Below are 53,130 nucleotides of genomic sequence, written 5' to 3' on the forward strand. Positions count from 1 at the left end.
CGGCATTCACGGCCCTTGCCCGCCCATGGGAACGGCACCGCGCGTATGACTGGCGGACCGGTTCTTTCATGGACGTTTCGCCAGATTTCTGACCGCAGTCACCGGTCGCGCCCTGAGCGGGCGGGTTGCGAAATTATTCTTGATTGATAAACTCCACAAATCCTTGTCATTCCGCTCCCCTTTGCGTAAAGAGCCCGAAAGCACGCAAGGGATGTGACGGGTGGCGGCAATCCCTTCGCTCTGAAATGACGAAACGGACCAGTACGTGAGGAACAAGATGCCGAACCGAGCCCGATCGACGATCAATCTGCTGGCAGCCGCAATGCTGGGTCTGTCATCGGCTGCTATGCCCGTGGTTGCGTTCGCTCAGTCAGCGAGTGAAGGGGCATCGTCAGCCCCGGCTACGAACGGCACTCAGGGCACTGTCGCACAATCTCCCACGCCGACGCCGGTCGTAGAGGGCCAGACGGCAACCGGCAGCGCACCGGTAAACCAGGCGACGCCGATCACTCAGGTGCAGCCCGCACCACAAGCCGCGTCGCCGGAGACTGCCCCCCTTGCTGTCGAGGGCACTGCCGTTGCGACCGAAGGTGCGGCGAACCCGGTGCTGCCGCACGATCTGTCGCCGATCGGTATGTTCATGGCGGCGGACCTTGTCGTCAAAAGCGTTATGGTCGGCCTGGCAGTGGCGTCCATTGCCACCTGGGCGATCTTCCTGGTCAAGGCACTCGAGCTTTTCAGCGCCAAGGCGCGCCTCAAGCGGGCGGTGCGTCTCCTGTCAGCCGCTAACGGTCTGGCTGATGTCAATACTGCATTCGACGGGAAGTCGGGCCCAGCACCTGAGATGGTGGCTGCGGCGATCGACGAGATGGTGCGTTCGGAAGCGGTTGTCGACCATGCGCCTGCGAGCGGTATCAAGGAACGCGTCTCTTCGCTGCTGACCCGCATCGAGGTTCGCGCCGGCAAGCGCATGACGAGCGGCACCGGTATTCTGGCCTCGATCGGCTCGGTCGGACCGTTCGTCGGCCTCTTCGGCACGGTTTGGGGGATCATGAATTCCTTCATCGGCATCAGCAAGGCGCAGACGACCAATCTCGCGATCGTCGCACCCGGCATTGCCGAAGCGCTGCTCGCCACTGCTATCGGCCTTGTTGCGGCAATTCCAGCGGTGGTGATCTACAACTATTTCGCACGTGCAGTGGGTGGCTACAAGGTGATCCTTGCCGATGCTGCGGCCGCCGTTGAACGGCTCGTCAGCCGCGACCTCGACCACCGCATGGTCCGCAAGGCGCAGCCCCGCCGGCAGGAAGGCTTCGTCCATGCCGAAACGACCATCGCACGGATCGGGTGACCCATGGCCGGAAAAGTAAGCCAGGACGGCGGCGATCTGGACGAGAACAGCGAAATCAACGTCACGCCCTTCATCGACGTCATGCTCGTGCTGCTGATCATCTTCATGGTGGCGGCGCCGCTTGCCACGGTGGATATGAAGGTGGATCTGCCTCAATCGGCGGCAAAGCCAGCGCCGCGCGACGACAAGCCGGTCTTCGTGACCTTGAAGGCCGATCTGGCGCTGGCCATCGGCAACGAGGAAACGGCGCGTGAGACCTTCGCCGACGAGCTGAAGCGCCTGACGGAGGGCAACACCGAGACGCGTGTCCTGCTCCGGGCCGACAAGGCCGTGGACTACGGCGAGCTGATGACGGTCATGAACCTCATCCAGAACGCCGGCTACACCAAGATCGCCCTCGTGGGCCTGGAAGGCGCACCCGGGCGCTGAGTTTGCCCGCGGTCCACGTGCCAGCAATGCGTCGCGCCCATGTCCGCGCGTCGCCGCCATGATCGATCAGGGCTCTTCTTCCCCGTTTTTCCGGCGCAATTTGCCGCTGTCGCTTGAATCCCGCGGGGCGGCGATTTAAGAGCTTACGTCAAAGGCTTTCCGTTGAGAGCCACAAGACGATCGCGCGGGCTTCTCCGAAAAGCGGCGCCGCGCCTATCCGGATACGAGGGCACCAGCATGAATTTCGAAGCAGCGCGCACCAAGATGGTGGACAACCAGATCCGGACCACGGATGTGACGTCTCACTCGGTCTTGTCCGCCTTCCTCACCGTGCCGCGCGAGGAGTTCGTGCCCGCGAAGATGAAGGAGCTCGCGTATATCGACACCGACATCGCGCTTGACGCCGCCAACGGCGGAGGGCCGCGCTTCCTGATGGAGCCGTCGCCGCTTGCCAAGCTTCTGCAGCTCGCCGAGATCGCCAAGTCCGACGTCGTGCTCGAGATCGGTTGCGGTACCGGCTATGCCTCGGCACTGCTTTCCCTGATTGCTGGTTCCGTCGTCGCGCTCGAAAGCGATCAGGGTCTTGCCGCCACCGCGACCGAAACGCTGGCACGTCTCGGCTATGACAATATCGCCGTCGTCACCGGCGAACTCGAGAAGGGCTACGCTGCCGAAGCGCCTTACGATGTCATCTTCGTTCACGGTGCGGTGGAAGTGTTGCCTGCGGCTCTGTTCGAGCAGTTGCGTGATGGCGGCCGACTCGTGGTGGTCGAAGGATTTGGCAACGCTTCGCGCGCTAAACTCTATGTGCACGAGCACGGAAAAACCTCCGAGCGTGCCGACTTCAACACTGCGGTGAAGCCGCTTCCCGGCTTCCGCCGCGAGCAGGAATTTGTTTTTTGAGGTCCCGCTTATTGAGGGATATCAACATTTGAATGTACTGCTAAAATAACAATGTTGCCAATTCGCAACGCGGTACTTGTTTCTTTTTGAAATGCCTGCGCAGAGTAGGGCTGCGCAGTTGTCGGAATTTGGAATCCGGGTTTCAAAGAGTGCAGTGGTAGTGATTTGCTCACCAGTGGGCGGTGTGAGCGCTCATCGCGTGTCTAGGCAGCGCCGTTTTGTAACGAGGACAGCGCTGCGGGAAATGAGGGCAGGCTTTGCCGCCCCCGATCGGAGAGAGAAGTAATGGTGTCGATTGTCCGCAAAGCGGCCCTGTGGGCCGCCGTCTCGACGAGTGTGCTGCTTGCCCCGCACGCAGTACTGGCCGAGACGATCTTCGGCGCAATGGCCAAAGCCTACGCAAACAATCCGGATCTGAACGCTGCGCGGGCGGGGCTGCGCGCCACCGACGAGAGCGTACCGATCGCCAAGTCCGGCTTTCGCCCCCAGGTGGCTGGTTTCGCCAGCGGGACGCTTTCGACCATCGACAGGGAGAGTTCCGGAACTCAGGACGTTCACCAGGGGCAGGTCGGCATCTCCATAACGCAGATGGTCTTTGATGGCTTTCAGACGCTGAACAATGTTCGCGCGGCCGAATCGAATGTGTTTGCCACCCGCGAATCGCTGCTCGCCAACGAGATGCAGATCCTGCTTTCGGCGGCGACCATCTATTCCAATATCGCCCGCGATCAGCAGCTCGTGTCGATCCGCAAGCAGAACATCGCGTTCCTTCAGGAACAGGTGAACGCCGCGAAGGCGCGGCTTGATGTGGGTGAGGGCACCCGTACGGACGTGAGCCTGGCAGAGGCTTCGCTCGCCAACGCGCAGTCGCAGCTTATCGTCGCTGTTGCGCAGCTGAAGCAGAGCGAAGCGACCTATGTGCGGATCGTCGGCGACTTGCCGAAGAACATCAAGCAGGCGTCTCCCGCATCGAAGAGCCTGCCGCGCTCGCTCGACCAGGCGGTCGCAAGCGGCCTGCGCGACCACCCGACCATTCTGGCAGCGCAGTACTCGGTTGATTCGGCCGGTTACCAGGTGAAGTCGGCTGAGGGCACGATGCTGCCCGGCGTGACGCTTCAGGGACAGGTCGGCCGCACCACTGGCAATGTCGGTGATGGCATCGACAGCAACACATCGAGCATCACTGCTCGCCTCGAAGTCCCGATCTATCAGGGCGGCCTCGAATACGGCCAGATCCGGCAGGCGAAGGAACGCCTGGGGCAGCAGCGCATTCTGGTTGATTCGGCGCGAGCATCGATTCAGGAAACGATTGTTTCGGCCTACGCACAGCTCGAAGCAGCGATCGCGCGTATTTCCGCCAACAAGGCACAGATCTCTGCCGCCAAGCTGGCACTGGATGGCGTCATCGAAGAGCGCAAAGTCGGCCAGCGCACGACCCTCGACGTTCTCGATTCGCAGCAGGACGTGCTGCAGGCGCAGGAACTCCTGGCGCTTGCGCAGCGCGACGCGGTCGTCGCGAGCTATACCTTGCTTGCAGCCTCCGCGAGGCTGACCGTGAAGAGCCAGGGTCTGCAGGTGGCCGAATATCGCGCCGAAGAACATTACGAGGCGGTCAAGGATAAATGGTTCGGTCTTCGAACCGTCGACGGTCGCTAAAGAATACGCCCCGGTCTCCCCGGGGCGTTTCTATTTTTCCCCCTGAAAACAAATCTGTGCAAGGATCTGAGTGGCTGATTCGTGGCGTATGTTTCGTCCGCGAACTCACATAAGGTTTGTCGGAAATCGGCGCATGTCCTGTTTTGAAACACATGCCGGCCGCGTCAAACGGGGATAGAAATGGCACAGCTCAATGTCGCGCGTGAACCTTCGATGGATGAGATCCTGGCATCCATTCGCAAGATCATCGAGAGCAATGAGCCTGGGCAGGCCGGGCTTTCGCCGCAGGAGCATTTCGAGGACGAGGCGGGTGACGAGATCGAGCTGACGATCGACAGCGAGATCGAGACCGTTGCCTTCGGCCGGCGCGAGGAATCTGCCGAAACATCGAGGCCCGCGCCCGCGGCTCCTGCCGTAGAGCTTTCCATCGTCTCGTCCGAGACTGGCACGGCGGTTGCGCAGCCGCCGCTTTCGCTGGCTGATGTCGCAGCACGCGTTCGTGCAGCTTCGGAGCGCCACGCAACGGGATTTGCCCCGCGCGAAACGCAGCCAGTCGCGCCAGCGCCGGCGATCCAGGACAGCCCCGTCGTAACGTCGCGCATGGCCGCGGTATCAGCGCCCAAGGCTCCGGCCGTTCAGCCGATCGTGGCCCCAGAAACACACGAGGATGCGGAAGCCGTCGCTGCCCCAGCGCCATCGGAGCGTCGCGACGGCGTCGAATCGCCAGCGCCGGCGCCGGTGATCGACACGGTGGCCCCCGAGAAGGCGATCGCAGCCATCGTCTCTCCGGAAGTCGGCCGGAAGGTCGCGCAATCCTTTGACAATCTCGCTCTCGCGGTCGATCAGGGCGCAAGGCGCTCGTTCGACGAAATTGCCCAGGAAATGCTGCAGCCGATGCTACAGGAATGGCTGGACGACAATCTGCCGACACTCGTCGAACGGCTGGTTCGCGAGGAAATCGAGCGTGTTGCCCGCGGGCCGCGTCGCTGAAATTCAGATCTTTTGATGCGTGGGGCCGCGGCGACCGTCGCGGCTTTTTGCGTTCGTGTTGACTTGCACCGGCCGTTCCGGTTTACAAGACACAGACATCACTCTCCAAAATTGGCTCCAAAATGCTTGATAAGACCTACGATTCCGCATCCGTCGACCCACGTATCGCCAAGAAGTGGGACGAAGAAAACGCGTTTCGTGCAGGCGCGGGTGCCAAGCCCGGCGCCGATAGCTTCTGCATCGTGATCCCGCCGCCGAACGTAACCGGTTCGCTGCACATGGGCCACGCGCTCAACAACACGCTTCAGGACGTCATGGTTCGCTTCGAGCGCATGCGCGGCAAGGACGTGCTGTGGCAGCCGGGCATGGACCATGCCGGTATTGCGACCCAGATGGTCGTCGAGCGCAAGCTGATGGAAACCCAGCAGCACCGTCGGCAGATGGGGCGCGAGGCCTTCATTGAGAAGGTCTGGGAGTGGAAGGCCGAATCCGGCGGCTTGATCTTCAATCAGTTGAAGCGGCTCGGCGCATCCTGCGACTGGTCGCGTGAACGCTTCACCATGGACGACGGCCTCTCGGAAGCCGTTCTGGAGGTCTTCGTCTCGCTCTACAAGGAAGGGCTGATCTACAAGGACAAGCGCCTGGTCAACTGGGACCCGAAGCTTCTGACGGCGATTTCCGATCTGGAGGTCGAGCAGCACGAGATCAACGGCAATCTCTGGTATCTGCGCTATCCGCTCGAACCGGGTGTCACTTATGAACATCCGGTTGCCTTCAATGAGGAAGGCAAGGCGACCGAATGGGAGAAGCGCGACTATCTGGTCGTCGCGACCACCCGCCCGGAAACGATGCTCGGGGACAGCGGCATTGCCGTCAACCCTGACGACGAGCGCTATAAACCGCTGATCGGCAAGCATGTCATCCTGCCGATCGTCGGCCGGCGCATCCCCGTCGTCGGCGACAGCTATGCGGATCCGACGGCCGGCACCGGCGCGGTGAAGATCACGCCTGCGCACGACTTCAACGACTTCGACGTCGGCAAGCGCGCGGGCCTCAGCGCGATCAACATCATGACGATCGAAGGTCGCATCACCATCAAGGACAATGAGGAGTTCCTCGAAGGGCTTTCCGATCCGGCAGCCCTGCATGGTGCGTGGGACGAACTCGAAGGCAAGGATCGCTTCGAGGCTCGCAAGATCATCGTCCGCATCTTCGAAGAGGCTGGCCTGCTCGACAAGATCGAGCCGCACAAACACATGGTCCCCCATGGCGATCGTGGCGGCGTGCCGATCGAGCCGCGCCTGACGGAACAATGGTACGTCGACGCCAAGACGCTCGCGAAGCCTGCGATTGCCGCCGTCAAGGAAGGCCGCACGAACTTCGTTCCGAAGAACTGGGAAAAGACCTACTTCGAGTGGATGGAGAACATCCAGCCCTGGTGCGTCTCGCGCCAGCTCTGGTGGGGGCATCAGATCCCGGCCTGGTACGGACCGGATGGCCAGGTCTTCGTCGAGAAGACCGAGGAAGAGGCGCTGCACGCCGCGATCCAGCACTATCTCGCGCATGAAGGCCCGATGAAGGCCTATGTCGAGGACCTGCTTGAAAACTTCAAGCCGGGCGAAATCCTGACCCGCGACGAAGACGTGCTCGACACCTGGTTCTCTTCGGCGCTCTGGCCGTTCTCCACGCTCGGCTGGCCGAACGAGACGCCGGAACTGGAGAAGTACTATCAGACCGACGTTCTGGTGACAGGCTTCGACATCATCTTCTTCTGGGTCGCCCGCATGATGATGATGGGCCTGCACTTCATGAAGGATGCCGACGGCACCCCAGTCGAGCCGTTCCATACGGTCTACGTCCATGCGCTCGTTCGCGACAAGAACGGCCAGAAGATGTCGAAGTCGAAGGGCAACGTCATCGACCCGCTCGAACTTATCGACGAATATGGGGCTGACGCACTGCGCTTCACGCTGGCGATCATGGCTGCCCAGGGCCGCGACGTGAAGCTCGATCCCGCCCGCATCGCCGGTTATCGCAACTTCGGCACGAAGCTCTGGAACGCGACGCGTTTTGCCCAGATGAACGGCGTGGTCGACAGCGACGGTTTCATCCCCGAAGCCGCGTCGCTCACCATCAACCGCTGGATCCTGACGGAGCTTTCGCGCACCATCCGCGACGTCACCGAGGCGATCGAGGCCTATCGTTTCAACGAAGCCGCCGGCAGTCTCTATCGTTTCGTCTGGAACCAGTTCTGCGATTGGTATCTCGAGCTGCTGAAGCCGGTCTTCAACGGCGAGGACGAGGCGGCCAAGCGCGAGTCACAGGCCTGCGTCGCCTATGTTCTCGACGAGATCTACAAGCTGCTGCACCCGTTCATGCCGTTCATGACCGAGGAGCTCTGGGGGCAGACGGCAGGCGAGGGCCGCGAACGCGAGACGCTGCTCTGCCACGCCGAATGGCCGGCGGCTTCCTATGCCGATGATGCGGCCGCCGATGAGATCAACTGGCTGATCGACCTAGTCTCAGGCATCCGCTCCGTCCGTTCGGAGATGAATGTTCCGCCGGCAGCAACCGCGCCGCTGATCGTCGTCGGCGCGAACAATCTGACGCGCGAGCGCCTGCAGCAGCATGCTCCGGCAATTGCGCGCCTGGCGCGTGTCGAACACATCGACTATGCGACTGTCGCCCCGCGCGGCAGTGCCCAGATCGTTGTGGGTGAGGCGACCGCGTGCCTGCCGCTTGGCAACCTGATCGATCTCTCCGCCGAGAAGTCGCGCCTGGAGAAGGCGATCGCCAAGGTGGATGCGGAGCGCGAGCGTATTCTTGGCAAATTGGCCAATGAAAAGTTCGTCGCGAACGCAAAACCGGAACTGGTGGAAGCGGAGCGTGAGCGCCTGGTGGAGCTCGATCTTCAGAAAGATTCGCTTGGCGTCGCGCTCACGCGCGTGGCGGAAGCCGGTTAGGAAGCACGCTAAGGGTGCAACCGCCCACAGGGTTGACCGGCCAAGGAAGTCAAAATCCGCGACAGGTCCGTCGCGGATTTTCTATTTTAGTATGATTTTATATACTTACCGGGGCGCGCTTCGCGATCGAATCGCTGAGCTGAATACTGTCGGCCGTTCACGAAATCGCTTGGCATGGGCAGGCGGAGTTTCAACGGCCATTTTTGTTGATCTCCAGCAAAAACCAATATTGTTGTCTCCACGACACAGCTTTCGCGAGTGTTGGAAGTTTTTCCTATTTTATTGGGTTATTTACCTATTTTCCGGAATATCATTTCGGAAATGCGCGAATGTGTCTAAATCGTGAGAATCTTACGTAAATTATGTGACGCATAGTGCCGCACCGCCTCTGCATCTGGCATTTGCGATTTCACATGTTCGTGAGAATACTTCCGCCATACGCGGCATGAGGTGGAATGTCGCAGATTGCAGTGCAGGGGAGGAGCTTGATGGCTCACATGAATTTTAAGCGTGGCGTCCTGACGGTGGCGGCTGGTTTGCTGGTTGCGTCGGCGGCCCACGCCGGCGGTCTTGAGCGCGGTGGTTACAACATCGATCTGCTGTTCGACCCGTCGGACTACGCCGGCGAAGCTTCGGCGACCTACGTCAATCCGCAGCGCGAACTGAAGAATGTCAGAGACACGGATACGACGTCTGCGGTTTTCCCGTTTAATGGAACGGGGCCGGGTGCTGGCGGTGGTAACTTGAATTCCCGACCGAATACCGCCGACGATACCGAGAGCTATTGGGTTCCGCGCGTTGGGGTCAAGGCGCGCTTTGCTGACGATATCGACTGTATGGCCGACTATTCGCAGCCCTGGGGTGCGCATACCAACCCGGGCCTCAACTGGGCCGGTGCAAACAACAACGTCGAGACGAAGGTCGAAAGCGACAACTACGCCGCAACCTGCTCCTATAAATGGGACGTCGGCCAAGGTCAGTTCCGCATCATCGGCGGCGTCTTCTACCAAGAGGTCAGCGGCTTCAAGGAGCGGTTGGTTCAGGATTTCACGGGCGTGCCACCGGTATTGGCCGCCGGGCGTACCGGCATCGGTCGGCTGGATCTCGAGGGGGATGGTTGGGGCTGGCGCGCTGGCGTCGGCTACGAAATTCCTGAATACGCAGTGCGGGCGAGCCTCGTCTACAACAGTGCCGTGGACCTCGACAACCTTGCGGGAACGATCGACCTGCGTGACGTTCGCGGGCCGGCTCCGGTTAACTTCTATGGGGTCTCCGGCTTTGCATCGATGCCGGATTCACTCGAATTGAAGATTCAGTCCGGTATTGCGCCCGACTGGGTCGCCTTCGGCTCGGTCAAATGGACGGATTGGAGCCAACTCCAGGTTCTCAAGTTTTGCCCTTCGTCGGGCGGAACCCTGGCTCAGCCCTGCACCTCGCTTGACCTGCTTTATCGAGACGGCTGGACGATTTCAGGCGGCTTTGGTCACAAGTTCAACGATCAGTGGAACGGCGCTGTTAGCCTGACCTGGGACCGCGGTACCAGCCACGGCTATGGCACTCAGTCCGATACTTGGTCGCTTGGCTCGGGTGTATCCTATTCGCCAAACAAGAATATCGAGCTTCGACTGGCTGGTGCAGTGGGCATCCTGACGAGCGGCAGTTCGGGCCCCGTTAACTTCGACGGGCAGGTTATCGGCGGCGATGTGTCCTACGACTACGGTAACGATTTCTTCGGCGCCATATCGACGTCCCTTAAGGTCAAGTTCTGATCCTTTGCCAATCTGAGTGTTTGGGCCCGGTTTCGACCGGGCCTTTCTTTTTGATGTGGAACTGTTCGCTGTTGCCTTTGCACCGTTCGCTAATGTGACGATTCAGCAACACATTTAATGCTAGAGTTTGCTAGCATCGGACTCGTCCCGGCTATGTCCATTTCCCGCCACAAACAGGGAGCAGCGATAGTAGGGACAAACCTGCAACCGTGAAAACGAAACCTGCGGCGTTTGGTGTGAAGTGAAACTTGGACCGTCGATGTTCATGTCAGATGTGGCCTTCGGCACTTTTGTGCAAGTGGTCGACTGAAATGGTCTTTTCGGTGCATCTGTCGAAGTTTCGTTCTGGAATGGTGCGTCGATGTTCTCGGCGGAATTGGTGAAGTTTTGGGCGGCGACGGGTCGTCCGGGCGTTTGTGTTTGCAGCGGTGATGAGTTCGGCGTGGCCGGCTGGAACGGAAGAATTAGACTGTGATGCTTGCGGGTGAACTGAAGTCACTGAAGGTTGCGATACTCGGCGTGTCGCTGGCGGTCTGCGGGACCAGCACCATGCCGGCCCTTGCCTTTGATCCGGGGGCAGGCGTCACGAAGGAATCCGGTCCCTTCGCGCTCTTCAAGTTCGGTTTCTCCGCTTACAAGAACGGCCGCAAGGACGAGGCCGTCGAGGCCTACAAATACGCTGCGGAGAAGGGGCATACCGGCTCCCGCTGGGCTCTGGCCAACATGTATGCCTATGGCGACGGTGTCGCCGAAAACGACCTCGAGGCCTTCAAGATCTACAGCGAGATCGCCCAGCAGGGTGTGGAGCCGGGTTCTGAGGATACCGGCTATTTCGTCAACGCGTTGATCTCTCTTGCCGGCTACTACCGACGCGGCATTCCCGACAGCCCGATCCAGTCGGATATGGCCCAGGCGCGGCAGCTCTATTTCCAGGCGGCGTCGACCTTTGGTGTCGCTGAGGCGCAGTTCCAGCTTGCGCGCATGCTGCTGTCGGGCGAGGGCGGTAGCGTCAACGTTCAGCAAGCCAAGAAGTGGCTCAACCGTGCCCGCAAGAGCGGCCATGCCGGTGCCATGGGTGTCTTCGGCAACGTAATCTTCCAGGAAGGCCAGACCATTCGCGGTCTCGCCTATATGACCGCCGCGCTCGACCAGTGTTCGCCGAAGGATCGGCCCTGGCTCCAGTCGATGCAGGAGCAGGCATTCTCGCTTGCCACCGAAGATGATCGCCGTACGGCAATCTCGCTTTCGCAGAATCTACATATGCAGGGCGACGACGACTGAGTTCGCCGCGCGGCTACCCCTCAGCCAGCACCGAATAGCCGAACGGCAGATCCGCACCTCAGGCGGCCGCGAAAGCAAACTCGCCGATAACAGGAACGTGGTCCGAGGGCTTTTCCCAGGCGCGAACATGTTTGTCGATCGACGTCGAAACCAGTCGATCGGCTGCCTCCGGCGACAGCATCAGATGGTCGATGCGAATGCCGAAATTCTTCGGCCAGCAGCCGGCCTGATAATCCCAGAACGTATAGAGCGGCACCGCGTCTGAGGTGGCCCGCACCGCGTCGGTGAAACCGAGATTGCGCAGGCGCCGATAGGCCGCGCGCGTCTCCGGCAGGAAAAGTGCGTCGTTCTGCCAGACTTTGATGTCCCAGCAGTCGTGCTCCTCCGGGATGACGTTGTAGTCGCCTGCCAGGATGAAGGGCTCTTCGAGCAGAAGGCGCTGCTCGGCATAGGCGGTCAGCCGGCGCATCCAGGCGAGCTTATAGGGGTACTTCTCACTATCGACCGGATTGCCGTTCGGCAGGTAGAGCGAGCAGACACGGATCACGCCGCCGGCAACCGAGAACACGCCTTCGATGAAACGCGACTGCTCATCGGAGTCGTCGCCCGGCAGGCCGCGGTTGACTTCGTCCGGACGCAGCTTGGAGAGCAGGGCGACGCCGTTGAAGCCCTTCTGGCCGTGGGTCTCGACATGATAGCCGAGGGCTTCGATCTCCAGACGAGGAAAGCCGTCGTCGACAGACTTGATCTCCTGCAGGCAGACGATGTCCGGATTGGCTTCCTTCAGCCATGCCAACAGGCTGTCGATTCGCGCCTTGACGCCATTGATGTTCCAGGTGGCAATCTTCATGGCTCGAAACGCCCTTCCATACAGGTGAGTCCTTGCGGCGGGACTCTTCTAGCCGCTCCGGATTCTTTTGACAAATCCGATACCTGCGGACTTTCAGCGCTGGGCAGAGTTGCAACGACGACGGGCGACGCCGCGCGCAGTTTATATACGGTATAGGTGCGGCTGCTTGAATTGATTCCGATCCATGGCCGGCTATAGTCCGGCGCATGATCGATCTCGTGCAGAACTACTGGCCGCATATCCTGGCGCTGCTGTCCTTCGCGCTTGGCATCCCGGCTGCCATTCACGCCGCCATGACCAAGGACGACGTTCGCGCCGCCGCAGGTTGGGTCGGTGTCGTTCTGCTCTCGCCGATCGTCGGGGCATTGCTCTATGCCGTTGCCGGCATCAACCGTATCCGCCGCTCCTCGATCGGCTCGCAACGCGCACTGCTGCGCGGGCAAGGCCCCGATCAGTTCGGCAGGTTCGATATCTCTGAAACAGATATTGCCGGAAGTTTCGGGAATCGTTTTGCCGCGATGAAAATCCTCGGCGACCGTGTTTCCCGGCACCGCATGTGTTCCGGCAACGGCATCGAGGTGCTGGCCGGCGGGGATGCTGCCTATGAGGCCATGCTGGTGGCCATTGCCGGTGCGCAGCGCAGCATCCTGATAGAGAGCTATATCTTCGATCGCGACGTGGTCGGCCTTCGCTTTGCCGACGCCTTGATCGCCGCGATCGCGCGTGGCGTCCAGGTGCGCGTACTGATCGACGCAGTCGGCGCGCGCTACTCCGTCCCCAGCATTGTCGGTCATCTGAAGACGGCCGGCGTTCCGACGGCCGTCTTCAACGGCAATATCATCATGGGGCTGAGGTTGCCCTATGCCAATCTGCGCACGCACCGAAAGATTCTCGTGGTCGACGGCCGCGTCGCCTTTGCCGGCGGCATGAACATCCGGGCGGGCTTTAGCAGCGAGATTGCCGGCGAGGAGCCGGCCCTCGACACGCACTTTCGGGTAACGGGCCCGGTGGTCGCCGACATCTTTCAGGTCGCCGCCGAGGACTGGCAGTTTTCCAGCGGGGAGATGCTGACGGGCGGTGCCTGGGCGCTCGAAGAAATGCCTTTGCCGGCAGAAACGTCTTCTGTGCTGATGCGCGCCATACCCTCAGGGCCGGACGCCACGAACGAAACCAATCACAAGATGCTGATGGGGGCGTTCTCGGTGGCGCGCAAGAACATCCGCCTGATGTCGCCCTATTTCCTTCCGGACCGCGAACTGATCAGCGCCTTGGTGACCGCGGCGCGCCGGGGCGTCGAGGTCGACATCATCGTGCCGGCGGTCAACAATCTGCTTCTGGTCGATCGCGCAATGACCGCCCAGTTCGATCAGGTATTGAACGGTCATTGTCGGGTCTGGCGCGCCGAGGGCGCCTTCAACCATTCGAAGCTTCTGATCGTGGACGAGCGCTGGGCCTATGTTGGGTCGACCAATCTCGATCCGCGTTCCCTGCGTCTCAACTTCGAGTTCGATCTCGAAGTGCTGGACGATGGTTTCGCCCATACGATCGGCGGCATGATATCGGATGTGCTGGCTTCGGCCGAACCGGTCACGCTCGAGGCCTTGCGCGCCAAGCCACTTATCGACCGGCTGGCGAACCGTGTGCTTTGGCTGGGGTCGCCGTATCTCTGACGGCGACCGCAGGCAGGCCAGGTGGCCGTTGGCTCAGATGGAAAAACTCGTTCCGCATCCGCAGCTTGCGACCGCATTCGGATTCTTGATCTGAAACGACTGGCCGAGCAGGTTGTCGACGAAGTCGATCTCTGAGCCGCCCATATAGACGAGCGACAGGCTGTCGATCAGCACCTTGGCGTCGTTCTTCTCCAGCACCAGATCGTCGTCGTTGGCGCTGTCGACCAGGTCGAACTTATAGGAGAATCCCGAGCAGCCGCCGCCTTCGACGGACACCCGCATCGCGTTGTTGTGACTGTCCGAACGAAGGATCGTGGCGATCCGCTTTGCAGCAGCGTCCGAAAGGGTCACGGTTTCTTGCGTCATATCTGCCTCCTGCCGGGGTCAAGAACCGGAGAGATTTGATTGTCGTTTGCAGCACCGCCTCGGCCAACGCCGGAGGTCGTTTCAACCCCCGCGGCCAAGCCGTTGCTTTCGCTTGCGGAATCGGTCGATGCTTGCGCGACGCGTTTCCGTGGCTTTCACTATAGGTATGAAGGCTTCAATGTCCCGTCAATGGGATGACGATTTGGGTGGAAAATGACATTCGACAAAAATGCGCTGGGCTTCGGTTATGGTGAACACGCGCCGTTCGCGTCGAACCCCTGGGCGACGCGCGGCAGGCTCTATCCGGAAGCGTCGAGCGCGACACGTTCGGATTTCCAGCGCGATCGCGATCGCATCGTCCACACGACGGCCTTTCGCCGGCTGAAGCACAAGACACAGGTCTTCATCGCTGCCGACGGCGACCACTATCGGACGCGGCTGACGCACACGATCGAAGTGGCGCAGATCGCCCGCGCCCTGGCGCGTGCCCTCAAGCTCGACGAGGACCTCGCCGAAGGCGTCGCCCTCGTTCACGATTTCGGTCACACGCCGTTCGGCCATACGGGCGAGGACGCCCTGCACGAGATGCTGAAGCCCCATGGCGGCTTCGACCACAATGCCCAGTCGCTGCGCATCGTCACCAAACTCGAGCGGCGCTACGCCGAGTTCGACGGGCTGAACCTGACCTGGGAGAGTCTTGAGGGGCTGGTCAAGCACAATGGGCCGTTACTCACGCCCGACGGCCAGGGTACGCGCGGACCGGTGCCTCAGCCGATCCTGGACTACTGTGCGCTTCACGATCTGGAACTGGCGAGTTATGCGAGCTTGGAGGCGCAGGTCGCGGCCATCGCCGACGATATCGCCTACAACACCCATGATATCGATGATGGCCTGCGGGCCGGCTACCTGACGTTCGAGATGCTGGAAGACGTGCCGTTCCTTGCCCGTCTGATGCGCGAGGTTCACGATCGTTATCCCGGTCTTGAAAGCAGCCGCTTCACGCACGAAATCATGCGCCGTCAGATCACGGCAATGGTCGAGGACGTGATCGGCGTCGCCCAGCAGCGTATCGCGGACATTCGCCCCGAGAGCGCAGCCGAGGTACGTCAGGCGGGTACGGTCATGGCGACGTTCTCCGAGGAGATGAGCGAGACGGACAAGCAGATCAAGCGTCTGCTGATGACCCGGATCTATCGCCACCCGGAAGTGATGCGGGTGCGGGAAGGTGCGGCGTCGATCGTCTGCGATCTCTATCATGCCTTCATGGACGACCCACAATTGATGCGGGAGCACTATTGGATCGATCAGATCTCGGGCATGGCCGAACCGGCGAGGGCCCGTCATGTCGGCGACTATCTGGCCGGCATGACCGATACCTTCGCGATCAGCGTGCACAAGCGCTTGTTTGACCACACGCCGGATTTGCGGTAGGGACGCCCCGCCCGGAGGCTTACGGTTCAAGCGAACCGAGCCTCCTTTTTGAGTTTTGCGCCGGCCACATGTGGTCGGGAAAAGCGGACGGATCAGATGAATCTCTTCACGGACTTCGAATCAAGAATTAAGGACATTCTCGAAACGCTTGACAGCGTTCGAGAAAAGCGATCCGAGCTTGACTTCGGCCGTGTCAATGTCGAGCCGCCGCGCGATCCAAGCCACGGTGATGTCGCGACCAATGCCGCCATGGTGCTGGCCAAGCCCCTCGGCCTGAACCCGCGGGCGCTCGCTGAGCTCATCGTTGAGAAGCTCAAGCAGGATCCGGAAGTCACCGAAGTGACCGTTGCCGGCCCGGGCTTCATCAACGTCCGGCTTTCGGTTTCCTATTGGCAGAAGCTGCTGTCGAACATGGTGCGCACCGGCCCCGACTATGGCCGCAGCACTGTCGGTTCGGGCCGCAAGGTTAACGTCGAGTATGTCTCGGCCAACCCGACGGGACCGATGCATGTCGGCCATTGCCGCGGCGCCGTGGTCGGCGACGCGCTTGCCAACCTTTTGGCCTTTGCCGGTTATGCGGTGACCAAGGAATACTACATCAACGACGCCGGGTCGCAGATCGACGTTCTCGCACGTTCTGCCTTCATGCGGTATCGCCAGGCGCTTGGTGAAGACATCGGTGAAATCCCGCCGGGTCTTTATCCGGGTGATTATCTCGTTCCGGTTGGCGAAGCGCTCGCCGATGAATTCGGCACGAGCCTGCGCCTGATGCCCGAAGACAAGTGGATGCCGCTCGTCAAGGACCGGACGATCGATGCCATGATGGTGATGATCCGAGAGGATCTCGCGGCGTTGAACGTCACTCACGACGTCTTCTTCTCCGAACGCACGCTTCACGCCAATGGGGCGGCTGCGATTCGTACGGCAATCAACGACCTGACCTTCAAGGGGCACGTCTACAAGGGTACGTTGCCGCCGCCGAAGGGGCAGCTCCCGGAGGATTGGGAAGATCGCGAGCAGACGCTGTTCCGCTCGACGGAGGTCGGTGACGATATCGATCGGCCGCTGATCAAGTCGGACGGAAGCTACACCTACTTCGCCGCTGACGTCGCCTACTTCAAGGACAAGTTCGACCGCGGCTTTGACGAGATGATCTATGTGCTGGGCGCCGACCATGGCGGTTACGTCAAGCGGCTCGAGGCGCTGGCGCGCGCCGTGTCTGGCGGTTCGTCGAAACTTACGGTTCTGCTCTGCCAATTGGTCAAGCTCTTCCGCGACGGTGAGCCGGTGAAGATGTCGAAGCGCTCCGGCGATTTCGTCACGCTGCGCGAAGTCGTCGATGAAGTCGGCCGTGATCCGGTTCGTTTCATGATGATCTACCGGAAGAATTCCGAGCCGCTCGACTTCGACTTTGCCAAGGTTACAGAACAGTCCAAGGATAATCCGGTCTTTTACGTGCAGTATGCGCATGCGCGTTGCCGGTCTGTGTTCCGCCAGGCGGCGGACGCGTTCCCGGATCTGGACATCGAATCGCTTGATCTCGCCGGTGCGGTTCAGGGAAAGATCGAGGATCCGACGGAGCTTCAGCTCGTTGCCAAGCTCGCAGAATATCCGCGGGTGATCGAGGCCGCGGCACTGGCTCAGGAGCCGCATCGTATCGCGTTTTACCTGTACGATCTTGCCGCTGCCTTCCACGGACACTGGAACAAAGGTAAAGAGAATCCGGAATTACGTTTTGTTAACGATAAAAATAGACAATTAAGTACTGCCAGACTCGGGCTGGTGCATGCTGTCGCTTCGGTATTGAAGTCCGGCCTGTCTATTACAGGCACCTCCGCACCGGAGGAAATGCGATAAGTATTGTCACCATTTTCCCACAATGCACTGGCACATAAATACAGGCAATTGTGAGTGGAGAGCATGGCAGACAAACAATTCGCACGAAGCGGGCCGGCTGAATTCGATGTATTGGCAGACGATGATCCGTTGGCCGAACTCGCCCGGATCGTCGGTTACGATGCCCGTCCGGCCGTACAGCAATTGCAAGAGTTGCAGCGACATCAGGAGGCGGTCCGTCAGGAGCCCGCCTTCGATCTCGAAGACGAACTCCTTCGCGCTTTCGACAGCTACGATGCGCCCCGTGCTGGGCAGCAGCCTGCTGTGGAGCCGGTTTCGGCGCCGCAGCCGGTCGAAGAGGCCCGGATCGAGCCGGTAGCCGAATTCGCGGAAGAGTACGAGGCGCCGATATTCCGTCAGCCCGAGCCGGTCGCAGCACCGGCCGCTGTCGCCGAAGAGGAACCGGAGCAGGTTGTCGAGGTGCAGTCGTTCTCGGCCGCCCCTCAGGCTGCCGAAGTCGATAACGCCGAATTCGTCGCCGACGAGCCGGCGTTCGATCTGGAGCGCGAGCTCGAACTGTCGCTCGGCGAAGCCGATCTGTTGCCGTTCGAAGAAGAGCCGGTATCTGAGGCGAAGGAACAGGTAGTCGACGACTGGCAAGCGCCGGCCGCAGATTTGTCGACGGCTTGGGCCGAGCCCGCTGCTGTCGCCGAAGCGTTCCCGGTTTACGACGAGCCGAGCCTTGAGGTTGCCAACCTTGACGTTGCTAGCCTTGACGTCGCTCCGGAGGAGCGCGTGGACGATGCCGTATACGTGAGCGAGACAATCCCGGAAGAGCCCGCTGGCCATGACACTGCCCGCGACGATCTTCTTGCGGATATCGAGCGCTTCCCGGTTCCGCCGATCACCGCCGTGGTTGCCGCTGCCGTGCAGTCTCATCCGGCCCTTCACGCCACGCAACAGCCGGTCGTTGCTCCCGCCGCCGCGCCGGTAAACACGGTTGCGGCGCCGGCGAAGAAGAGTCCCTATCCCTTTACGCCGACCTTCAGCCGGGCGACGCCCGTTGCTTCGCCCTCGGGCGCCAGCCAGCAGCACGCCTTCGCCGGTCCGCTCGTGACGCAGGCAGCGCCTGTTGCGGCACCCGCAGCTGCCGCAGTCGCCACGCCTGCCGTTTCGCCGGTGGTTGAGGCTGTCCAGCCGGTCCAGCCCGTTGCAGAACAGGAGAACGAGCCGGGCTTCGACATCGAGAACTTCGAAATGGAGCTCTCCGATGCCGCACTGAAGCTCGATCTTGCGGACCTCGGGCCGACCGAACCGATTGCCGTCGCACCTGTGGTCGTGTCGCAGGCTGCTGCGCAGCCGGTCATCGAAGCGGTTGCTCCGCAGCGTGAACCGGAACGTTCCGTCGAAACCTTCGTGGCTCCGGCCCCGGTGGAGCAGCAGGACGTGCAGCCTGAAAGCACGCTGCCCTTCGATCCCTCGATGATCGCCGAAGCCGAGAATGGCGTTGCGCCGATCGCCGACATGGACGTGCCGCAGCTGCCCGTCATCGAAACGGAAAAGCCGGTCGCCTATCCAGCAGACTACGATCTCGATATCGACGCGGAAATGGCGCAGCTGTTCGGCACGCCGGCTCCGGCCGCCAAGGATCCCCGTCCGGCCGCGGTTGAAAAGGCCGAGGTGGCTCGTCCGACCTCGGCAGCAAATGCAAATCCGTCGTTCGGAGGCGGCGCGCTCGACGATTTCGACGAATTCGAGAAGGCGATGGAAGAGGACTTCCGCCGCTCCATGACCGAACGGAAGTCCCCGACGCGTGATGCCGAGCGGGTTTCCCCGGTGCAGAGCCAGGACGATGCGGGCGACTATCGCGACTACGGCTCGGGCCGGCGGTCGCAGCGTACGATGCTGCTCGCGGCAAGCGTTGCTGGCGTCATCATTCTCGGTGGCGCGGCTGTCTACGCCTGGATGGGCGGCAGTGGTGCGGTAACCTCTGCCGAGGGTCCCAAGATCATTCTCGCCGACAAGGGGCCGGTTAAGGTCGTGCCGGAAGAAAAGGGCGGCAAGACCGTTCCGAACCAGGACAAGGCCGTTTACGACCGCGTCGCTGGAGCCCAAGCCGGTGCGCCGCAGCAGGAAGCATTGGTTTCTTCGACCGAAGAGCCGATGGACGTCGTTCAGAAGACGCTGACGCCGGAAACGCTGCCGCTTGAAGGCAGCGACGACTCGGATGGCCTGCAGGCCAACCTGCCGGCCGATGACGAGGACGGCGCTCGCTTGCTGCCGGATGGCGGCACCCAGACTGCCGCTCAGGAAGAAGACAAGGCACCGGCCGTTGCACCGCGCAAAGTGCGCACAATGATCGTCAAGCCGGATGGCACGCTGGTTGCTCGTGAAGAGCCGGTTGCCGCACCGGCGACCGATGTCGCCGGTGCGACGCAGCCGCTGCCGGAAGCGCCCTCGAAGGAAGTCGCTTCGGCTGATGTCACTGCTGCCGGTCAGGCATCGGCCAATGTCGATCAGGTGGCGCTTGCCGCAACGGGCAATGCCGATATCGAACAGGTTCCGGTTCGCAGCGTGACGACGACGGCAACAGGCGACAAGGCGCCAACGCCGCAGGCGCGTCCGGTCGAGCAGCCGGCTAATGTTGCCGGCACTGCTACCGAGCGCAGCAACGTGCGTCCGGCCGAAGAGCCGGCGGCTGCCACTGCAGAAGCCCAGCCGGCGCAGCAGGTTGCAACCGCATCGGTTCCGACCGGCGGATACTTCATCCAGGTCGCATCCCTGCCGTCCGAAGCCGAAGCACAGAAGTCCTACAACAGCCTTTCCAGCAAGTTCGGCAGCGTCATTGGCGGCCGTGGCGTCGATATCCGCAAGGCGGAGATCGCCGGCAAGGGCACCTACTATCGTGTCCGCATCCCGGCCGGCTCCAAGGAAGAGGCAAATGCCCTGTGCTCCAAGTACAAGGGCGCTGGCGGAAGCTGCCTGGTGACCAAGTAAGCCGGGCACAACGGATAGAGTTGAGGAGGGCGCGGCTCATAGGCCGCGCCCTTCGCATTTCAGGGTTTTCGTTTGCCCCATGGCCTTGTGCATGAACGACGGGGCTTCGTCTTTGTGGCTTCGCGCCGGGCGACGCCCGCTCTATGCTCTCTCAATGAGCGAATCAAAAGCATTTATCTCGGGCTGCAAGGGCCTTTCTCTTAACGAAGACGAACGCCAGTTCTTTGCCGGCGAGCGGCCATGGGGCTTCATCCTGTTCGGGCGCAATATCGGCGAGGAGCAGCAGATCGCCGATCTGGTGGCGTCGCTTCGCGACAGCATCGGCAATCCGAACGCACCTGTGCTCATCGACCAGGAAGGCGGGCGCGTGCAGCGCATTCGCCCACCGCTCGTCCAGCAATACCCGAATGGCGCGGCGATCGGCGAAATCTACCGACGCGACCGGGAGCTCGGTCTGCGCGCTGCCTGGCTGATGGGACGCCTCCACGCCTTCGACCTGATGCGCTTCGGCATTACCGTCGATTGTCTGCCGGTGCTCGATGTGCCGGTGCCCGGCAGCCACGACGTCATCGGCAATCGCGCTTATGGTCACGACCCTGAGACCGTAACGGCGATCGGCCGTGCGATGGGCGAGGGGTTGAAGGCCGGCGGCATGCTGCCTGTCATGAAGCACATGCCCGGTCACGGCCGCACCTTCGTCGACTCGCACCACAATCTGCCTGTGGTCAGTGCTACTTTCGAAGAACTTGCTGGCAGCGACTTCCTGCCCTTCGTTGCCATGAAGGACGAGGTGATGGCGATGTCGGCGCACATGGTCTTCACGACGATCGACCCGGACAATCCGGCGACAACCTCGGCGAAGGTCGTCCGCGAGATCATTCGCGGTCACATCGGTTTCGACGGTCTCTTGATGTCGGACGACGTCTCGATGAACGCGCTTGCCGGCGATATGACCGCTCGCGCGCGCAACATCATCGCCGCGGGGCTTGATCTCGTCTTGCATTGTCATGGCATAATGGAAGAAATGAAGGCCGTCGCCGACGTGGTGCCGGTTCTCGCCGGCGAGAGCCTGCGTCGGGCGAAGGCTGTCGAAGCGGCGTTCCGGGCGCCTGACGATGCGAGCGAAAGCGATCTACGGACGGAGTTTAACGGCCAGTTCGCGACGGTGTAAGGTAGGCGCGGCCGGCAGGAAAGGATTGGACTGTCAGTGAGCAATGCGGGCGAAAGACAAGGCAAGCCTGCGTCGAAGGCGCCGATGGAGCCCCTGTGGCAGGAAGAGACTTCAGAGCGCGGGCTGCATGAAGAAGCGCTGGTGGTTGATCTTGCCGGTTTCGAAGGCCCGCTCGATCTCCTGCTTCATCTTGCCCGCAGCCAGCGTGTCGATCTTTCGCGCATCTCCGTACTTGCACTCGCCGAGCAATATATCGCCTTCATCGAGCGGGCGCGCAGCATCCGCATCGAGCTTGCCGCCGACTATCTCGTCATGGCGGCATGGCTTGCCTATCTGAAATCGCGCCTGCTGATCCCACAACAGGCGAAGGACGACGGTCCAACGGGCGAGGAAATGGCCTCGGCCCTGGCTTTCCGGCTGAAACGCCTGGAGGCGATGCGTGAGGCGGCAACAAGGCTCATCAATAGAAACCGGCTCGGCCAGGATGTCTTCGTTCGCGGTGCCCCGGAACATATCGTCACCGAGAAGAAGTCCGGCTTCGATGCCTCGCTCTATGATCTCCTGAGCGCCTATGCGAGCCTGCGTCAGCGTCAGGCGATCACGCAGGTGACGATCGAGAAGCGCCATGTGTGGTCGCTTGCCGACGCGCGCCTGATACTGGCGCGCATGATCGGCGGTCTCGACGATTGGACAGCGCTCGATCATTTTCTCATCCGCTACATGACGACGCCGAAGGAGCGGGCAACGGCGATCGCCAGTTCCTTCGCAGCTTCGCTCGAGATGGTTCGCGAGGGCCGGCTGGAGATCCGCCAGGAAGAGGCCTTTGCGCCCATCTATCTTCGGCGCGGACCGAACCCGATCGATGCGGAGACGCTTGCCGAAATGGAGGCAGCCCGTGGCTGAAGCCCAAAAGTACGTGCCCGAAGCTTCCGACGAGGACGATGAGATCGGAGCGACGCCGACCTTCGATCCTCGGATGGAGCAGGAAGCCGAGCGGATCGCGGAAGCCCTGGTGTTTGCTTCGGCGCAGCCGGTGTCGGAGACCTATATCGAAAGTCGCCTGCCGCGTGGTGCCGATGTCGGTCGCATCATGATGCGGCTGAAGGCGCTCTACGCGACGCGCGGCGTCAACCTGGTTCAGGTCGCCGACCATTGGGCTTTCCGCACGGCAGCCGATCTCTCCTTCGTCGTGCAGACCGACGAACAGGAGGTCCGCAAGCTCTCGCGCGCTGCGCTCGAAGTTCTTTCCATCATTGCCTACCACCAGCCGGTGACCCGCGCGGAGATCGAGGATATCCGCGGGGTTCAGACGTCGAAGGGCACGCTCGACGTGCTGATGGAAGCGGGCTGGGTCCGCTTCAGGGGACGCCGGCGCACGCCGGGCCGGCCGGTCACCTTCGGCACCACCCGCGATTTTCTCGATCACTTCGGTCTCGAAGAACTGCGCGACCTGCCGGGTATCGAGGAGCTGAAGGGGGCGGGGCTGCTTTCCGGCCGCGTGCCGTCCAATCTCAATATTCCCGTTCCGGTAGGCGAAGACGAACTTGCCGAGAACGAAGACCCCATCACCCAGCTGGACCTTGAAGAACTGGGGCTCTTGACACCGAAGGGCGAAGAAGCTGATTAAAACCTGAATGGGGATATCGGCTTTCCCTGGCGCCCGGCCGTTTCAGCGGGCGCGACTGGTGTCAAGGAATGCAAGCATGGTTTCAGATCCGCAGGACGCTCCCGTCATGACAACGCGACGGACGGCGGGTGTATCCTTCGCGGCGAGCCTGGCCTTCGAAGATATTCATCACAGCTATCACGCCAAGGAAACGATCAAGGGCGTCAGCCTGGCGGCCAAGGCCGGCGAGGTCCTTTGCCTGCTCGGTCCGTCTGGGTCCGGCAAGACGACCTTGCTGCGTATCGCCGCAGGGATCGAGAAGCAGAGCACGGGACGCCTTCTGCTCAATGGCCAGGAGATTTCCGGCCCCACGGTTTTCCTGCCGCCCGAAAAACGCGGTGTCGGGCTGATGTTCCAGGACTTCGCGCTCTTCCCGCACATGTCCATTCGCGACAACGTCCGCTTTGGCCTGACGGCGCTGCCAAAGAAGGAAGCCCTGAACCAGGCGGACGCGGCACTCGAGCGTGTGGGGCTCTCCCACTACGCTAACCAGTACCCGCACGTGCTTTCCGGCGGCGAGCAGCAGCGTGTGGCGCTTGCGCGCGCGCTTGCGCCGCGTCCTGCCGTGCTTCTGATGGATGAACCGTTTTCCGGCCTCGACTCGCGTCTGAAGGATTCGATCCGCGCCGATACGCTCGCTATCCTCAGAGAGACCCGGGCGACGGCGATCGTCGTCACCCACGATGCGGAAGAAGCGATGCGCATGGCCGATCGAATTGCGCTGCTGCAAGATGGGCGACTTGTCCAGGTTGGTACGGCAGATGAGCTTTACCGCCATCCGAGAAACCTCTTTGCGGCCGGTTTCTTCTCGGAAATCAACGTGTTCAATGCGCAGGTTCGCAATGGCCGCGTCGATACGCCGGTCGGCACCGTAGCGGCCGGGCGCCACGGCGAAGGGGAGCGCGTTTCGGTCGCGGTGCGGCTTTCCGGGGTGCGCGTCGGCGAGGAGAATGGCGACACGCCTGCGCGCATCGTTTCCCGCCGGTTCATCGGTGTGGTGGAGTTGTTGGAACTGGCCGTGCCGGGCTGCGAGGACATTGTGCGCGCCCGTATCCGCGCGGACCAATTGCCGCAAGGATTGCGTGACGTAATGCTTTCGGTTAACGAGCGGGATATATTGCTGTTTGAAAAAGACGCATCAACGTCTTAGGGTCGATCGCAAGGCGCGATTGTCCGTGGCACGCCTGAAATTTGACATGTGGCAGGCTCTTAATTTTGATGAGAGCCTCAAGGGAGTAAGAGCATGGGGTCCTTAAGCATCTGGCACTGGCTAATCTTTTTGGCGGTGGTCCTGCTATTGTTCGGCCGTGGCAAGATTCCGGAATTGATGGGCGACGTTGCCAAAGGCATCAAGAACTTCAAGAAGGGCATGAGCGAGGACGACGCCGGTTCGGCTGACAAGACGATCGACAACAAGACGGTCGACCACAAGTCAGACGAAGTTCGCTAACGATCAAGCGTCCGTAGGGCCCGGCTGGCATTGATGCCAGGCGGGCTGGGTCATGGATTTGCAGGACATATCAAATGCTTGATATCGGCTGGACCGAGCTTGTCGTCATTGCAATCGTTCTCATTGTCGTTGTCGGGCCGAAGGATCTGCCGCCGATGCTGCGGGCATTCGGGCGCATGACCACGAAATTGCGTGGCATGGCCTCCGAGTTCCGTCAGCAGTTCGATGAAGCGTTGCGCGAAGCGGATCTGGACGACGTCCGAAAAACGATCAGCGATGCGCAAAGTCTCAACCCGGCCAATGCGCTCAGGGATGCGATGAATCCGCTTCGCCAGATCGGCAACGATATCAAATCGGACCTGCAGAAGGCTGCGACGCCTGACAAGCCCGCCACGACGGGTACCACCGAGCCCGCGACTGCGGAGCCGGTCATGGCCGCTCCGGTAGCTGTCGCGGAAGCGAAGCCCGCAGATGCGGTCGCCGCTGCGGCCGTAGGCTCTGCCACTCGTCAGCTCGAGCGCGCCGAGGTTGCCGTCCCGGCTGAAAAGCCCAAGCGGATGCCAAAGGCGAAGGCCGATCCGGCACCGGTGGCAAAGAAATCTGCAACGCCAAAGGCGGCTGCGCCCAAAACTCCGGCAAAGGCACCCGCAAAGGCGGTGGCCGAGAAGAAGTCGTCGAAGCCCGCTCCAGCCGAGCCGGCTACCAAGACGTCCAAGCCGCGCGCCAGCACGCGCAAGAAAGGTGAAGCATGAGCGGCGATATCGAGGACCGGCCGCAGCCGCTGATCGAGCATCTGATCGAATTGCGCAGACGCCTGATGTGGGCCGTCGGCGCGTTCTTCATGGCGTTCCTCGTCTGCTTCTACTTTGCCAAGGGCCTCTTCAACCTTTTGGTGCTGCCGTTCAAATGGGCAGTGGGCTGGGCCGGCCTGAACCATCGCAATGTCGAGCTGATTTATACGGCCCCGCAGGAATTCTTCTTTACCCAGATCAAGGTGGCGATGTTCGGCGCTATGGTCATCGCCTTTCCCGTGATCGCCGCGCAGATCTACAAGTTTGTCGCCCCAGGCCTCTACAAGAACGAACGCGCTGCCTTCCTGCCATTCCTGGTCGCGTCGCCGATACTGTTCCTCATGGGGGGCGCCCTGGTCTATTTCTTCTTCACGCCCATGGTTATGTGGTTTTTTCTGGCCATGGAGCAGGGCGGCGGCGAAGGGCAGGTGGCAATCCAGCTCCTGCCAAAGGTATCGGAATACCTGAGTCTGATCATGTCGCTGGTCTTCGCTTTCGGCCTCGTCTTCCAGTTGCCGGTGGTGACGACGTTGCTTGCGCGCGTCGGGCTCGTCACTTCCCAGGGCCTCAAGGATAAGCGAAAGTACGCGATCGTCATTGCGTTCTTCGTCGCAGCCATCTTGACGCCGCCCGATCCCGTTTCCCAGATCGGCCTTGCACTGCCAGCCATCCTTCTCTACGAAATTTCGATCTATACGGCGCGACTCATCGAAAGACAGCGGGCAGCGGACGCGCTCAAGAGCGAAGTTGCCGAGTCGCAGGAAGGATCTTCCGGAGAGGTCGGCCCCGCCAAGGGCTGAGCATTCGAGATTTCGCGCCGTGAGTTGACCAACGCGTGGAACGACAATGCTTGATATTAAATGGATCCGTGAAAATGCCGAGATGCTGGACGCCGCCCTGGCGAAGCGGGGCGCGGAGCCTTTGTCGGCGTCGCTGATCGCCCTCGACGAACGCCGCCGCACGATCCTTCAGTCGCTGCAGGACATGCAGTCGCGCCGCAACGCTGCGTCCAAGGACATCGGCGCCGCTATGGCGCAGAAGAACGCCGAGCTTGCCGAAAAACTGAAGGCCGAGGTGGCCGAACTCAAGAACGCCATGCCGGCGCTTGAGGAAGACAGCCGCAAGGTGGAAACAGAGCTCAACGACGCGCTCTCCCGCATTCCGAACATCCCGCTCGAGGACGTTCCGGTCGGCGAAGATGAGACCGGCAACGTCGTCAAGCGCGTGGTCGGCAACAAGCCCACCTGGAATCACCAGCCGCGCGAGCATTTCGAGATCGGCGAGGCGCTCGGCCTCATGGATTTCGAAGGGGCTGCCCGCATTTCCGGCTCGCGCTTCACGATCCTGAAAGGCCAGCTGGCCCGGTTCGAGCGTGCGCTCGGCCAGTTCATGCTCGACCTGCACACCCAGGAACACGGCTACACCGAAGTGCAGCCGCCGCTCCTCGTGCGCGACGATGCGATGTACGGTACGGGACAGCTGCCGAAATTTGCCGAAGACCTGTTCCGCACGACGGACGGTCGCTGGCTGATCCCGACTGCAGAAGTGCCGCTCACCAACATCGTTCGCGAGCAGATCCTCGAAGGCGAAAAGCTGCCGCTGCGCTTCACCGCGCTGACGCCGTCCTTCCGCTCGGAGGCGGGTTCGGCCGGTCGCGACACCCGCGGCATGCTGCGCCAGCACCAGTTCAACAAGGTCGAATTGGTTTCGATCACCGATGCCGAAACTTCGGTGGATGAGCACGAGCGCATGACGGCGTGTGCGGAAGAGGTGCTGAAGCGCTTGGGTCTGCACTACCGTGTGATGACGCTCTGCACCGGCGACATGGGCTTCGGTGCACGCAAGACCTATGATCTGGAGGTCTGGCTGCCGGGACAGGATACCTACCGCGAGATTTCGTCCTGCTCGGTCTGCGGCGATTTCCAGGCCCGCCGGATGAATGCCCGCTACCGCACCAAGGAAGACAAGGGCACGCGCTTCGTTCATTCGTTGAACGGATCCGGTGTCGCCGTCGGGCGCGCGCTGATCGCCGTCATCGAAAACTATCTGAACGAAGACGGTTCGGTATCGGTGCCGGATGTGCTGGTGCCCTATATGGGCGGCCAGACGCGCATCGAGAAGGCCGTCTGAGCGGACGTCAAGGGAAGGACGGCAACCATGCGGATCCTGCTGACAAACGATGACGGCATTCATGCTGAAGGTCTCGCTGTGCTCGAAAGGGTCGCCAGGACGATCTCGGACGATGTCTGGGTCGTGGCACCCGAAGCGGACCAGAGCGGTTTGGCGCATTCGCTGACCCTGTCGGAGCCGCTGCGGCTCCGGCAGATCGCCGAGAAGCGCTTTGCCCTCCGGGGCACGCCGACGGATTGCGTCATCATGGCGGTTCGCAAGGTGCTGGATCGCAAGCCTGATCTCGTGCTCTCCGGCGTCAACATCGGTGCCAACATGGCCGATGACGTGACCTATTCCGGCACGGTTGCGGGCGCTATCGAGGGCACGTTGCAGGGTATTCGCGCGATCGCGCTCAGCCAGGCCTATCACCACGCCGTCGGCAAGGCTGTGCCTTGGGATGTGGTGGAGACACACGCGCCGGGCCTGATCCGCAAAATGATGGCCGTGGACCTGCCCGATGGCACGTTCCTCAACGTCAATTTCCCGAACTGCTCGGCTGACACCGTTGCCGGGATCGAGGTAACGTCGCAAGGCAAGCTCGACTTTGGCCTGTCGATCGATGAGCGGACGGACGGCCGTGGTTTTCCCTACTTCTGGCTGCGCTTCGGCGAGCGGTTCGGCGATTTTCGCGCCGGAACCGACATTCACGCTCTGCGCGAGAATCACATCTCGGTGACGCCGCTCAAGCTCGACCTGACGGACTATAGCGTCCAGGACCGTCTGATGCGGGCTTTGAACGAAGGGGCTCATTGATTGAGCGTGCGCGTTTCGGAACAGGAAGGCTTTGCCAAGATGGTGCTGCGGCTGCGCGCCGCCGGCATCATCAATCATGACCTTCTCAAGGCGGTCGAGCAGACCTCGCGCGGCCAGTTCGCGCCGCCGCAATATCAGGCCGAGGCTTACTCGCAGCGCACGATTCCGCTCGAGTGCGGCTCGTTCATGGAAGGCTATGATTTCGCGGTGCGGTTGCTGCATTGTCTGAACCTGAAGACAGGACAGCGCATCCTCGAGGTCGGTACCGGCAGCGGCTTTACCGCGGCTGTGATGGGGCGGGTGGCTGAACGCGTCCTGACGATCGACCGCTATCAGACACTCGTCGGTACGGCGCAGAAAAACCTTGAGAAATCAGGCGTTCGCAACGTCATCGTTCGCCATGCGGATGGCAGCGCCGGGGTGCCGGGCGAGGGCACGTTCGACCGCATCCTGATCACCGCTGCCTTCAATAGCCTGCCGCGCATGTTTTCCGATCATCTCGTCTCAGGCGGAACCTTGGTGGTGCCGATCATGATGAGTGAGACTCATTGCCGGGTCGTTCGGGTCAACCGAACGGGAAGCCGCTTCGATCGCGAGGATCTGTTCGATGCGCCCTACCTTCCGATCGTGCCGCAGCTCGCGTCGTTCCTGTGATACGGCCGCTGCCGAACATCTCCGCCGGCACTTTGGTGCGTTAAGGAATTCTTAACCGCGTCCAGCCTCGCGCAAGCTTCGCGCCATACCCCTCCACTGCACGATAGGTTCCGCCCGCGAGTCGTCGCTCTTGCACGACTGGGATGTTGCTGCCGGATCGTGAGATTGACGGAGACGGCAAATGCAGATCGCGAACAGGCTGACGGCCGCAGCATCGGGCGACGGGCTGAATAATCTTGCAGGGCGCAACGCCGGCCAGGCGAATTCCGCCGGCAAGGACGAACAGTCCGCACAGGCGCTCGCGGCGAGTCTCTTCGACCCCACTCCGCGCATCTCGCTTTCCGCCGATGCTCTGCTCTATCTCAGCCAGACGAAGAAGGCATCGGACGGACAGCCGGCGCTCAGCCGCGACGAGTGGAACAACCGCCTGTCTCCGCAGCTGGCGTTGCGCGAATACCAGGCCTTCGGCAAATTTCTCGATGCCGGGGATCATGAGGGCTACTACAAGAACTTCATCGACTACTACGACAGCCTTCGTCCCGAAGATCAGGACAGCCTGCGCTATTTTGGGACGCGTGAGGCCGCCGTGGCCGGTCTGCGGTCGCTTGAATATGAACGGGCGAGCGGTGCGGACGGCGACACCACGTTCCAGACGCTGGTGAGTGTCCTGCTTGAAGAAGACAAGACCGCTCAGTCCGAAACCCCGGTCCGTCCCGAGGGGCGTCCGATTTTCGCCTGGGATCTGACAAGCATCAGCTATGAAGATGAACCAACGGAGCGGCGTTCCGTTTCGGAAATCGAGCGTCTCTATTCCGAACTGAGCTAGGTTCTCGCGATTGCCGCACGCGGGGCTTCTGCGCCCGCGAAGCGTGGCGGGACGCTCGCGGCGTGCGGCCAGGCCGATCGGCATTCTCAGATGGCCGGCCGGGCCTATGGTTAGCGTTTCGTCAAATTAGTCCTTTGGTGGTGCTGACCTTAACCGGGCGGTAACTCTAATACGCTTTAATCATCCCACATCGAGTTGCGTTCGGAGTGGGTAAGCGTCATGCGTCAGTTTGTATCTCCCGGGGTTGGAAAGTCCACGATCCGCCTTTGCGTGGCGGTCCTGCTAGCAGGCGCCGCAACGGGCTGCAGTTCGGATGCCAGCCGATTTGATGGCCTGTTCTCCCGGTCGGACAACATCACCACAAATTCAATTCCGCGCGATGCGACGCCGGTTCCGCGTGGCGACGTGGCAGTCGGCCAGATGGCGGCAGCTTCTCCGGCGGATAACGGTGCTCTCGGCCAACCCTATCCGACTGCAAGCGCGCAGGGTGGCTATGATCCAGTGAATACCGCTTCCACTCCGGTGTCGGCTGCCCGTGGTGCGTCAACGCCGATCTCCGTCCAGCGCACGACCCTGGCCGATCCGAGCGCGACGACGCGTCAGCGTCCAGAAGCGCAGCCGTTCCCCGCTGCTCGTCAGCAGGCGGCAATCGCGACGCAGCAGACGCTCCCGGCGGCCGTCAACGAAACCGCAAGCAAGAGCGGCTGGACGACGCAGAATGCGCCGACGATCATGGTTCGGCCCGGCGACAACGTCGCAGTTCTCTCCAAGCGCTTCGGCGTTCCCGAGAAGGAAATTCTGAAGGCCAACGGTCTGCAATCGGCTGCTCAGGTCGAAACCGGCCAGCGCCTGGTCATCCCGACCTTTGGTTCCGTCGGTAGCCCTGCGAAGGGGGCTGCGACCAACTCGATCGCTGGTCTCGATGGTAGCAAGCGCCAGCCTTCGCCCTTGCCCAACGATCAGCGCGACGTTGCAATCCTGCCGGGCTCCGCCCAGTCTCGCGACAAGAACGCTGGCAAGACGGATGTCGTTGCGGGCAAGCCGGCAACGAACGGCGAAGGCAGTGGCGGCGGCACCTACACCGTGAAGCCCGGCGACTCGCTCAATCGCATTGCCAAGACGACGGGCGTGTCTGTCGCAGCCCTCAAGCAGGCGAACGGTCTGAGCGCAGAATCGATCCGCGTCGGCCAGACGCTGCAGTTGCCGGGCGCGGCGGGTGCCGCGCCGGACCAGGTCAAAACCGCATCGGTTCCGAGCAAGAAGACTGAGCAGCCGCAGGTTGCCTCACTCGAAAAAGGTAAGCCGGCAGAATACCAGCCGCCGGCCGCCAAGCAGAGCGTTACGGACGTTGCTGCGCTCAAGGCGGATGTCGATGAGGACTCGCCGAAGTCGACCGGGATCAGCAAATATCGCTGGCCTGTTCGCGGCGCAGTGGTCGCCGGCTACGGCGCCAACGTCGACGGCAACCGCAACGACGGCATCAACATCTCGGTGCCTGAGGGCACGCCGATCAAGGCGGCGGAGAACGGCGTCGTCATCTACTCGGGCAGCAGCCTGAAGGAACTCGGCAACGCTGTCCTGGTCCGCCATGACGACGGCACGGTCACGGTCTACGGCAACGCTTCCGAGCTCAAGGTTCAGCGCGGCCAGAAGGTACAGCGCGGCCAGACGCTCGCGGCTTCCGGCATGACCGGTCGCGCCAGCCAGCCGCAGGTACACTTCGAGGTGCGCAAGAATGCGACCGCGGTCAACCCTTCGACCTTCCTCGAATAGTCCGGCCTCCGGGTCCGACTGGATCTACTGCATGTCTCCTTAAATCGACCTCGATCTAAGGACAAAGACATGCAGAAAATCAAAGTGCTACAGCGACCTTTGCGCGTCTGATAAGACGCGCGGCGCTGTAGGAAGCGTAAGAATCAGAAACCGCCCGCCGGATTTCGGCGGGCGGTATTTTTTGTCTATGGTCGAGCAGATTTGGCCAGCGATCCGATCGCTAAGGCCTATGCGTCCAGTCGATGGCGCATGCGTCCGGCAAGATCCTGAATGAATTGCCAGGCGACGCGGCCGGACCTTGCGCCGCGGGTCGTCGCCCATTCGAGCGCTTCCGCATGCAGGGTCTCGGCCTCGACGGCGAAGCCATAGTGCTTTGCATAGCCATCGACCATGGCAAGGTAGTCTTCCTGGCTGCACTTGTGGAAGCCAAGCCACAGCCCGAAGCGATCGGACAGCGACACCTTTTCCTCGACCGCTTCGGAAGGATTGATGGCGGTCGACTGCTCGTTTTCCATCATGTGGCGCGGCAGCAGATGGCGCCGGTTCGATGTCGCGTAGAGCAGCACGTTCGACGGGCGTCCTTCGACACCACCGTCGAGTACGGCCTTCAGCGATTTGTAGGACGTGTCGTCATGATCGAAGGACAGGTCGTCGCAGAAGACGATCACGGGCACCGGTGCGGTCTTGAGGATGTCCATCAGCGCGGGCAGGGTGGCGATGTCCTCCCGATGCACCTCGACGAGCTTGACCGCGACGCCGGTATCGCGGGCGACCTGCGCATGCACGGATTTCACCAGCGAAGATTTGCCCATGCCACGGGCGCCCCACAGGAGAACGTTGTTGGCAGGAAAACCTTCGGCGAAGCGCAGCGTGTTGTCGAGCAGGATGTCACGGACGTGATCGACACCTGATATCAGCGACAACTCGATACGGTTGGGCTTGGCTACCGGTTGCAGGTGATGTGTGGCCGGAGCCCAGACGAAGCATTCGGCGCCGTCCCATTCATTGCTTGCTGCGGCTGGACCGGCCATGCGCTCGATCGCCGCGGAAAGCTTCTGCATTTCCCTGATGAGAACGTCGATCTTTGCTTCCGGCATATGTCTATCTCCAACAACTGAATCAATCATTTGGTCGCGCTGCAATGAAAACGGGACGCCTGAAACGGCACGCGATTGCCCCGCAATTGCGACGCTACCGTTAACAGACACCCGGTAGCACGCGGGTTTGCGCTGGAAAAGGCCGCAGAGCCCCGTGCGGGGGGTTCTCCTCTTGTGCAAATTGTGTCAGAGGCACAGGAACGGGTAAGGGTGCCGCCGCTTTGCAGAGCGGCCGCGCGCCCCTATATTCCGGCCGATTTGGTGCGGAGGAACCGCCGATATTTGAACTCAAGGAGTGATCGATGTTCATTACCGAAGCTTTTGCGCAGACAGCCGGTGCCCCTTCCACCGGCGGCGCGGACATTCTCATGTCCATCCTGCCGTTCCTGCTGATCTTTGTTGTCATGTATTTCCTGATCATCCGTCCGCAGCGCGCCCAGATGAAGCGCCGCGAGGAGCTGTTGAAGAACATCCGTCGCGGTGATCAGGTGGTGACCGGCGGCGGCATCGTCGGCAAGGTTACGAAGGTCGTCGATGACAACGAACTCGAAGTCGAAATTGCCGAAGGCGTGAAGATCCGCGTCGTTCGCAGCGGCGTATCTGAAGTTCGCGTCAAAGGCGAACCTGTGAAAGAATAAGGGACACGGACAGCCACCATCCGACGAACAACTGGAGCGTTTGAGGCATGCGCAGATTTCCGCCGTTGAAACGTATCCTCGTCTGGTTGGTGGCTCTCGCCGGCATCGCCTTCGCGTTGCCGAATGTTCTGAGCCGTGAAGAGGCAGCCGGATTACCGTCCTGGATGCCGCATCGCCAGGTGGCGCTCGGCCTTGATCTCCAGGGAGGCTCGCACTTCATGCTGCGGGCCGCGCGCAGCGACATCGTCGCCGAGAGGCTCGAAGCGGTCGCCAGCGAAGTCGGCAAGTCCCTGCGCGATGCCGATATCGCCTATATCGGCCTATCGGGCGAAGGTCAGTCGATTTCGTTCCGGGTTCGGGACCGTGCGCAACTCCCCGCCGCTCGCGATAAGCTGAAGACACTGACGGCGCCGGTCGATGCCGGCGGATTTGGCTCCGGGTCGATTTCCGAAGTTGTGTTTGACAGCGCCGACGAGGATGAACTCGTCCGTCTGCGCCTGACCGACGAAGGCATCGACTACCGGCTGTCACTGGCCCTTGCACAATCGATCGATGTGGTGCGTCGCCGCGTCGCTGAAGTTGGCGTTCTGGAGCCGCTGATCCAGCGCCGTGGCGAAGATCGGCTCATCGTCCAGGTGCCGGGGCTCGACGACCCGCAACGACTGAAAGATCTGCTCAGCCAAAGCGCACATCTGACTTTCAGATTGCTGGATACGTCCGTGCCGGTTGAGCGAGCCGTCGATGGCCAGGTGCCAGCGGGCGCAGAAGTCCTCTATTCCTATGACGATCCGCCGGTTCCCTATCTAGTCCAGAAGGAACCATTGCTGGCGGCGGCCAGTTTTGTCGCCGCGCAGCCGGAAGCAGATGCCGGCGCCGATACGGCGTCGGTCGCGGTCAAGCTCGAGGCGGCCGCGCAGCAGCGGGTTGCCGCGGTCACGGAGCAGCAGCCCGAGGCGAAGATTGCGATCGTTCTTGATGGCCAGGTTGCCGCAACGCCCAAGCTTTCGGATGCCGTCAAAGGCGACACGGCGCGTATCTCCGCCGAGCTTCCGGCCGACTCTGCTGCGGATCTTGCCGCCCTCATCAGGACCGGACCGCTCCCGACACCGCTGACTTTCGTCGAGGAGCGGACGGTCGGCCCTGGTGTCGGTGACGACGCGATTGCCTATGGCCTCAAGGCCGGCTTTGTCGCGGCGATCGCCGTCGCCGCCTCGATGATCTTCTTTTACGGCGTTTTCGGTGTCTTTGCCGTCATCGCGCTCGCCTTGAATATCGTCTTGATCCTTGCGGCGCTTTCCGTGTCGGGGGCGACGCTGACCCTGCCGGGGATTGCCGGCATCATCCTGACGATCGGCGTCGCGGTCGATTCGAACGTGCTGATCTACGAGCGCCTTCGCGAGGAGGTTCGTGGTGGCGAGCCGTTGCTCCGCACGATCAACAACGCCTTCTCTCGCGTCTTCAGCAGCATTTTCGACGCCAACCTGACGATGCTGATCGCCAGCGCCATCCTGTTCTACCTCGGTTCCGGGCCAGTGCGCGGTTTCGCCGTCACTCTCGCGATCGGCAGCGTCACGACGCTTTTCACCGCCTATACGGTGACCCGTCTGATCGTGAAGCGTTGGCTCCGGCAGTGGAAGTCGGAACGCCTGCCGAAGGGCATTCGAACCGGGCGCTTCAGCGATCTGGACATCCGTTTTATGCGGATCCGTAATCCGGTGTTCATCCTGATGGCCGCCTTGTCGGCGGCCTCGGTGCTCCTGCTTGCGGGTATCGGGCTCAATCTGGGTGTGGACTTCAAGGGCGGCTCGATCATCGAGCTGCACTCCAAGGGCGGTCCCGTCGACGTTGCCGACCTCCGCACCCGCCTCGACGAGCTGAACTTTGGCGAGGTCCAGGTCCAGCAACTGGGCTCGGGCGAGGATGTGCTGGTGCGGGTTCCGTCTCAAGAAGCGGGCGACAATGCCGAGCAGACCGCAGCCAGCGTCATCAGGACGGAGCTGGCCGACGAATACGACTTCCGCCGCGTCGAAGTGGTTGGCCCGGTTGTTTCGAGCGAGCTGACGCGCGCGGGAACGCTTGGGCTCGCAATCTCCTTCGTGGCGATCCTGCTCTATGTCTGGCTGCGTTTCGAGTGGCGCTTTGCCGTCGGTGCGATTATCGCAACCGTGCACGACGTGCTGCTGACGATTGGGTTCTTGGTGCTGACGGGCATCGAGTTCAATCTCGGCAGTATCGCCGCCGTTCTCACCATCGTCGGCTACTCGTTGAACGATACAGTTGTGATCTACGATCGCATTCGCGAGAATCTCGGCCGCTATCGCCGCATGCCGCTTTCGGTGCTGATCGATACGTCGATCAACCAGACACTCTCGCGCACGATCCTGACGGCGCTGACGACCATTCTGGCGCTCGCCGCGCTCTATCTCTTCGGCGGCGGCCTCATTCGCTCATTCAGCATCACCATGCTGTTTGGTGTCGTCGCCGGGACGATCTCCTCTATCTATATCGCCGGCCCGATCCTCATCCTCTTCGGGAAGCGGACCGACCACATTCCGGGGGACGAAAACGCGTCCGGCGCGGATACGGGTGCTGCCGGCGCGGCAAAGGGTACAGTTTGAAATGCCCAAGGGTATTGAAATTCGCGAAGCGCATTTTCCGGGCCGCGCACCGATCGATGCCTATGGCAACGGCGGCTTTCGCTTTGCGGACATGTCGCATCGCGGCTCGATCCTGATGCTGCCCTCGGGCGTCTATGCGTGGGACGTGGCCGAAGGCGATCCCCTGGCCGTCGAGAAATTCCTCAGGGTCATCGATGAGGCGAAAGACATCGAAGTGCTGCTGGTTGGCACCGGTAAGGACATCCGCCCGCTGCCCGCAGACCTGAAGGCCGCGCTGCGTGCCGTCAATGTATCGTCGGATCCGATGAGCACCGGGGCTGCGGTTCGCACCTACAATGTGATGCTGGCCGAATCGCGTGCTGTCGCCGTCGCGCTGATCGCTGTCTGATCGGGCATTCGGGGAAGACGACGTGCAAGATATTTCCGCTCAGATCCTGGCCGACCTCAGGGATACGGACCGCGACCGCTATCTCGCCTGCCTGCTTGCCCCCGCCGACAAGCAGCGCTCGCTCGCGGCACTCTATGCGTTCAACGCGGAAATCGCGCGAATTCGCGATCTCGTGCATGAGCCGATTCCAGGCGAAATCCGCATGCAGTGGTGGCGCGATCTCATCGGCAACGATGCAGCCTCCGGTGAGGGGCATCCGCTCGCCGAAGCGCTTCTGCAGTGCATTCGCGAGCACAGGCTGCCGGTCTCGGTCCTGCAGAACATGATCGATGCCCGGATCTTCGATCTCTATGACGACCCCTTGGAAGACCGCTCGGCGCTCGAAGGTTACGCCGGCGAGACCGCTTCGGCCTTGATCCAGCTCTCGTCGCTGGTGCTCGACCCGCAGAATGCGGCCAAATCGGCGGAAGCCGCTGGTCACGCCGGTGTGGCGCAGACTGTCGCCGGCCTCCTGATGCTGTTGCCGCTGCATCTGAGACGCGGCCAGGTCTATTTGCCGGCAGAACTGCTGCGCGCGACCGGCCTTGATCGGGAAACGCTTATTGCCGGCAAAGACAGCGACGGTATCGGCCGGGCGATTAGGGCATTTTCTGGGTTCGGGCGGGATCATCTGGCCAAGGCACGGGCTCAGATGGCGGCGATCTCGCCGTCGAATTTTCCGGCGTTCGTGCCGCTCGCGCTGGCCGAGCCGATCTTCGATCGCGCCGAGGCGGCTGGCGCTGGACTTTTGAAGGCGCCCATTCGCCCGGCGCAATGGCTACGGCAATGGTGGATGTGGCGTGCCGCTCGGCGTCGTCGCTTCTAGGGCAATTCCTGGAAAAGTGTGAAACGGTTTTCCGTCCGGAATTGCGTAATTTCAAAAAACTTAGATCACTTCAGTGTTTCGATGAAACAGTGAAATGATCTAGCGCGGCAAGGCAGCCGGCTGTAGCGGAACGCCTGCCCGGTAAAAACCCGATGCGTTCCGCGTCGGCGCGCCCGACGGGACGCCAAATTGGCACAAGCCTCGTAGTCTATAGAAGCGGTTTATCGGCGTCATGCCGAGCGAAGGGGAGCGCCCGCGGATGCTTTGGTTATTGCTCATCGCCGTCATTGTTCTGGCCGGCGCATTCTACATGTGGATGAACGCTCGTGCGGAGCGGGATTGGGACAATCCCGATGCAGGTTCTGCGATGGTGGAATTCGGGCGCGCATTTCCGGATGAAGCGATCCGGGCGCTGCATTCCACCGCGGACCGGAAGGCGATCTTCCTGAGGCTGCACGACGGCAAGGCGGGCTTCATCCAATCGCATGGCACGCACTATGTCTGCCACGTCATCCAGCCTGGAAAGGTCCGGGTGAACAGCTCGGAGACCGGCCGCGGGCTGATCGTGCATTTCCCGGACTTTGCCTATCTGGACAATGCCTTCGAGTTCCAGAACGCCGGCGAGGCGGCGGAAGTTTCTCTCTGGCTGCTCGGCAGCTTCAACCCGAAATCGGAATTCACGCAGCCCGACTCGGAACCGTCCCCTACGGCGCAGGCGAGCGAGTAGCGACATCACAGATCCATTCAAAAGAAACGGCCCGCTGGCGTCATCGCGAGCGGGCCGTTTCGTGTTCTGGTATAATATTCGCCGTCAGGCGGACTTGCCGAGCCATGCGGCGCAATCTGCGAGCGCACGCGACGCCGTTGCCTGCTTCTTGGCAGCGGCCTTTTCCTTGCCACGGAAGCGCTTGGCGCCCTCCGGCTTGGTGATTGCTCCCGGATCGAGCGGCGGGAACAGGCCGAAATTGACGTTCATCGGCTGGAACGAACGTTTGCCCGGCTCATCGTCGGAAACGATGTGCCCGCCGGTGATATGGTTCAGCAGCGCGCCGAAGGCGGTGGTCGCTGGCGGTGCGGCCAAAGTCGCGCCCTTGCGCTCAGCGGCGGCGAAGCGCCCGGCGAGCAGGCCGATGCTGGCGCTCTCCACGTATCCTTCGCAGCCGGTGATCTGACCGGCAAAGCGCAGGCCCGGGCGCGACTTCAGCGTCAGCGTTCGGTCGAGCAGCGTCGGCGAATTGATGTAGGTGTTGCGGTGCAGGCCGCCGAGGCGTGCAAATTCGGCATTCTCCAGGCCCGGGATCATCCGGAAGACTTCCGCCTGGGCGCCGTATTTCAGCTTCGTCTGGAAGCCGACCATATTGTAGAGCGTGCCAAGCGCGTTGTCCTGGCGCAGCTGCACGACGGCATAGGGCTTGACCGTGGGGTTATGGGCATTGGTGAGGCCCATCGGCTTCATCGGTCCGTAACGCAGCGTCTCGCGGCCGCGTTCGGCCATGACCTCGATCGGCAGGCAGCCATCGAAATAGGGCGTACCTTCCCATTCCTTGAAGCCGGTCTTGTCGCCGGCAACCAGCGCGTCGACGAAGGCGTGGTACTGCTCCTCGGTCATCGGGCAGTTGATGTAGTCCTTGCCGGTGCCACCGGGGCCGACCTTGTCGTAGCGCGACTGGTACCAGCAGACGTCCATGTCGATCGTCTCGGTGTAGACGATCGGCGCGATGGCGTCGAAGAAAGCGAGCGCATCGGCGCCCGTTTCCGTGCGGATGGCTTCTGCAAGATCGGGTGCCGTCAAAGGGCCGGTCGCGATGACCGCGAGGTCCCATTCCCTCGGCGGCAGGCCGGTGATTTCTTCGCGCACGACCGTGATCAGCGGATGGGCCGCAATCGCAGCGCTGACGGCGTCAGAGAATCCGTCGCGATCGACGGCGAGCGCGCCGCCGGCCGGAACCTGGTTGGCGTCGGCGGACTTCATGATCAGTGAGCCGGCAAGGCGCATTTCCGCATGCAGAACGCCGACCGCATTGCTAGTCGCATCATCCGAGCGGAACGAGTTGGAACAGACGAGTTCGGCAAGGCCGTCGGTCTTGTGCGCGTCGGTGCCGCGCACGCCGCGCATCTCGTGCAGTATGACCGGGACTCCGGCCTCGGCGATCTGCCAGGCAGCCTCCGAACCGGCAAGGCCGCCGCCGACGACATGGATGGGAGAATGGGAAGAGGTGTCTTTGCTCATGGGCGGCTTCCTATCACGGCTCGGCCCTTCGTTCCAATGTCAATAAACGAAAACGGCGCCCGGAGGGCGCCGTTTTGGAAGTCAGTTCGAACCGTTGAGATTAACGGAAGGAACGGGCCGCAATGTTGCGGATATCGTAGCGGGTGATGCCGATATCACTGAGAGCGTGGTTCGACAGGTTGCCGAGCTCGCTGACGGTGCGGCGGTAGTTGATCCAGCTTTTTGCGATACGAATCGGGTTCATGACTTTTTCCTCAAGATCGGTTTGTCGCGACAGCCATCTGTCTGCGTCGTTGAGGTTCTTATACGCTTGTCTAATTAGAAGGTGGAGTGCAAAGAAAATGCAGCTGCTATGCATTTGTGCAGTGCATCGCCGCATAGATGGGCACCGCTTCAAAAGGTGGCATCAATTAACGATTGATTAAAATGCGGATCACTACGCTCTAGTGTTTTGTTTTTCATATGTTTTTGGAATTGGAGCGCGAGCGGTTGCAATGCGTGGCACGAGGGTGGTGCTCGCTGCTCGCCGGCGAGGTGGGCTACAGCATTTCGCACGTGCGAAAGGGCGGCGGTGACGCCAGAGCAAGAGGCAAAAGAAAACGCCCCCCGGAATGAACCGGAGGGCGTTTACTGGAGGTCGGTCGCGCTTGAAGCGCAGCCTGAATTACTTGATCGCCTGGCGAGCAACGTAGGGGATGTCGCCGCGGCCGATGCCGAGGTCGCTCAGCTCACGGTCGCTCATGCGGCCGAGTTCGTTGCAGGTCTGACGATACTTGCGCCAATTGTTGAAAGAACGTGCGAGGTTCATGATCCTATCCTTTCTAGGGTCGTGTGCCAGCGCTCATCTCTCTTGCTGGCCGTCATCTGATGGTCTGGAATATAATCGTTTTGAGCAGAAGTTACAGAGATAATGCTGCATCGCACCCATGCAGCACGTGCAAGCCTGAGCGCGGCGGACAGACGTCGGATGGCGTTCGAAACGCATCTGCAATCAGGTTCTGATGATTGAAGCTTTCGACCCAAATCGAGGGCCGGAAAACAAACAACGCCCGCTGGGGGAGGAGATCCAGCGAGCGTCGCTTTGTTCTGATCGGCAACCGGGAGGAGGAGTGTCGCCGATCCAAATCGAGGGGCGCTGGGAGGAGGAGTGCGCCGCCCCGATCGATGAGTTGAAGATAGTATGGAGTCGGGCGGAAGGGTAGCGCTGATCCAGAATGGCACCTATGCATCGAGTGCATGGCTGCGAGCGAATACAGAGAAAGTGTGCACGAATATTGTGCAATTGCGCAAAGTCGGAGATTTTCTTGCTGGGGGAGGGCTGAAAACAATAACGCCCGCTGGGGGAGGAGGTCCAGCGAGCGTCATTTGAAGTGATTGGCAACTGGGAGGAGGAGTGTTGCCAATCTGATCGGAGGAGCGTTGGGAGGAGGAGTACGCTCGACCGAATTCTCTCGGGTTTTGCCCGGGCCTTTCTCAGTAAACTGAGGCGGTTGGCCGCTTCCGCCGGCGACCGTCTGGCTCCATGCCGTCGTTCGCCTTTGATGATTTGAATATAGGGGCTTTAAATCGATTTGTGCAGTGCAATATCCGCATGGAAGATATGCGCATCGCGCAAGCCGTTCATCAGTCTCTTTCGGCTCGGGGCCTCAGTCGCGACAGAGCGATTGTGTTTCCGCGCCGATACGTGGTTAGCTGGTGACGCAACGGGATCATTTCAAGCATTGGATTCTTAGGGCTGGGGGCAGGATGTATCGCGCGCGTCTCGAGCGAGACTTCAAACACTGGATCGACAAGGGGCTGCTGCAGGAAGATGCCGCGCGCGCCATGCTTGCCGAGTATGACGGACGCGAGTCGACGTTCCGGGCAGGGCGCGTCCTGCTTATGCTGGCGGCCCTTCTGTTATCCGCATCGATCCTGTTGCTTGTTGCCGCCAATTGGGAGGAACTGCCGCGCCTCGCGCGCGTCGCCGGCATCGTCGCCTTGATCTGGGGCTTCCACTTCGCCGCTGCCTGGCTGATCCAGAATGGCAGGACGACATTTGCCGCCGCGGCGCTGGTTCTGGGCGCGGCGGCCTTTGGCGGCGGCATCGCGCTCATCGGGCAGATGTATCATTTGTCGGGCGATGCGGCGGATGCAGCGCTGCTCTGGTTCGTTGGCGCCTGCCTTTCGGCGCTCGCGTTTCGCTCTGCAGCGATGGCAACGGCCGCTGGCGGGCTCGCTTGGTTCTATTTCGGTACCATGTTGACGGAAAATGGTTTCAGCACGGCTTCTGACTGGCACTTGTGGTCCGTGCCGGTTCTGGCCGTGATCGTCGTTCTTCTGGTCCGCTTCACGGAGGCGGGCAGGGCCCGGCATCTGGCCTATCTGCTCGTCCTTTCCTGGCTCGGCTGGCTTTATCTGGATAGTCCGTCACTTGCTTTCGCGGTCGGCCTCGCAGTCCTCGGCCTTGCGGCCTTTCTGGCGGCGACCCTGCCGGGTTCGCCCGTGCGCCAACTTGCGCTCGAGGCGGGTTCAGCGCCCGCTTTCTATTCCTTCGCGCTCGCCCTGCTTGGTTTCACCGGACTTCAATACGAGGCGGTTGGGGTGACGACGGAGGTCGCGACCGGAACAGGCACGCTGTTGGTTGCGCTCCTGGGCATTGCGCTTGCCGGTGCGCAGAACGGGGCGGTGCGTTATCTCGGTTACATCGCCTTTGCCGGCGAGCTTCTCTATCTCGCCTTCGAAACCTTGGGATCGATGCTTGGCACATCGGGCTTCTTCCTGATTTCGGGCCTGGTCGTCGCGTGCATCGCCTGGCTGGTCATTCGGATCGAGGGGCATATGGCGCGAACGCGCCAGGCGGAGGTTTCTCAATGAACAGTGGTGCATCGACCAGACGTTGGCTGAACCCGCTGCTCGCCGCCCTGCTTGTGGCCGGCGTCCAGACGGCGGCGCTCGGTTACATGATCGAAAGCAGGGCTTCGATCCTCAGAAGCGGGCGGGATGTCCTTCTGAAGACCGTGCCCGTCGATCCGCGCGACCTGCTCAGAGGCGACTACGTGATACTGAGCTATGATATTTCAAGGTTGCAGCCGGAACTGTTCAAAGGTGGACTTCCGACACAATCGGGCGAGGTGATGCTCTATGTTCGGCTGGCGAAGCAGCCAGACGGGTTCTGGACGGCGACAGAAGCGTCGTTCCAGCCGCTGCCGGTGACCGGCGACAGCGTCGTGCTCCGCTCGCTTCCATTCTCCTACTATCCGTCGCCGTCGCCGTTACCCTTGACCGTGGACTATGGCATCGAGCGCTTCTACGTGCCGGAGGGCGAAGGGCGCACATTGGAAGAGGCGCGCAATGCCGAGGCGCTCTCCGTCAACATCCGCGTTGATGGCAAGGGCAGAGCACAGATCCGCGAGATCGCGGTCAATGGCAGCCCGGTCTATGAAGAGCCCCTTTATTGAAGCTCCGCGAACGCGCTCCGATCCGTCGTGGAATTCCGCATTTTCCCTTTGATCCCGTGAAAACGAGTGATATAGAGACGCCGCGCTCGGGAAAGCCCTGAACTTTCAGCATGCCCATTGTATCCGCGGTATTCCGCTGGTTGGACTTGCGGAAATACGGTCAGGCGGTGCGATTGTCTGAACGCGGGTATGGTGAAATTGGTAGACACGCCAGATTTAGGTTCTGGTGCCGCAAGGCGTGGGAGTTCAAGTCTCTCTACCCGCACCAGACAGCGATCGCGCCTAAAGTCCGGATTCTGCGAGGATGAAGGGGGCTGGAGTGCCATTTTGCTTGCAAAACGGTTGCAGAACTGCGTAAAGCCACTCCCGGCAAATGGATCGGCTCACGTGCTCGCCAGACCTTTCGAAGGGGAAGAGCACAGTCAACGTGAAATGAAGGTTTGAACATGCAGGTTATCGAAACGCTCGCTCAAGGGCTGAAGCGCGAACTCAAGGTCGTTATCCCGGCCAAGGACATGGAAGCTCGGATGAACGAGCGCCTGGCCGAAGTGAAGGACCGTGTGAAGATCAACGGCTTCCGTCCGGGCAAGGTGCCGGTTGCGCATCTGAAGAAGGTCTATGGCAAGTCGATCATGGCCGACCTCGTCAATGAGATCGTCCGCGAGAAGCCGACCGAGATCCTGTCGGGCCGCGGCGAGAAGTCGGCGACCCAGCCGGAAGTCGCGATGACCGAGGACGAGGCCGAAGCCGACAAGATCCTCAATGCGGAAGCTGACCTCGAGTTCACCGTTGCCTACGAAATCATCCCGGCGATCGAACTCAAGGACGTGAGCGGCATCAAGGTGACCCGCGAAGTCGTCGAGATCGCTGACGAAGAAGTCAACGAGCAGATCCTGAAGATCGCCGAAAGCGCCCGCAGCTACGAATCGAAGAAGGGCAAGGCCGCCAACGGCGACCGCGTCACGATCGATTACCTCGGCAAGGTCGACGGCGTAGCCTTCGACGGCGGCAAGGACGAAGACGCCGAGCTGGTTCTCGGCTCCAACCGCTTCATCCCGGGCTTCGAAGAGCAGCTCGTTGGCCTGAAGGCCGGCGACGAAAAGACCATCACTGTCAACTTCCCGGCTGACTACCCGGCCGCAAACCTCGCCGGCAAGGAAGCGACCTTCGACATCACCGTCAAGGACGTCGCTGCCGCCCAGGACATCGAAATCAACGACGAACTGGCCACCAAGCTCGGCCTCGAATCGGCTGACAAGCTGAAGGAAATCGTCCGCGGCCAGATCGAAAGCCAGTACGGCAACCTGACCCGTCAGAAGGTCAAGCGTCAGATCCTCGACCAGCTCGACGAACTCTACCAGTTCGAAACGCCGGAGCGCCTCGTCGAAGCCGAATTCGAAAACATCTGGCGCCAGATCAACACCGACCTGCAGCAGGCCGGCAAGACCTTCGCTGACGAAGAAACCACCGAAGAAGAAGCCCGCGCCGAATACCGCAAGCTCGCCGAGCGTCGCGTTCGCCTCGGCCTGGTTCTTTCGGAAATCGGCGAAAAGGCCGGCGTCCAGGTCAGCGACGACGAACTGCAGCGTTCGCTGTTCGAACAGCTCCGCCAGTTCCCGGGCCAGGAAAAGCAGATCCTCGACTACTTCAAGAACACCCCCGGTGCTGCCGCTTCGCTGCGCGCTCCGCTGTTCGAAGAAAAGGTCGTCGACCACCTGCTCGGCGAAATCTCGGTAACCGACAAGACGGTTTCCAAGGAAGAGCTGACGGCTGACGACGAAGAGGGCGAAGGCAAGGCTGCCAAGAAGGCTCCGGCCAAGAAGAAGGCCGCTGCCAAGGCTGAAGCCGCCGAAGGCGAAGAAGCCGCCGCTCCGAAGAAGAAGGCTCCGGCCAAGAAGAAGGCCGCTGACGACAGCGCCGAGTAATCGGACCGAAGCCTTAGGAATCAAAAAAGCCCTGCCGCTTGCGGCAGGGTTTTTTTCGTTTGAGGGGCGTCGGTGACGTCGCCGTCTCAGCGGCGTGGCGAAATGGCCCGGCCGATGTCCAGGAGGAGGGCGCGATGGTCGGAGACTTCCGGCCGTTCGACGACATCGAACCGGGCGACATCAACCTCGCCACTCACGAGCATGTAATCGGCAAAGCGGCCGCCCTTCAGATAGTGCGACGTCCGAGTATCCGTGTGGCCACGGGAAACGACCAGGTCAGTCAGCCCTAGCTCTGCGAGCACCTGAAAGGTCACGCTGTCCGGGAGCACGTTGAAGTCACCGCACACGACAAGCCGCTCATCGCCCGGCCAGACCTGACGGATGAGGTTTACCAGCGCGTCTGCCTGCGCGTGCCGTGCCGGTGTGTCGTTCTTGCCGCCGATCTCCCGTAGGCCATGCATCTGGGCGATGGTGATTGCCGTGCCGGCATCATGGTCGAACAGGCGGATGCAATGGGCATTGCGGGCACGTGGATGTGGCCCCCAGCCCTCGGATGAAAAGCTGCCATGCACGAAGCCGAGCGCCTGACCGATGACGGAATGGGAGCGTCGGACGAAGGTCGCGAGCCCAAATTCCGAGGCCACCGGCCTGTCGCCGTCAAAGAGCGTGCCGCGCGCCGTCGGGCAGAAGCAGCCATCATGCCAAGGAAGTGCTGCCGCGATCTCATCGAAGAGGTTGGCGCGCTGCGGCAGTTCGACATCTGTATCGCGATAGGTGAGCCATTCGGCGTCGGTCGTCGGCGACCGCGCGATCTCCTGCAGACACAGGACATCGGCGTCGACTTCCGCCAGATATCTCATCAATGGGGAATGGAGCTTGCCGCCCCAGGCATTGAGGGAAAGGATGCGCATGGCGTTCATGTCTCTTCATCAGGAGCGGCAAGGCTACCCGATTCGCTGGCATGGTGGCGTGCACGCAATCTTGAACGGCGCTCTGGGCGATAGGTGACAAAGCGGTATTGCTCGTCACCTATCGAATTGGATCCCTTTGACTGCCGTTGTCGTCGTTTGATGCGTGCTCAGATATGTCGCTAGCGGCTTACGCTTTCGGCAGTTCCTGCTTGATCTCGCCCATGCGGTTCCAGGCGTCGAGGCCGGCAATCTTGTAGGCTTCGGCAAGCGTCGGGTAGTTGAAGGTGTTCTCGACGAAATACTCGACCGTGCCCTTGAGGTTCAACACAGCCTGACCGATGTGGACCAGCTCGGTCGCGCCTTCGCCGATGATGTGCACGCCGAGAAGACGGCGGGTCTTCATCGAGAAGATCATCTTCAGAAGACCGGATTCGAGACCCATGATGTGACCGCGCGAGGTCTCGCGAAAACGGGCAATGCCGCATTCGTAAGGGATGCCGCGTTCCTTCACCTCTTCTTCCGAAAGGCCGCAGGTGGAGATTTCCGGCACCGCGTAGATGCCGTAGGGGAAATACTTCTGCGGTTCCATGGCAATCGCGCCGACAGCAACGCGAGCCGCAATGCGGCCCTGTTCCATAGAGGTCGAGGCAAGGCTCGGGAATCCGACGACGTCGCCGGCGGCATAGATGTTCGGGACCGATGTCTGGAACGTCTCCGGATTGACCTTGAGCCGCCCGCGGCTGTCTGCCTCGAGCCCGGCGGCCGGCAGGTTGAGCGTATCGGTTGCCCCCATGCGTCCGGCGGCGAAAAGCACCATGTCGGTGACGATCTTGCGGCCATTGTCGAGCGTCAGCAGGACCTTACCATCGTCGAGCCGCTCGACCGTCTCGGCCTTCTGTCCGAGATGCAGCTTCATGTTGCGATCGCGCAGCTGGTAGATGAAATCCTCGACGATCTCCTTGTCGATGAAGTCGAGCATCGTTGTCTTCGGGTCGATGACCGTCACGTGCGTGTCGAGCGCGCTGAAGATCGTCGCATATTCGATGCCGACGACGCCGGCGCCGATGACGACGAGCGAACGCGGCAGTTCTGCGATATCGAGCAGTTCGTCACTGTCGAGCACGCTCTTGCCGTCGAAGGGCATGTAGTCCGGACGGAAAGGCTTGGTGCCGACGGCAAGCATGATGCTGGTGCCTGAAACAAGCAGGGTCTCGCCGTCGTCCTTGACGACCTCGAGCGTGGTCGGATCGACGAAGCTTGCCTTGCCGCGCATCTGCTGCACGCGGTTACGGGCAAACTGGTGTTCGAGGACCTCGACCTCGTGATTGAGGGTGATGATCAGCCGTTGCCGGAGATCGTCGGCGCTGATCTCCTGCTTGACGCGATAGGCCCGCCCGTAGAAGCCCCGCTCGCGCCAGCCGGAAAGATTGAGCGCCGTCTCCCGCAGCGTCTTGGAGGGGATGGTGCCCGTGTGCACCGAAACGCCGCCGACGCGTTTTCCCTGTTCGATGACGAGGACCTTCTTGCCGAGCTTGGCGGCCTGGATGGCGCCGCGGCGGCCGGCGGGCCCGCTTCCGACGACGATGAGATCGAACTGAGTCATGGGCATTTCCGTTTGAAGGGAAGAATCGTTGTGCATCGCAAAAACTCTCGCTTGCAAGCGTCTATGCCGTCAATGGCACGGTTTAATGAAGTGGTTTTCATAGCCGAAACAGCTGGATGAGAATATAAGGGAATGTGCGTATGCTTGGCTTCGTTACGACATGCCGGGCCCATCGGTGTCGTATTTGCCTGGGAGGGTGGCGATGGGATTGGAGCTGACGAACAGGGCGGTGCCGCAGCCTGACGACGAGGGCGTCATCCGGCAACCGGACCATCGGCCGGGTGTCGTTGCGGCGGCGGTCTATGAAAACGGCGTAAGGGTACGCGATATCGGCATCGAAGATGCCGGCAAATGGCGCTCGCGGCCGGGCGCGGTGGTCTGGATTGGGCTGCATGAGCCTGATGCGGAACTGCTGCGCCAGATACAGCAGGAGTTCGACCTGCACGACCTGGCGATTGAGGACGCCTGCAAGGCGCACCAGCGGCCAAAACTAGAGATCTATGGCGACTCGATCTTCGTCGTGGCGCGCACCGCCCACATGGTTGGTGACGAGATCGCCTTCGGCGAGACCCATCTCTTCGTCGGGCGAGGTTATGTCGTCTCGGTCAGGCACGGTGCGTCCACGTCCTACATGGCGGTGCGTCAGCGCTGCGAATCTTCCCCGGCAGCACTCGCCCATGGCGAAAACTATATCCTCTATTCGATCCTCGATTTCATCGTCGACAACTATATGCCGGTCATCGAGGCGATCCATGAGGAGGTCGAGGAACTGGAAGATCGGCTGTTGCGGGAGCGACTGGTCAAGGGTGACATCGAACGGCTCTACTTGATGCGCCGCAATCTTCTCAGGTTGCGCAATGCCGTGGTGCCACTCGTCGATGTCTGCCGTCGCCACGAGCACATCGATCTGCCAGGCATGGATGCGGCGCTGCAGCCGCTGTTCCGTGACGTGACGGACCACGTGCGCCGCGTCCAGGAGGATATCGATGCGTTGCGCGAGGTGCTTGCCTTTACCTTCGAGGCGAGCCTGATGGTCGGGCAATCCGAACAGACGGAAATTTCGCGCAAGCTGGCGTCCTGGGCCGCGATCCTTGCCGTGCCGACGGCGATAGCCGGTATCTACGGCATGAACTTCGACGATATGCCGGAGTTGAAGTTCCGCTACGGCTATTTCGTCGTGCTGGCGGTGATTATCGGTTTGTGCCTGACGCTCTTTCGCTTCTTCCGTCGCGCGAAGTGGCTGTAGTCCTGTAAACCGGGGCGGACGTCAAAACAGTCGCGGGCCTTTTCCGGCTGACATGCCCATCCTTGCCGATAATGATGTGATCGTGCACGGCGATCCCCAGCGGTTTCGCCGTTTCGACGATCAGCTTGGTCATGTCGATATCCGCGCGCGACGCAAACCGAATGACGACTTTGTCGATGGATCAGAGATGAAGATCGACTACATCGAGGCGTACTCATTGGACGCGGATTGGTACATTTAGCGGATAATGGGGATCGGCTGCATCCAGAGTTGCCGGTCCGCACCCACGCAACAGGCCCTTTTTGCCTGAGATCAGCGCTCGCCGTATATCCGTTCAGCCGCCGACCGCGCTTCGCCGATGTAACGAAATCGATCCCGCAGATCTGTGCCAAGCACTGTTACGTAGTAGAATCCACTGTTCGTGTTCCTATTCGTGTCGTTCTTATGCTTGATGATTGTCGCAACGACATCTCCGCCGACGAAAACGCGTGAAACGCGATTGTGTCCGTGGGCTATTCGATGGCCATGCTTGGATCTTTCTACTTGTAGGATTTCTCGGCCGCCACAATCGTTCGAACTGTCTGCGCCAATTCCTCAAGTGTCGCCGTGACCCGATTTATCTGAGACAGTCCATTTCAGGTCCGTATCTGGTGACGAGATACTCCCTGTTATCGGACAACGTCGCCAAGTGCGCAACAGTGCGCTTGCGCAGAACCAGGCCAGCATCCATCGCCCGTCGTCATCGCTCGCCCATATCGTGCGGGCCTAAGCTTTCGATCGTAAGCCCTGCCGCATTCGTTCCCGTTTTCGAAACGGCGGTGAGAATTCTCGGCGCGGTTGTTCAAGCCTTGTGCGAGCGATGCTCGACGTTAGGCATAACCTGACGCTTTGCGGCTGAATATGATTTCAGCTTGTCGGTGACGATGCGGGGCGAACAGCCCTGCTTCCTCAAAAGCCGCATCAGCAATCGCTTGGCGGCCTTGGTGTCGCGGCGGGTCTGGACGATCTCGTCGAGAACATATCCATCTTGATCGACAGCCCGCCACAGCCAGCATCTGCGACCATTGATGCGGACGACAACTTCGTCGAGATGCCAGACATATTATAATCGGGGTATTTCGCGCTTATCACGGCCGAGCGGTCGCCTCCTATTAAGGTCTAGCCGTAGTCGCGGCGTCCGGCCTCCTTCAGATGTTGCTGGCGACGTGACTGTGTCGACGCCACTAGATCCGAAGGAAATCACCAGAAATGCCAACTTCGGGAAAGCTGAGCGATTGGCGCATGGTGATGGCTCCGCTCTGCGGGATCATCTTGAGCTTCTGGAAGGCCTCGCGGGATACGATAGTGCTCGTTGCCGCCGACGTGGTCGCCTCGTCGCTGGCCTCGGTCTTCGCGCCCTACCTTTTCTCGCGGCTTGTCGATCGCCTGACCGATGATCGCTGGCTGGAGACGATTTCTGCGGGTCTTTTGATCTACGCCGTTGTCATCGGGCTCTCGATCGCGCTGCAAAGCATGGTGAAGTACCTCGCCGCGATGAGCGCCGAGGACCTAAATTTCATCGCCGCCACTGGCTTTTTCGAGCGCTTGGTCAAGAAGTCGCCTCGGTTCTTCGTCGAGCACAATCCAGCGGAGATTCAGTCTGCGCAGATGCAGGGAACACAAGCCCTCATCGTCGTAGTGCAACTTGCCTTGATGGTCCTCATACCCGGCTTTGCGCAGCTTGCTTTGACCCTGGCCGTCCTGGGTGCCGCCATTGATGCAAGGGTGGTCCTTGTCGTCCTTGGATATGGGGCGGTGTTTATCTCGCTGACCTATTTCTCGAACAAATGGACGCGGCCGCACCTCGAAAAAGCGACGACGGCCGGGCAAGCCAATGCGCAGTTGGTGGGTAACGCGATTTCCTCGATGGAGACGTTGCGCTACTTTGGAAGCTGCGGATGGATGAGTGACCGCTACAGACGCGGCGCTGAAGAGGTCCTTCACAACTGGCGGAGCTATTGTCTGAAACGGATCGCCTATGCTGGCGTCTACGGTCTCGCTCTTGCGATTCAGTTCGCGATCGCTTTCACCATCTTCCTGCCCCGCTACCGAGAAGGGACCGTCTCTGTCGGCGACATCGTGCTGTTCAATGCACTCCTTCTTCAACTCAACCAGCCTTTCGAGATGGTTGGTCTCGCGATCGAGAGCCTGGTGAGATCCTATGCGCAATTCAGGCCCTTCGCCCAGATGTGGGCGTCTCCGGAGGAGAGTGACCGGACTGCAGCGCGCGGTGAACTCGCCTCCGTCGGCGGACGGCTCGAATTCAAGAACGTCGGTTTTTCCTATGACGACGGGCGTGGAATAGCGGACGTCAGCTTTATCGCCCAGCGAGGAGCCATCACCTTCATTATCGGCGAGACCGGTTCGGGAAAATCGACGGTTCTCCGGCTGGCGTTGAAAACTGTCGAACCTTCCAAGGGGCAAATTCGTGTCGACGGCGTCGACCTCTTCGAGGTCAACCGACGGGATTGGTATGCATCGGTCGGCATCGTGCCGCAGGAAGTGATGCTGCTCAACGATACGCTAGCGGCCAACATCGCTCTGGGCCGACCGATCGATCAGCAGCGACTGCGCGTGGCCGCTGCGAAGGCGGCGATCCTCAATCGGATCGAAGAATTTCCCGATGGGTTCTCAACGATCGTCGGAGAGCGTGGCCTGAAACTGTCCGGTGGCGAACGTCAGCGAATTGCAATTGCCAGGGCGCTTTACGGCGAACCGAAGTTTCTGTTGCTGGACGAAGCGAGTTCCGCCCTCGATGAGGCGACGGAAGCAGCTATCATGGACCATATTCGGAGGGTCGCAGGCGAAGTCACCGTCTTGGCGATCACCCACCGCAAGAGCACAATCCGTCAGACAGACAACGTCATTGATCTCAGCGATCGGACGCGCGTAACTGAAGGCGTATAACGCCGCGGCGATTTGCGATCACATGTAAGGCGAAGGGCGCTGGTTGGCGCCGGCCTGTGCCGTGACGATTCCGGCGAGGCGTGCGTATCGTCTGAAAACCTCATCGACAAAGCGCGCTACCTCGTTCCGGTGGTTGGGTTGTCTGGTCAAATTGGGCACTGGGGCGGCGTAAAGGTCAAAATTGCTGTAGATATAGTATCGGTAGTGAATCGTTTTGCCCCAGATATAGCGCATGATCGTCCAATCGACCTCCGCCATGCACTTCGACGCTATCACAAGGAATTTCCTGTCGAAATCAGTGTATTGCCCCCTCTCGATCGCACGGAAGCCTGAAGGTGTGGCAATCCATTCAAAAACCTCCCAATGCCAAGACAGTAGCACGTTCTGCACGATGGCATCCTTCAGTTCGGCCCTGCCATCGTCGGAAGTGGGGCTGTGCTGCTTGGCAACGAGTTGGCGCGCAATATTGAAGGCCTCCTCGATGTAATGCGCCTTGAGAGGCGGAATAAAAAATCCCTTCGACGGGATACTGTCGAGCGCGTCTTGCTGGGCGAGGCGGATAAGGGCCTCGCGAACCGGCATGACGCTTGTTCCGATATCGTGCGCTAACGGTTTGGCAGCAACGCCGCCAACAATGAAGTGAGGGCGTGCAAAGATTTGTTCGCACACCTGCTCGTAGATTAAATGGTTGATGAGAAACCCCACCATTCCCCCTTTCTCTGTTCAAAGGGCTGTGCTGTCTCCTGATTTATTGAGGGAGGCGAATGCCACCCAAGGTCCCGATGGCCACTACGGGAGGCAAAACGTCAGCGCAAAGCGATTGCGCACGAAGGCAAGAAAATTCTTCAACGCTGGATTCGAGTTGTCTTCGTGCCAATACCCAGAATATGCGATCAAGCAGGGGCCGTGAGAGGCACGCACCTCCCGCAAGACAATGTTTGGATACTGCAATCCTGCCGCACCTTCGCAGGTGATGGTTACGCCGAAACCAGCGCCCAGCATGTTCATGATCGACTCACGGCTGACCGGCTGCATCTTGATTTTCGGACGGATCCCGAATGCCGATAGATGACCCAATAGCATGTCGTGAATCTCGGGTCCCGGATCATTGGCCGTGAGCCAGAAAGTCTCATCGCGCAGGTCGGACCACTGCACGGACGGATATGCAGCGAGCGGGTAATCCGCCGCCATCGCGACGAGCAAGCGTTCACTCCAGAAGGCGGCCCTTTTGATTTCAGAATAGCTTGCCTCGCCGGGCAATATGGCGATATCGACCGCGCGCTCCTTCAGACCGTTCACTAGATCCAAGCGCTGAGCTTCAACGGCATCGATCTCCACGTTGGGATTGCTTTCGCGCCAACTGAGCAGTGTCGTGTGGAGGTTGCCGGCGGAAACCGGTGAATTAGCCCCCGAAAGGTCCGGACATGCTTCCCCACTTAGCTAAGTGGGTAGGAGTAGTGTTGGTAATATGACTA

Annotated in this window: 44 protein-coding genes, 1 tRNA gene and 3 pseudogenes (1 of these 48 cut by a window edge); 36 read left to right on the plus strand and 12 right to left on the minus strand. The window is 61.0% G+C overall.

All coding sequences use genetic code 11. The features are described 5' to 3' along the window. The 9 genes from AC070A_RS25610 to exoR all read left to right on the plus strand — a co-directional run. A protein-coding gene (locus tag AC070A_RS25610; RefSeq protein ID WP_375374139.1) for a ComEC/Rec2 family competence protein crosses the window boundary here: on the plus strand, positions 1 to 92 show its 3' portion. Its footprint begins 2,389 nt before the window's first position; only the last 92 of its 2,481 coding nucleotides appear in the window; its start codon lies off the left edge, out of view; the stop codon is at positions 90 to 92. 185 nt (positions 93 to 277) lie between these two features. Then, entirely contained in the window at positions 278 to 1,351 is a 1,074-nt protein-coding gene (gene exbB, locus AC070A_RS25615) for a tonB-system energizer ExbB (protein ID WP_058320609.1), read from the plus strand. A 3-nt stretch (positions 1,352 to 1,354) separates the two neighbouring features. Next, complete coding sequence (gene exbD / locus AC070A_RS25620) at positions 1,355 to 1,780, plus strand: TonB system transport protein ExbD (protein WP_057255784.1); 426 nt, start codon at positions 1,355 to 1,357, stop codon at positions 1,778 to 1,780. A gap of 237 nt (positions 1,781 to 2,017) precedes the next feature. Continuing rightward, positions 2,018 to 2,683 (plus strand): protein-L-isoaspartate O-methyltransferase family protein, encoded by a 666-nt coding sequence (locus AC070A_RS25625; protein ID WP_057255786.1) that lies wholly within the window; start codon positions 2,018 to 2,020, stop codon positions 2,681 to 2,683. Between the two features lie 285 nt (positions 2,684 to 2,968). After that, a complete protein-coding gene (locus AC070A_RS25630) occupies positions 2,969 to 4,339 on the plus strand; it encodes a TolC family outer membrane protein (protein WP_057255789.1) in 1,371 nt (456 codons plus the stop codon). 180 nt (positions 4,340 to 4,519) lie between these two features. Then, positions 4,520 to 5,329 (plus strand): PopZ family protein, encoded by an 810-nt coding sequence (locus tag AC070A_RS25635; RefSeq protein WP_113736732.1) that lies wholly within the window; start codon positions 4,520 to 4,522, stop codon positions 5,327 to 5,329. A 122-nt stretch (positions 5,330 to 5,451) separates the two neighbouring features. Then, positions 5,452 to 8,292: a valine--tRNA ligase gene (locus AC070A_RS25640; protein ID WP_112995899.1), complete on the plus strand. Its 2,841-nt coding sequence runs from the start codon at positions 5,452 to 5,454 to the stop codon at positions 8,290 to 8,292. A gap of 488 nt (positions 8,293 to 8,780) precedes the next feature. Next, a complete protein-coding gene (locus AC070A_RS25645; RefSeq protein ID WP_058320612.1) occupies positions 8,781 to 10,061 on the plus strand; it encodes an OmpP1/FadL family transporter in 1,281 nt (426 codons plus the stop codon). 474 nt (positions 10,062 to 10,535) lie between these two features. Continuing rightward, positions 10,536 to 11,342, plus strand: coding sequence for an exopolysaccharide production regulator ExoR (exoR, locus tag AC070A_RS25650; RefSeq protein ID WP_058320613.1), 807 nt, complete (start codon positions 10,536 to 10,538; stop codon positions 11,340 to 11,342). A gap of 58 nt (positions 11,343 to 11,400) precedes the next feature. On the opposite strand, the gene xth is transcribed toward exoR, so the two are convergent. Further along, complete coding sequence (gene xth, locus AC070A_RS25655) at positions 11,401 to 12,192, minus strand: exodeoxyribonuclease III (RefSeq protein ID WP_057255799.1); 792 nt, start codon at positions 12,190 to 12,192, stop codon at positions 11,401 to 11,403. 206 nt (positions 12,193 to 12,398) lie between these two features. Between xth and AC070A_RS25660 the strand changes: the two genes are divergently transcribed. Further along, the gene (locus AC070A_RS25660; RefSeq protein ID WP_113736733.1) at positions 12,399 to 13,862 is read left to right on the plus strand and encodes a phospholipase D-like domain-containing protein; all 1,464 of its coding nucleotides are present in this window, start codon (positions 12,399 to 12,401) and stop codon (positions 13,860 to 13,862) included. A 33-nt stretch (positions 13,863 to 13,895) separates the two neighbouring features. Here the strand turns inward: AC070A_RS25660 and erpA are convergent, their stop codons facing one another. Next, positions 13,896 to 14,228, minus strand: a complete 333-nt coding sequence (gene erpA / locus AC070A_RS25665) for an iron-sulfur cluster insertion protein ErpA (RefSeq protein ID WP_057255803.1) — start codon at positions 14,226 to 14,228, stop codon at positions 13,896 to 13,898. Positions 14,229 to 14,441: 213 nt separating this feature from the next. Between erpA and AC070A_RS25670 the strand changes: the two genes are divergently transcribed. The 15 genes from AC070A_RS25670 to AC070A_RS25740 all read left to right on the plus strand — a co-directional run bounded on the left by AC070A_RS25670 (position 14,442) and on the right by AC070A_RS25740 (position 31,748). Then, positions 14,442 to 15,659, plus strand: a complete 1,218-nt coding sequence (locus AC070A_RS25670) for a deoxyguanosinetriphosphate triphosphohydrolase (RefSeq protein WP_093232416.1) — start codon at positions 14,442 to 14,444, stop codon at positions 15,657 to 15,659. 96 nt (positions 15,660 to 15,755) lie between these two features. After that, the gene (gene argS / locus AC070A_RS25675; protein WP_058320615.1) at positions 15,756 to 17,516 is read left to right on the plus strand and encodes an arginine--tRNA ligase; all 1,761 of its coding nucleotides are present in this window, start codon (positions 15,756 to 15,758) and stop codon (positions 17,514 to 17,516) included. 63 nt (positions 17,517 to 17,579) lie between these two features. After that, on the plus strand, positions 17,580 to 20,492 hold the full coding sequence (locus AC070A_RS25680) for an SPOR domain-containing protein (protein WP_113736734.1): 2,913 nt from the start codon (positions 17,580 to 17,582) through the stop codon (positions 20,490 to 20,492). Positions 20,493 to 20,646: 154 nt separating this feature from the next. Next, a complete protein-coding gene (nagZ, locus tag AC070A_RS25685) occupies positions 20,647 to 21,663 on the plus strand; it encodes a beta-N-acetylhexosaminidase (protein WP_112995897.1) in 1,017 nt (338 codons plus the stop codon). Between the two features lie 36 nt (positions 21,664 to 21,699). Beyond that, positions 21,700 to 22,566, plus strand: a complete 867-nt coding sequence (locus tag AC070A_RS25690) for a segregation and condensation protein A (protein WP_375374138.1) — start codon at positions 21,700 to 21,702, stop codon at positions 22,564 to 22,566. Beyond that, positions 22,559 to 23,290, plus strand: coding sequence for an SMC-Scp complex subunit ScpB (scpB, locus tag AC070A_RS25695; protein ID WP_057255812.1), 732 nt, complete (start codon positions 22,559 to 22,561; stop codon positions 23,288 to 23,290). The genes AC070A_RS25690 and scpB overlap by 8 nt, the downstream gene beginning before the upstream one ends. 76 nt (positions 23,291 to 23,366) lie before the next feature. Continuing rightward, positions 23,367 to 24,479 (plus strand): ABC transporter ATP-binding protein, encoded by a 1,113-nt coding sequence (locus tag AC070A_RS25700; RefSeq protein WP_112995896.1) that lies wholly within the window; start codon positions 23,367 to 23,369, stop codon positions 24,477 to 24,479. A gap of 93 nt (positions 24,480 to 24,572) precedes the next feature. Further along, complete coding sequence (locus tag AC070A_RS25705) at positions 24,573 to 24,779, plus strand: twin-arginine translocase TatA/TatE family subunit (RefSeq protein WP_057255816.1); 207 nt, start codon at positions 24,573 to 24,575, stop codon at positions 24,777 to 24,779. A 74-nt stretch (positions 24,780 to 24,853) separates the two neighbouring features. Beyond that, positions 24,854 to 25,531: a Sec-independent protein translocase protein TatB gene (gene tatB, locus AC070A_RS25710; protein WP_057255818.1), complete on the plus strand. Its 678-nt coding sequence runs from the start codon at positions 24,854 to 24,856 to the stop codon at positions 25,529 to 25,531. Further along, positions 25,528 to 26,370 (plus strand): twin-arginine translocase subunit TatC, encoded by an 843-nt coding sequence (gene tatC, locus AC070A_RS25715; protein WP_057255820.1) that lies wholly within the window; start codon positions 25,528 to 25,530, stop codon positions 26,368 to 26,370. The genes tatB and tatC overlap by 4 nt, the downstream gene beginning before the upstream one ends. A 46-nt stretch (positions 26,371 to 26,416) precedes the next feature. Next, the gene (gene serS, locus AC070A_RS25720) at positions 26,417 to 27,700 is read left to right on the plus strand and encodes a serine--tRNA ligase (protein WP_093232422.1); all 1,284 of its coding nucleotides are present in this window, start codon (positions 26,417 to 26,419) and stop codon (positions 27,698 to 27,700) included. A gap of 27 nt (positions 27,701 to 27,727) precedes the next feature. After that, the gene (surE, locus tag AC070A_RS25725; RefSeq protein ID WP_057255825.1) at positions 27,728 to 28,495 is read left to right on the plus strand and encodes a 5'/3'-nucleotidase SurE; all 768 of its coding nucleotides are present in this window, start codon (positions 27,728 to 27,730) and stop codon (positions 28,493 to 28,495) included. Beyond that, a complete protein-coding gene (locus AC070A_RS25730) occupies positions 28,496 to 29,149 on the plus strand; it encodes a protein-L-isoaspartate(D-aspartate) O-methyltransferase (protein WP_057255827.1) in 654 nt (217 codons plus the stop codon). 181 nt (positions 29,150 to 29,330) lie between these two features. Further along, a complete protein-coding gene (locus AC070A_RS25735; RefSeq protein ID WP_057255829.1) occupies positions 29,331 to 29,975 on the plus strand; it encodes a hypothetical protein in 645 nt (214 codons plus the stop codon). A 219-nt stretch (positions 29,976 to 30,194) separates the two neighbouring features. After that, complete coding sequence (locus AC070A_RS25740) at positions 30,195 to 31,748, plus strand: peptidoglycan DD-metalloendopeptidase family protein (protein WP_058320622.1); 1,554 nt, start codon at positions 30,195 to 30,197, stop codon at positions 31,746 to 31,748. Between the two features lie 227 nt (positions 31,749 to 31,975). Here AC070A_RS25740 and AC070A_RS25745 read toward each other — a convergent pair whose 3' ends face one another. After that, positions 31,976 to 32,845, minus strand: a complete 870-nt coding sequence (locus tag AC070A_RS25745; protein WP_065376916.1) for an ATP-binding protein — start codon at positions 32,843 to 32,845, stop codon at positions 31,976 to 31,978. A 302-nt stretch (positions 32,846 to 33,147) separates the two neighbouring features. Between AC070A_RS25745 and yajC the strand changes: the two genes are divergently transcribed. The 5 genes from yajC (at position 33,148) to AC070A_RS25770 (ending at position 38,081) form a co-directional block, all read left to right on the plus strand. After that, positions 33,148 to 33,483, plus strand: a complete 336-nt coding sequence (yajC, locus tag AC070A_RS25750; RefSeq protein ID WP_057255835.1) for a preprotein translocase subunit YajC — start codon at positions 33,148 to 33,150, stop codon at positions 33,481 to 33,483. 47 nt (positions 33,484 to 33,530) lie between these two features. Further along, on the plus strand, positions 33,531 to 36,101 hold the full coding sequence (gene secDF / locus AC070A_RS25755) for a protein translocase subunit SecDF (RefSeq protein ID WP_113131805.1): 2,571 nt from the start codon (positions 33,531 to 33,533) through the stop codon (positions 36,099 to 36,101). A gap of 1 nt (position 36,102) precedes the next feature. Next, positions 36,103 to 36,489 carry an Mth938-like domain-containing protein gene (locus tag AC070A_RS25760; protein ID WP_057255838.1) on the plus strand — a complete coding sequence of 129 codons (387 nt, stop codon included), beginning with the start codon at positions 36,103 to 36,105 and terminating at the stop codon, positions 36,487 to 36,489. Positions 36,490 to 36,511: 22 nt separating this feature from the next. Next, complete coding sequence (locus AC070A_RS25765) at positions 36,512 to 37,354, plus strand: phytoene/squalene synthase family protein (RefSeq protein ID WP_113131806.1); 843 nt, start codon at positions 36,512 to 36,514, stop codon at positions 37,352 to 37,354. 259 nt (positions 37,355 to 37,613) lie between these two features. Further along, positions 37,614 to 38,081 (plus strand): hypothetical protein, encoded by a 468-nt coding sequence (locus tag AC070A_RS25770; protein WP_058326614.1) that lies wholly within the window; start codon positions 37,614 to 37,616, stop codon positions 38,079 to 38,081. Positions 38,082 to 38,165: 84 nt separating this feature from the next. Here the strand turns inward: AC070A_RS25770 and trmFO are convergent, their stop codons facing one another. From trmFO to AC070A_RS25785, 3 genes are all read right to left on the minus strand, one after another. Beyond that, the gene (trmFO, locus tag AC070A_RS25775) at positions 38,166 to 39,584 is read right to left on the minus strand and encodes a methylenetetrahydrofolate--tRNA-(uracil(54)-C(5))-methyltransferase (FADH(2)-oxidizing) TrmFO (RefSeq protein ID WP_113131807.1); all 1,419 of its coding nucleotides are present in this window, start codon (positions 39,582 to 39,584) and stop codon (positions 38,166 to 38,168) included. A 100-nt stretch (positions 39,585 to 39,684) separates the two neighbouring features. Further along, positions 39,685 to 39,828 (minus strand): DUF1127 domain-containing protein, encoded by a 144-nt coding sequence (locus AC070A_RS25780; protein WP_082616298.1) that lies wholly within the window; start codon positions 39,826 to 39,828, stop codon positions 39,685 to 39,687. Positions 39,829 to 40,248: 420 nt separating this feature from the next. Further along, a complete protein-coding gene (locus tag AC070A_RS25785; RefSeq protein WP_065376908.1) occupies positions 40,249 to 40,392 on the minus strand; it encodes a DUF1127 domain-containing protein in 144 nt (47 codons plus the stop codon). Positions 40,393 to 41,330: 938 nt separating this feature from the next. Here AC070A_RS25785 and AC070A_RS25790 point away from each other — a divergent pair. From AC070A_RS25790 to tig, 4 genes are all read left to right on the plus strand, one after another. Continuing rightward, entirely contained in the window at positions 41,331 to 42,440 is a 1,110-nt protein-coding gene (locus AC070A_RS25790; RefSeq protein WP_057255845.1) for a DUF2157 domain-containing protein, read from the plus strand. After that, positions 42,437 to 43,024 (plus strand): GDYXXLXY domain-containing protein, encoded by a 588-nt coding sequence (locus AC070A_RS25795; protein WP_057255847.1) that lies wholly within the window; start codon positions 42,437 to 42,439, stop codon positions 43,022 to 43,024. The genes AC070A_RS25790 and AC070A_RS25795 overlap by 4 nt, the downstream gene beginning before the upstream one ends. Positions 43,025 to 43,207: 183 nt before the next feature. Next, positions 43,208 to 43,292 (plus strand) — tRNA-Leu (locus tag AC070A_RS25800). Positions 43,293 to 43,470: 178 nt separating this feature from the next. Further along, positions 43,471 to 44,949 (plus strand): trigger factor, encoded by a 1,479-nt coding sequence (gene tig, locus AC070A_RS25805; protein WP_057255849.1) that lies wholly within the window; start codon positions 43,471 to 43,473, stop codon positions 44,947 to 44,949. A gap of 86 nt (positions 44,950 to 45,035) precedes the next feature. Here tig and AC070A_RS25810 read toward each other — a convergent pair whose 3' ends face one another. After that, a complete protein-coding gene (locus AC070A_RS25810) occupies positions 45,036 to 45,860 on the minus strand; it encodes an endonuclease/exonuclease/phosphatase family protein (RefSeq protein WP_057256075.1) in 825 nt (274 codons plus the stop codon). A gap of 187 nt (positions 45,861 to 46,047) precedes the next feature. Continuing rightward, positions 46,048 to 47,463: a Si-specific NAD(P)(+) transhydrogenase gene (gene sthA, locus AC070A_RS25815; protein WP_057255851.1), complete on the minus strand. Its 1,416-nt coding sequence runs from the start codon at positions 47,461 to 47,463 to the stop codon at positions 46,048 to 46,050. A gap of 202 nt (positions 47,464 to 47,665) precedes the next feature. Between sthA and AC070A_RS25820 the strand changes: the two genes are divergently transcribed. Further along, positions 47,666 to 48,709 (plus strand): magnesium and cobalt transport protein CorA, encoded by a 1,044-nt coding sequence (locus tag AC070A_RS25820; RefSeq protein ID WP_082616300.1) that lies wholly within the window; start codon positions 47,666 to 47,668, stop codon positions 48,707 to 48,709. Between the two features lie 40 nt (positions 48,710 to 48,749). On the opposite strand, the pseudogene AC070A_RS25825 reads toward AC070A_RS25820, so the two are convergent. Together AC070A_RS25825 and AC070A_RS25830 are read right to left on the minus strand one after the other, a co-directional pair. After that, positions 48,750 to 48,860: pseudogene (locus tag AC070A_RS25825) on the minus strand (JAB domain-containing protein); the annotation flags it as partial. Between the two features lie 623 nt (positions 48,861 to 49,483). After that, positions 49,484 to 49,808: pseudogene (locus AC070A_RS25830) on the minus strand (IS6 family transposase); the annotation flags it as partial. A gap of 263 nt (positions 49,809 to 50,071) precedes the next feature. Here AC070A_RS25830 and AC070A_RS25835 point away from each other — a divergent pair. Continuing rightward, on the plus strand, positions 50,072 to 51,655 hold the full coding sequence (locus AC070A_RS25835) for an ABC transporter ATP-binding protein (protein ID WP_494773597.1): 1,584 nt from the start codon (positions 50,072 to 50,074) through the stop codon (positions 51,653 to 51,655). 18 nt (positions 51,656 to 51,673) lie between these two features. Here the strand turns inward: AC070A_RS25835 and AC070A_RS25840 are convergent, their stop codons facing one another. Together AC070A_RS25840 and AC070A_RS25845 are read right to left on the minus strand one after the other, a co-directional pair. Then, positions 51,674 to 52,363, minus strand: a complete 690-nt coding sequence (locus AC070A_RS25840; protein WP_058329911.1) for a GntR family transcriptional regulator — start codon at positions 52,361 to 52,363, stop codon at positions 51,674 to 51,676. Positions 52,364 to 52,444: 81 nt separating this feature from the next. Then, positions 52,445 to 53,038, minus strand: a pseudogene (locus AC070A_RS25845) (LysR family substrate-binding domain-containing protein); the annotation flags it as partial. Between the last annotated feature and the right edge of the window lie 92 nt (positions 53,039 to 53,130).

The sequence above is a fragment of the Ensifer sp. GW101-20A05 genome, from assembly GCF_059424735.1.

Bases quoted from the DNA above. Each gene is read 5' to 3' on its own strand.
- exbB (WP_058320609.1), top strand. From the start codon at position 278: ATGCCGAACCGAGCCCGATCGACGATCAATCTGCTGGCAGCCGCAATG.
- exbD (WP_057255784.1), top strand. From the start codon at position 1,355: ATGGCCGGAAAAGTAAGCCAGGACGGCGGCGATCTGGACGAGAACAGC.
- AC070A_RS25625 (WP_057255786.1), top strand. From the start codon at position 2,018: ATGAATTTCGAAGCAGCGCGCACCAAGATGGTGGACAACCAGATCCGG.
- AC070A_RS25630 (WP_057255789.1), top strand. From the start codon at position 2,969: ATGGTGTCGATTGTCCGCAAAGCGGCCCTGTGGGCCGCCGTCTCGACG.
- AC070A_RS25635 (WP_113736732.1), top strand. From the start codon at position 4,520: ATGGCACAGCTCAATGTCGCGCGTGAACCTTCGATGGATGAGATCCTG.
- AC070A_RS25640 (WP_112995899.1), top strand. From the start codon at position 5,452: ATGCTTGATAAGACCTACGATTCCGCATCCGTCGACCCACGTATCGCC.
- AC070A_RS25645 (WP_058320612.1), top strand. From the start codon at position 8,781: ATGGCTCACATGAATTTTAAGCGTGGCGTCCTGACGGTGGCGGCTGGT.
- exoR (WP_058320613.1), top strand. From the start codon at position 10,536: ATGCTTGCGGGTGAACTGAAGTCACTGAAGGTTGCGATACTCGGCGTG.
- xth (WP_057255799.1), bottom strand. From the start codon at position 12,192: ATGAAGATTGCCACCTGGAACATCAATGGCGTCAAGGCGCGAATCGAC.
- AC070A_RS25660 (WP_113736733.1), top strand. From the start codon at position 12,399: ATGATCGATCTCGTGCAGAACTACTGGCCGCATATCCTGGCGCTGCTG.
- erpA (WP_057255803.1), bottom strand. From the start codon at position 14,228: ATGACGCAAGAAACCGTGACCCTTTCGGACGCTGCTGCAAAGCGGATC.
- AC070A_RS25670 (WP_093232416.1), top strand. From the start codon at position 14,442: ATGACATTCGACAAAAATGCGCTGGGCTTCGGTTATGGTGAACACGCG.
- argS (WP_058320615.1), top strand. From the start codon at position 15,756: ATGAATCTCTTCACGGACTTCGAATCAAGAATTAAGGACATTCTCGAA.
- AC070A_RS25680 (WP_113736734.1), top strand. From the start codon at position 17,580: ATGGCAGACAAACAATTCGCACGAAGCGGGCCGGCTGAATTCGATGTA.
- nagZ (WP_112995897.1), top strand. From the start codon at position 20,647: ATGAGCGAATCAAAAGCATTTATCTCGGGCTGCAAGGGCCTTTCTCTT.
- AC070A_RS25700 (WP_112995896.1), top strand. From the start codon at position 23,367: ATGGTTTCAGATCCGCAGGACGCTCCCGTCATGACAACGCGACGGACG.
- AC070A_RS25705 (WP_057255816.1), top strand. From the start codon at position 24,573: ATGGGGTCCTTAAGCATCTGGCACTGGCTAATCTTTTTGGCGGTGGTC.
- tatB (WP_057255818.1), top strand. From the start codon at position 24,854: ATGCTTGATATCGGCTGGACCGAGCTTGTCGTCATTGCAATCGTTCTC.
- tatC (WP_057255820.1), top strand. From the start codon at position 25,528: ATGAGCGGCGATATCGAGGACCGGCCGCAGCCGCTGATCGAGCATCTG.
- serS (WP_093232422.1), top strand. From the start codon at position 26,417: ATGCTTGATATTAAATGGATCCGTGAAAATGCCGAGATGCTGGACGCC.
- surE (WP_057255825.1), top strand. From the start codon at position 27,728: ATGCGGATCCTGCTGACAAACGATGACGGCATTCATGCTGAAGGTCTC.
- AC070A_RS25735 (WP_057255829.1), top strand. From the start codon at position 29,331: ATGCAGATCGCGAACAGGCTGACGGCCGCAGCATCGGGCGACGGGCTG.
- AC070A_RS25740 (WP_058320622.1), top strand. From the start codon at position 30,195: ATGCGTCAGTTTGTATCTCCCGGGGTTGGAAAGTCCACGATCCGCCTT.
- AC070A_RS25745 (WP_065376916.1), bottom strand. From the start codon at position 32,845: ATGCCGGAAGCAAAGATCGACGTTCTCATCAGGGAAATGCAGAAGCTT.
- yajC (WP_057255835.1), top strand. From the start codon at position 33,148: ATGTTCATTACCGAAGCTTTTGCGCAGACAGCCGGTGCCCCTTCCACC.
- secDF (WP_113131805.1), top strand. From the start codon at position 33,531: ATGCGCAGATTTCCGCCGTTGAAACGTATCCTCGTCTGGTTGGTGGCT.
- AC070A_RS25760 (WP_057255838.1), top strand. From the start codon at position 36,103: ATGCCCAAGGGTATTGAAATTCGCGAAGCGCATTTTCCGGGCCGCGCA.
- AC070A_RS25770 (WP_058326614.1), top strand. From the start codon at position 37,614: ATGCTTTGGTTATTGCTCATCGCCGTCATTGTTCTGGCCGGCGCATTC.
- trmFO (WP_113131807.1), bottom strand. From the start codon at position 39,584: ATGAGCAAAGACACCTCTTCCCATTCTCCCATCCATGTCGTCGGCGGC.
- AC070A_RS25780 (WP_082616298.1), bottom strand. From the start codon at position 39,828: ATGAACCCGATTCGTATCGCAAAAAGCTGGATCAACTACCGCCGCACC.
- AC070A_RS25785 (WP_065376908.1), bottom strand. From the start codon at position 40,392: ATGAACCTCGCACGTTCTTTCAACAATTGGCGCAAGTATCGTCAGACC.
- AC070A_RS25790 (WP_057255845.1), top strand. From the start codon at position 41,331: ATGTATCGCGCGCGTCTCGAGCGAGACTTCAAACACTGGATCGACAAG.
- AC070A_RS25795 (WP_057255847.1), top strand. From the start codon at position 42,437: ATGAACAGTGGTGCATCGACCAGACGTTGGCTGAACCCGCTGCTCGCC.
- tig (WP_057255849.1), top strand. From the start codon at position 43,471: ATGCAGGTTATCGAAACGCTCGCTCAAGGGCTGAAGCGCGAACTCAAG.
- AC070A_RS25810 (WP_057256075.1), bottom strand. From the start codon at position 45,860: ATGCGCATCCTTTCCCTCAATGCCTGGGGCGGCAAGCTCCATTCCCCA.
- sthA (WP_057255851.1), bottom strand. From the start codon at position 47,463: ATGACTCAGTTCGATCTCATCGTCGTCGGAAGCGGGCCCGCCGGCCGC.
- AC070A_RS25820 (WP_082616300.1), top strand. From the start codon at position 47,666: ATGGGATTGGAGCTGACGAACAGGGCGGTGCCGCAGCCTGACGACGAG.
- AC070A_RS25840 (WP_058329911.1), bottom strand. From the start codon at position 52,363: ATGGTGGGGTTTCTCATCAACCATTTAATCTACGAGCAGGTGTGCGAA.